Origin of the sequence: Facivitalis istanbulensis (genome assembly GCF_040560405.1) — a bacterium.
Lineage (GTDB): Bacteria > Pseudomonadota > Alphaproteobacteria > Sphingomonadales > Sphingomonadaceae > Sphingomonas > Sphingomonas istanbulensis.
Genome location: NZ_JAVSCQ010000025.1, coordinates 1 through 54,672, shown reverse-complemented (window position 1 = coordinate 54,672; position 54,672 = coordinate 1). Strand labels below are relative to the sequence as shown.

At 69.3% G+C, this 54,672-nt stretch carries 59 protein-coding genes and 3 riboswitches (1 of these 62 only partly in view); of the genes, 32 read left to right on the top strand and 27 right to left on the bottom strand.

Features of this window, described 5'->3' with window-relative positions:
* Window positions 1-79, top strand: a riboswitch (cobalamin riboswitch); it begins 161 nt to the left of the window's first position.
* A gap of 177 nt (window positions 80-256) precedes the next feature.
* The 7 genes from RN629_RS13845 (at window position 257) to cobJ (ending at window position 9,230) form a co-directional block, all read left to right on the top strand.
* Window positions 257-1,327, top strand: coding sequence for a HoxN/HupN/NixA family nickel/cobalt transporter (locus RN629_RS13845; RefSeq protein ID WP_407035733.1), 1,071 nt, complete (start codon window positions 257-259; stop codon window positions 1,325-1,327).
* 22 nt (window positions 1,328-1,349) lie between these two features.
* Window positions 1,350-1,550: riboswitch (cobalamin riboswitch) on the top strand.
* Between the two features lie 180 nt (window positions 1,551-1,730).
* Window positions 1,731-2,768, top strand: coding sequence for a cobalamin biosynthesis protein CobW (gene cobW / locus RN629_RS13840; RefSeq protein ID WP_407035732.1), 1,038 nt, complete (start codon window positions 1,731-1,733; stop codon window positions 2,766-2,768).
* A gap of 4 nt (window positions 2,769-2,772) precedes the next feature.
* Window positions 2,773-5,994 carry a cobaltochelatase subunit CobN gene (cobN, locus tag RN629_RS13835; protein WP_407035731.1) on the top strand — a complete coding sequence of 1,074 codons (3,222 nt, stop codon included), beginning with the start codon at window positions 2,773-2,775 and terminating at the stop codon, window positions 5,992-5,994.
* Entirely contained in the window at window positions 5,991-7,115 is a 1,125-nt protein-coding gene (locus RN629_RS13830; protein ID WP_407035730.1) for a cobalamin biosynthesis protein CobG, read from the top strand. The genes cobN and RN629_RS13830 overlap by 4 nt, the downstream gene beginning before the upstream one ends.
* On the top strand, window positions 7,115-7,744 hold the full coding sequence (locus tag RN629_RS13825; protein ID WP_407035729.1) for a precorrin-8X methylmutase: 630 nt from the start codon (window positions 7,115-7,117) through the stop codon (window positions 7,742-7,744). The genes RN629_RS13830 and RN629_RS13825 overlap by 1 nt, the downstream gene beginning before the upstream one ends.
* Window positions 7,741-8,484, top strand: a complete 744-nt coding sequence (gene cobI, locus RN629_RS13820; protein ID WP_407035728.1) for a precorrin-2 C(20)-methyltransferase — start codon at window positions 7,741-7,743, stop codon at window positions 8,482-8,484. Before RN629_RS13825 ends, cobI begins: the two co-directional genes overlap by 4 nt.
* On the top strand, window positions 8,481-9,230 hold the full coding sequence (gene cobJ / locus RN629_RS13815; protein WP_407035727.1) for a precorrin-3B C(17)-methyltransferase: 750 nt from the start codon (window positions 8,481-8,483) through the stop codon (window positions 9,228-9,230). Before cobI ends, cobJ begins: the two co-directional genes overlap by 4 nt.
* Here cobJ and RN629_RS13810 read toward each other — a convergent pair.
* The gene (locus RN629_RS13810; RefSeq protein WP_407035726.1) at window positions 9,206-9,952 is read right to left on the bottom strand and encodes a cobalt-precorrin-6A reductase; all 747 of its coding nucleotides are present in this window, start codon (window positions 9,950-9,952) and stop codon (window positions 9,206-9,208) included. The two genes, cobJ and RN629_RS13810, sit on opposite strands and share 25 nt — an antisense overlap.
* On the opposite strand from RN629_RS13810, the gene cbiE reads away from it, so the two are divergent.
* From cbiE to cobF, 6 genes are read left to right on the top strand one after another with little or no spacing between them, the layout of a single operon-like run.
* Entirely contained in the window at window positions 9,951-11,150 is a 1,200-nt protein-coding gene (cbiE, locus tag RN629_RS13805; RefSeq protein WP_407035725.1) for a precorrin-6y C5,15-methyltransferase (decarboxylating) subunit CbiE, read from the top strand. The two genes, RN629_RS13810 and cbiE, sit on opposite strands and share 2 nt — an antisense overlap.
* Window positions 11,144-11,500: a cobalamin biosynthesis protein gene (locus tag RN629_RS13800; RefSeq protein ID WP_407035724.1), complete on the top strand. Its 357-nt coding sequence runs from the start codon at window positions 11,144-11,146 to the stop codon at window positions 11,498-11,500. Before cbiE ends, RN629_RS13800 begins: the two co-directional genes overlap by 7 nt.
* A complete protein-coding gene (cobM, locus tag RN629_RS13795; protein ID WP_407035723.1) occupies window positions 11,497-12,261 on the top strand; it encodes a precorrin-4 C(11)-methyltransferase in 765 nt (254 codons plus the stop codon). Before RN629_RS13800 ends, cobM begins: the two co-directional genes overlap by 4 nt.
* Window positions 12,258-13,580: a cobyrinate a,c-diamide synthase gene (locus RN629_RS13790; RefSeq protein ID WP_407035722.1), complete on the top strand. Its 1,323-nt coding sequence runs from the start codon at window positions 12,258-12,260 to the stop codon at window positions 13,578-13,580. Before cobM ends, RN629_RS13790 begins: the two co-directional genes overlap by 4 nt.
* The gene (gene cobA / locus RN629_RS13785; protein ID WP_407035721.1) at window positions 13,574-14,299 is read left to right on the top strand and encodes a uroporphyrinogen-III C-methyltransferase; all 726 of its coding nucleotides are present in this window, start codon (window positions 13,574-13,576) and stop codon (window positions 14,297-14,299) included. Before RN629_RS13790 ends, cobA begins: the two co-directional genes overlap by 7 nt.
* Window positions 14,296-15,069: a precorrin-6A synthase (deacetylating) gene (cobF, locus tag RN629_RS13780; RefSeq protein ID WP_407035720.1), complete on the top strand. Its 774-nt coding sequence runs from the start codon at window positions 14,296-14,298 to the stop codon at window positions 15,067-15,069. Before cobA ends, cobF begins: the two co-directional genes overlap by 4 nt.
* A gap of 5 nt (window positions 15,070-15,074) precedes the next feature.
* Here the strand turns inward: cobF and cobO are convergent, their stop codons facing one another.
* Together cobO and cobU are read right to left on the bottom strand one after the other, a co-directional pair.
* Window positions 15,075-15,674 carry a cob(I)yrinic acid a,c-diamide adenosyltransferase gene (gene cobO, locus RN629_RS13775; RefSeq protein ID WP_407035737.1) on the bottom strand — a complete coding sequence of 200 codons (600 nt, stop codon included), beginning with the start codon at window positions 15,672-15,674 and terminating at the stop codon, window positions 15,075-15,077.
* A complete protein-coding gene (cobU, locus tag RN629_RS13770; protein WP_407035719.1) occupies window positions 15,674-16,198 on the bottom strand; it encodes a bifunctional adenosylcobinamide kinase/adenosylcobinamide-phosphate guanylyltransferase in 525 nt (174 codons plus the stop codon). Before cobU ends, cobO begins: the two co-directional genes overlap by 1 nt.
* A 27-nt stretch (window positions 16,199-16,225) precedes the next feature.
* Between cobU and RN629_RS13765 the strand changes: the two genes are divergently transcribed.
* Genes RN629_RS13765 through RN629_RS13755 form a run of 3 tightly spaced genes read left to right on the top strand, consistent with a single transcriptional unit; the run spans window position 16,226 to window position 19,588 of the window.
* A complete protein-coding gene (locus tag RN629_RS13765; RefSeq protein ID WP_407035718.1) occupies window positions 16,226-17,215 on the top strand; it encodes a threonine-phosphate decarboxylase in 990 nt (329 codons plus the stop codon).
* Entirely contained in the window at window positions 17,208-18,146 is a 939-nt protein-coding gene (cbiB, locus tag RN629_RS13760; RefSeq protein WP_407035717.1) for an adenosylcobinamide-phosphate synthase CbiB, read from the top strand. The genes RN629_RS13765 and cbiB overlap by 8 nt, the downstream gene beginning before the upstream one ends.
* Window positions 18,134-19,588: a cobyric acid synthase gene (locus RN629_RS13755; protein ID WP_407035716.1), complete on the top strand. Its 1,455-nt coding sequence runs from the start codon at window positions 18,134-18,136 to the stop codon at window positions 19,586-19,588. The genes cbiB and RN629_RS13755 overlap by 13 nt, the downstream gene beginning before the upstream one ends.
* Here RN629_RS13755 and cobS read toward each other — a convergent pair.
* The 6 genes from cobS to RN629_RS13725 form a co-directional block, all read right to left on the bottom strand.
* The gene (gene cobS / locus RN629_RS13750; RefSeq protein WP_407035715.1) at window positions 19,573-20,289 is read right to left on the bottom strand and encodes an adenosylcobinamide-GDP ribazoletransferase; all 717 of its coding nucleotides are present in this window, start codon (window positions 20,287-20,289) and stop codon (window positions 19,573-19,575) included. The two genes, RN629_RS13755 and cobS, sit on opposite strands and share 16 nt — an antisense overlap.
* Window positions 20,286-20,843 carry a histidine phosphatase family protein gene (locus RN629_RS13745; protein ID WP_407035714.1) on the bottom strand — a complete coding sequence of 186 codons (558 nt, stop codon included), beginning with the start codon at window positions 20,841-20,843 and terminating at the stop codon, window positions 20,286-20,288. Before RN629_RS13745 ends, cobS begins: the two co-directional genes overlap by 4 nt.
* Entirely contained in the window at window positions 20,840-21,850 is a 1,011-nt protein-coding gene (gene cobT / locus RN629_RS13740; protein ID WP_407035713.1) for a nicotinate-nucleotide--dimethylbenzimidazole phosphoribosyltransferase, read from the bottom strand. Before cobT ends, RN629_RS13745 begins: the two co-directional genes overlap by 4 nt.
* A complete protein-coding gene (locus RN629_RS13735; protein WP_407035712.1) occupies window positions 21,847-22,254 on the bottom strand; it encodes a DUF1636 domain-containing protein in 408 nt (135 codons plus the stop codon). Before RN629_RS13735 ends, cobT begins: the two co-directional genes overlap by 4 nt.
* Window positions 22,255-22,348: 94 nt before the next feature.
* A riboswitch (cobalamin riboswitch) is annotated at window positions 22,349-22,534 on the bottom strand.
* Between the two features lie 187 nt (window positions 22,535-22,721).
* The gene (locus RN629_RS13730; protein ID WP_407035711.1) at window positions 22,722-24,989 is read right to left on the bottom strand and encodes a S9 family peptidase; all 2,268 of its coding nucleotides are present in this window, start codon (window positions 24,987-24,989) and stop codon (window positions 22,722-22,724) included.
* On the bottom strand, window positions 24,986-28,102 hold the full coding sequence (locus RN629_RS13725) for a glycoside hydrolase family 2 TIM barrel-domain containing protein (protein WP_407035710.1): 3,117 nt from the start codon (window positions 28,100-28,102) through the stop codon (window positions 24,986-24,988). Before RN629_RS13725 ends, RN629_RS13730 begins: the two co-directional genes overlap by 4 nt.
* A gap of 153 nt (window positions 28,103-28,255) precedes the next feature.
* Between RN629_RS13725 and RN629_RS13720 the strand changes: the two genes are divergently transcribed.
* The 6 genes from RN629_RS13720 to RN629_RS13695 all read left to right on the top strand — a co-directional run bounded on the left by RN629_RS13720 (window position 28,256) and on the right by RN629_RS13695 (window position 32,429).
* Complete coding sequence (locus RN629_RS13720) at window positions 28,256-28,684, top strand: MerC domain-containing protein (protein WP_407035709.1); 429 nt, start codon at window positions 28,256-28,258, stop codon at window positions 28,682-28,684.
* 18 nt (window positions 28,685-28,702) lie between these two features.
* Complete coding sequence (locus RN629_RS13715; protein WP_407035708.1) at window positions 28,703-29,503, top strand: acid phosphatase; 801 nt, start codon at window positions 28,703-28,705, stop codon at window positions 29,501-29,503.
* Between the two features lie 167 nt (window positions 29,504-29,670).
* Window positions 29,671-30,570, top strand: a complete 900-nt coding sequence (locus tag RN629_RS13710) for an ROK family protein (protein WP_407035707.1) — start codon at window positions 29,671-29,673, stop codon at window positions 30,568-30,570.
* 75 nt (window positions 30,571-30,645) lie between these two features.
* Window positions 30,646-31,206 (top strand): glycoside hydrolase family 108 protein, encoded by a 561-nt coding sequence (locus RN629_RS13705; RefSeq protein WP_407035706.1) that lies wholly within the window; start codon window positions 30,646-30,648, stop codon window positions 31,204-31,206.
* Entirely contained in the window at window positions 31,203-31,475 is a 273-nt protein-coding gene (locus RN629_RS13700) for a 3TM-type holin (RefSeq protein WP_407035705.1), read from the top strand. Before RN629_RS13705 ends, RN629_RS13700 begins: the two co-directional genes overlap by 4 nt.
* 75 nt (window positions 31,476-31,550) lie before the next feature.
* On the top strand, window positions 31,551-32,429 hold the full coding sequence (locus tag RN629_RS13695) for a tyrosine recombinase XerC (RefSeq protein WP_407035704.1): 879 nt from the start codon (window positions 31,551-31,553) through the stop codon (window positions 32,427-32,429).
* Here RN629_RS13695 and RN629_RS13690 read toward each other — a convergent pair.
* Complete coding sequence (locus RN629_RS13690) at window positions 32,426-33,031, bottom strand: DedA family protein (protein WP_407035703.1); 606 nt, start codon at window positions 33,029-33,031, stop codon at window positions 32,426-32,428. The two genes, RN629_RS13695 and RN629_RS13690, sit on opposite strands and share 4 nt — an antisense overlap.
* Before the next feature lie 114 nt (window positions 33,032-33,145).
* Between RN629_RS13690 and lepB the strand changes: the two genes are divergently transcribed.
* Together lepB and rnc are read left to right on the top strand one after the other, a co-directional pair.
* Window positions 33,146-33,943 carry a signal peptidase I gene (lepB, locus tag RN629_RS13685; protein ID WP_407035702.1) on the top strand — a complete coding sequence of 266 codons (798 nt, stop codon included), beginning with the start codon at window positions 33,146-33,148 and terminating at the stop codon, window positions 33,941-33,943.
* Window positions 33,940-34,605: a ribonuclease III gene (gene rnc, locus RN629_RS13680; RefSeq protein WP_407035701.1), complete on the top strand. Its 666-nt coding sequence runs from the start codon at window positions 33,940-33,942 to the stop codon at window positions 34,603-34,605. Before lepB ends, rnc begins: the two co-directional genes overlap by 4 nt.
* Window positions 34,606-34,670: 65 nt before the next feature.
* Here the strand turns inward: rnc and RN629_RS13675 are convergent, their stop codons facing one another.
* A complete protein-coding gene (locus RN629_RS13675) occupies window positions 34,671-34,892 on the bottom strand; it encodes a hypothetical protein (protein ID WP_407035700.1) in 222 nt (73 codons plus the stop codon).
* 136 nt (window positions 34,893-35,028) lie between these two features.
* Here RN629_RS13675 and era point away from each other — a divergent pair, with 136 nt between their 5' ends.
* Complete coding sequence (era, locus tag RN629_RS13670) at window positions 35,029-35,925, top strand: GTPase Era (protein WP_407035699.1); 897 nt, start codon at window positions 35,029-35,031, stop codon at window positions 35,923-35,925.
* 77 nt (window positions 35,926-36,002) lie between these two features.
* On the opposite strand, the gene queG is transcribed toward era, so the two are convergent.
* Window positions 36,003-37,067, bottom strand: coding sequence for a tRNA epoxyqueuosine(34) reductase QueG (gene queG / locus RN629_RS13665; RefSeq protein ID WP_407035698.1), 1,065 nt, complete (start codon window positions 37,065-37,067; stop codon window positions 36,003-36,005).
* A gap of 42 nt (window positions 37,068-37,109) precedes the next feature.
* On the opposite strand from queG, the gene RN629_RS13660 reads away from it, so the two are divergent.
* The 3 genes from RN629_RS13660 to msrB are packed head-to-tail and all read left to right on the top strand — an operon-like array spanning window position 37,110 to window position 39,782.
* Window positions 37,110-38,027, top strand: a complete 918-nt coding sequence (locus RN629_RS13660; protein WP_407035697.1) for an ABC transporter ATP-binding protein — start codon at window positions 37,110-37,112, stop codon at window positions 38,025-38,027.
* Window positions 38,024-39,250, top strand: a complete 1,227-nt coding sequence (locus RN629_RS13655; RefSeq protein ID WP_407035696.1) for an ABC transporter permease — start codon at window positions 38,024-38,026, stop codon at window positions 39,248-39,250. Before RN629_RS13660 ends, RN629_RS13655 begins: the two co-directional genes overlap by 4 nt.
* Before the next feature lie 37 nt (window positions 39,251-39,287).
* Entirely contained in the window at window positions 39,288-39,782 is a 495-nt protein-coding gene (gene msrB, locus RN629_RS13650) for a peptide-methionine (R)-S-oxide reductase MsrB (protein WP_407035695.1), read from the top strand.
* A 95-nt stretch (window positions 39,783-39,877) separates the two neighbouring features.
* Here msrB and RN629_RS13645 read toward each other — a convergent pair whose 3' ends face one another.
* Entirely contained in the window at window positions 39,878-40,426 is a 549-nt protein-coding gene (locus RN629_RS13645) for a CHAP domain-containing protein (RefSeq protein WP_407035694.1), read from the bottom strand.
* Between the two features lie 170 nt (window positions 40,427-40,596).
* A complete protein-coding gene (locus RN629_RS13640; protein WP_407035693.1) occupies window positions 40,597-42,477 on the bottom strand; it encodes a M1 family metallopeptidase in 1,881 nt (626 codons plus the stop codon).
* Between the two features lie 108 nt (window positions 42,478-42,585).
* Between RN629_RS13640 and RN629_RS13635 the strand changes: the two genes are divergently transcribed.
* Window positions 42,586-42,981, top strand: coding sequence for an HIRAN domain-containing protein (locus tag RN629_RS13635; RefSeq protein WP_407035692.1), 396 nt, complete (start codon window positions 42,586-42,588; stop codon window positions 42,979-42,981).
* A gap of 107 nt (window positions 42,982-43,088) precedes the next feature.
* Here the strand turns inward: RN629_RS13635 and RN629_RS13630 are convergent, their stop codons facing one another.
* From RN629_RS13630 to RN629_RS13615, 4 genes are all read right to left on the bottom strand, one after another.
* Window positions 43,089-43,325, bottom strand: a complete 237-nt coding sequence (locus RN629_RS13630) for a hypothetical protein (RefSeq protein WP_407035691.1) — start codon at window positions 43,323-43,325, stop codon at window positions 43,089-43,091.
* Window positions 43,326-43,500: 175 nt separating this feature from the next.
* Window positions 43,501-44,121, bottom strand: coding sequence for a LysE family translocator (locus RN629_RS13625; protein ID WP_407035690.1), 621 nt, complete (start codon window positions 44,119-44,121; stop codon window positions 43,501-43,503).
* Window positions 44,121-44,507, bottom strand: a complete 387-nt coding sequence (locus tag RN629_RS13620) for a hypothetical protein (protein ID WP_407035689.1) — start codon at window positions 44,505-44,507, stop codon at window positions 44,121-44,123. Before RN629_RS13620 ends, RN629_RS13625 begins: the two co-directional genes overlap by 1 nt.
* Entirely contained in the window at window positions 44,504-45,181 is a 678-nt protein-coding gene (locus tag RN629_RS13615; protein WP_407035688.1) for an EI24 domain-containing protein, read from the bottom strand. Before RN629_RS13615 ends, RN629_RS13620 begins: the two co-directional genes overlap by 4 nt.
* Before the next feature lie 137 nt (window positions 45,182-45,318).
* Between RN629_RS13615 and RN629_RS13610 the strand changes: the two genes are divergently transcribed.
* Window positions 45,319-46,311, top strand: a complete 993-nt coding sequence (locus RN629_RS13610; RefSeq protein ID WP_407035687.1) for an adenosine kinase — start codon at window positions 45,319-45,321, stop codon at window positions 46,309-46,311.
* A gap of 113 nt (window positions 46,312-46,424) precedes the next feature.
* Here the strand turns inward: RN629_RS13610 and RN629_RS13605 are convergent, their stop codons facing one another.
* The 9 genes from RN629_RS13605 to hisB form a co-directional block, all read right to left on the bottom strand.
* The gene (locus tag RN629_RS13605; protein WP_407035686.1) at window positions 46,425-47,963 is read right to left on the bottom strand and encodes an amino acid permease; all 1,539 of its coding nucleotides are present in this window, start codon (window positions 47,961-47,963) and stop codon (window positions 46,425-46,427) included.
* Between the two features lie 206 nt (window positions 47,964-48,169).
* A complete protein-coding gene (locus RN629_RS13600; RefSeq protein ID WP_407035685.1) occupies window positions 48,170-48,547 on the bottom strand; it encodes an HIT domain-containing protein in 378 nt (125 codons plus the stop codon).
* Between the two features lie 20 nt (window positions 48,548-48,567).
* The gene (locus RN629_RS13595; protein WP_407035736.1) at window positions 48,568-48,882 is read right to left on the bottom strand and encodes a phosphoribosyl-ATP diphosphatase; all 315 of its coding nucleotides are present in this window, start codon (window positions 48,880-48,882) and stop codon (window positions 48,568-48,570) included.
* Between the two features lie 32 nt (window positions 48,883-48,914).
* Window positions 48,915-49,070: a hypothetical protein gene (locus RN629_RS13590; protein WP_407035684.1), complete on the bottom strand. Its 156-nt coding sequence runs from the start codon at window positions 49,068-49,070 to the stop codon at window positions 48,915-48,917.
* Window positions 49,071-49,209: 139 nt separating this feature from the next.
* Entirely contained in the window at window positions 49,210-49,971 is a 762-nt protein-coding gene (gene hisF, locus RN629_RS13585; protein ID WP_407035683.1) for an imidazole glycerol phosphate synthase subunit HisF, read from the bottom strand.
* The gene (hisA, locus tag RN629_RS13580) at window positions 49,968-50,711 is read right to left on the bottom strand and encodes a 1-(5-phosphoribosyl)-5-[(5-phosphoribosylamino)methylideneamino]imidazole-4-carboxamide isomerase (protein WP_407035735.1); all 744 of its coding nucleotides are present in this window, start codon (window positions 50,709-50,711) and stop codon (window positions 49,968-49,970) included. The genes hisF and hisA overlap by 4 nt, the downstream gene beginning before the upstream one ends.
* Before the next feature lie 2 nt (window positions 50,712-50,713).
* A complete protein-coding gene (gene hisH / locus RN629_RS13575; protein WP_407035682.1) occupies window positions 50,714-51,319 on the bottom strand; it encodes an imidazole glycerol phosphate synthase subunit HisH in 606 nt (201 codons plus the stop codon).
* On the bottom strand, window positions 51,316-51,633 hold the full coding sequence (locus RN629_RS13570) for a YciI family protein (RefSeq protein ID WP_407035681.1): 318 nt from the start codon (window positions 51,631-51,633) through the stop codon (window positions 51,316-51,318). The genes hisH and RN629_RS13570 overlap by 4 nt, the downstream gene beginning before the upstream one ends.
* On the bottom strand, window positions 51,630-52,217 hold the full coding sequence (hisB, locus tag RN629_RS13565) for an imidazoleglycerol-phosphate dehydratase HisB (protein ID WP_407035680.1): 588 nt from the start codon (window positions 52,215-52,217) through the stop codon (window positions 51,630-51,632). Before hisB ends, RN629_RS13570 begins: the two co-directional genes overlap by 4 nt.
* Window positions 52,218-52,290: 73 nt before the next feature.
* Here hisB and RN629_RS13560 point away from each other — a divergent pair, with 73 nt between their 5' ends.
* Together RN629_RS13560 and fumC are read left to right on the top strand one after the other, a co-directional pair.
* The gene (locus RN629_RS13560; RefSeq protein WP_407035679.1) at window positions 52,291-52,776 is read left to right on the top strand and encodes an SspB family protein; all 486 of its coding nucleotides are present in this window, start codon (window positions 52,291-52,293) and stop codon (window positions 52,774-52,776) included.
* A 323-nt stretch (window positions 52,777-53,099) separates the two neighbouring features.
* On the top strand, window positions 53,100-54,500 hold the full coding sequence (fumC, locus tag RN629_RS13555; protein ID WP_407035678.1) for a class II fumarate hydratase: 1,401 nt from the start codon (window positions 53,100-53,102) through the stop codon (window positions 54,498-54,500).
* Window positions 54,501-54,672 lie beyond the last annotated feature (172 nt).

Sequence of the window (54,672 nt, the reverse complement as noted above, 5' to 3'; positions counted from 1 at the left end):
CTGGAGCATATCCGGGAAGGCCGCATCGTCCATGATTCGACCCGCGAGCCAGGAGACCTGCCGGTGCGGGTCGCTCATGCCGAGGTCCAGGGGATGGCCATGGCTTGGATATAATGTATCAAAAGAGCGACGTTCACCTGGAGCCGATCCTATCGGGGATATTGTCCGGCGTGCGCCCGTCCGGTCCGCATCTCCGACCGCATCGTGCGGCGATCCGGCTCCTGTCGCCAACGGCGCTGTGGGTTGTCTTTCCCTCATGTCCTCTTCTCTCGCCGGGCCTGCCCGGTTGCGTCGTCCGATCCGGCGCCGGGTCGCGCTGTTGATGACGGCGCTGATCCTTGCCAATGTTGCCGCCTGGATCTGGGCCTTGACGCAGTTTGCGCACAACGGCCTGATGCTCAGCACCGCGCTGCTCGCCTACAGCCTGGGCCTTCGCCATGCGGTCGATGCCGATCACATCGCGGCGATCGACAATGTCACCCGCAAGCTGATGCAGGACGGCCAGCGGCCGGTCGCGGTCGGCCTGTGGTTCGCGATCGGCCATTCGGCGATCGTCCTGATCGCGGCAACGACGGTGGCGCTCGCCGCCAGCACGCTCGCCGATTTCGAGGCGTTCGGGCAGAGCGGGGGCACGATCGCCACCATCGTCTCGGCCAGCTTCCTGTTCGCCATCGCGATCATGAACCTCATTATCCTGCGCGACGTCTGGACCCGTTTCCGCCGGGTCGCGCGGGGCGAGCCGATGGCGGAGGACGATGCCGCCATGATGTTTTCGGGGCAGGGGCCGCTGTCGCGGCTGTTCCGCCCGCTGTTCCGGCTGATCCGGCGGAGCTGGCACATGGCCCCGCTCGGCTTTCTGTTCGGGCTGGGCTTCGACACCGCGACCGAGGTGGCGATCCTGGGCCTGTCGGGCGCGCATGCGGCGGACGGCGTGTCGCTGGGGGCGATCCTGGTCTTTCCGGTGCTGTTTGCCGTGGGCATGGCGCTGATCGACACCGCCGATGGGCTGGTGATGCTGGGCGCCTATGAATGGGCGTTCGTCCACCCGCTGCGAAAGCTCTACTACAACATGACGATCACGCTGGTTTCCGCATTGGTCGCGCTGGTCATCGGGGGGATTCAGGCCGCCGCGCTGCTCGCCGATCGCTTTGGCTGGACCGCCGCGCCGTTTCGCTATGCCGGTGCGCTGTCGGAGCATTTCAACGTGCTGGGCTTCGCGATCGTCGGCCTGTTCGTCCTGTGCTGGGGCGCGAGCTTCCTCCTGTATCGCTGGCGTGGCTTCGCGGCGATGGAAGCACGAATTGCCAAGCCCGGCGGAGCGGGATAAATGCCGCGCATCGCGGCCGAAAGGTCGCGAAGATCGCGCCGGTGCCCTCTGGGGCTTTGAAACGGGAATGGGGTGGAAATCCCCGGCTGTCCCTGCAACTGTAAGCGGTGAGCGAGCGATGCCGGTCCCAGCAAGAGGGACAGCCACTGGAGCGATCCGGGAAGGCCGCATCCTTTCGCTTCGACCCGCGAGCCAGGAGACCTGCCGGCGTCATGGTCGCTCTTGCCTGGGCCCAGGGGGTGGCCGGGGCACGGTTCTCCGTCGGAGAGCGACGAAGCCATGCGGTCGGGACCGCATCGGTCGCCGGGCATGAGGTGGACGCATTTGACCGCGCCCGTCCGCTTTCCCGACCGGCGATCCGCCCGATGTCGCTCTCGCTCGTCCGGCGCGTCGGAGACTTGTTTTGCGCGATCTGTCCAAGGTGCCCGTTACCATCGTCACCGGCTTTCTGGGCGCGGGGAAGACGACGCTCATCAGCCATCTGATCCGCAATGCCGGCGGGCGTCGCCTCGCCGTCGTCGTCAACGAGTTCGGCACGCTGGGCGTCGATGGCGATATCCTCCAGTCCTGCGCGATCCCCGACTGTCCGGCGGAGAATATCGTCGAGCTGGCCAATGGCTGCATCTGCTGCACCGTCGCCGACGACTTCATCCCGACGGTCGAAAAGCTGCTGGCGATGGAGCCGCGCCCCGATCATATCCTGATCGAGACATCGGGCCTGGCGCTGCCCAAGCCGCTGCTCAAGGCGTTCGACTGGCCCGCGATCCGCTCGCGCATCACGGTCGACGGCGTGGTGGCGCTGGCCGATGCGGAGGCGGTGGCGGCGGGCCGCTTCGCCCCCGATCTGGACGCGGTCGAGGCGCAGCGCGCCGCCGATCCCAGCCTCGACCATGAAACCCCGCTGTCCGAGGTGTTCGAGGACCAGCTTGCCTGTGCCGACCTCGTCCTGCTGACCAAGGCCGATCTGGCGGGGCCGGAGGGTGTCGCCAAGGCGCGCGCGATCATCGCCGCCGAAGCCCCGCGCCCGCTGCCGATGGTCGAGGCGGTGGACGGCATCGTCTCCGCCGGGATCGTGCTAGGCTTGGAGGCCGCCGCCGAGGACGACCTCGCCGCGCGCCCCTCGCACCATGACGGCGCGGACGATCACGAGCATGACGATTTCGACAGCATCTCGGTGATGCTGGGCGAGGTGGACAGCCCCGACGCCCTCGCCGCGCGAATCGAGACGCTGGCCGAGCAGCAGGACATCCTGCGCGTGAAGGGCTATGCGGCGGTCGCGGGCAAGCCGATGCGGTTGCTGGTGCAGGCGGTCGGTCGCCGGGTGCGGACCAGCTATGACCGTCCCTGGCGCGCGGGCGAGCCGCGCGGCACCCATCTGGTCGTCATCGCCGAGCATGACCGGATCGACCGGCCTGCGATCGAGGCCGTGCTGAAGGGCTGACGCCGTGCATCTCGTCTTTCGCGAGAGCCATGGGCTGGAGGAACAGGCGGTTCCGCAGGATCTGGGGCAGCGCCCCGGTGACGTGGTGGTGCTGTCCTTTTCCGACAGCGACCTGAGCGCCTTTGCCGCGGGCTGGCGGGCGGCCGGCTTCGGCTGGTCGTTGCGGCTCGCCAATCTGGCAGCCTTGGTCCATCCGCTGTCGGTCGATACCTATGTCGAGCAGACCCTGGTTCATGCGAAGGCGATCCTGATCCGGCTGATCGGCGGCGCGGCCTATTGGGATTATGGCCTGCGCGAAGTCGAGCGGCTGGCGCGCGAGCGGGGCATTGCGCTGGCGGTGCTGGCGGCGGACGGGCGTGAGGACCGGCGGCTGGCGGCGGCGTCGACGGTGGACGATGGGCTGCTGCGACGGCTGACCCGGCTCTGCGATGCGGGCGGGGCGCAGGCGGCCGCGATGGCGCTGGCCGCATTGTCCGCAACGCCGGTCGCGCGGGACGGCGGCTGGTCGGTGGCCCCCGTTGGCGGCTGGTCGGCGGAGGGGCCGGGGTGCCCGGCGGCGGCGATGCTGACGGTCGGGCAGCCGCGCGTGCTGATCGTCTTCTACCGCGCCTATCTGGTTGCCGCCGATCTGGAGCCGATCGCCGCGCTGCACGCTGCGCTGGTCGAGCGGGGATTCGATCCGGTCACGCTGTTCGTCCCCTCGCTCAAGGCCGAGGGGGCGGGACCATGGATCGCGCGCTGGGTAAAGGCGCTGGCCCCGGTTGCCATCGTCAACGCCACCGCCTTCTCCGCGAAGGGCGAGGACGACACCACCCCGCTCGACGGCGCGGGCGTGCCGGTGTTTCAGATCGCCCTGGCCACCAGCGATCGCGAAGGCTGGGCGGGCGCGGCACGGGGCTTGTCGCCCGCCGACCTGGCCATGCATGTCGTGCTGCCCGAGATCGACGGACGGCTGTTCGCAGGCGTGGTCAGCTTCAAGCAGGCGGGGCCGCGCGATCCCGATTTCGACCATGGCCTGCGCCTCCACCGCGCCGAGCCGGACCGGATCGCGGCGGTTGCCGATCGGGTCGCGGGCTGGGCGAAGCTGGCGGCGACGCCGGCGGGGGAGCGGCGGCTGGCGATCCTGCTCTCCACCTATCCGGGCAAGGACTGGCAGGCGGCGCATGCCGTGGGGCTGGACGGCTTTGCCTCGACGGAGGCGATTCTCGATGATCTGCGCACGGCGGGGTACGATGTGCAGGCACAGGCCGGTCTGCCCGAGGTGCTGATCCACAACCGGATCGCATGGCCGCTGTCCGCCTATCACGATGCCCTGGCCACGCTGCCCGAAGCCTTGCGCGCCGATCTCGTCGAAAGCTGGGGTGCGGTCGGGGACGATCCGCTGGTCGAGGGCGACGCTTTCCATTTTCCCGCCATCGCGCTCGGCAAGGCGATCGTTGCGCTACAACCCGAACGCGGACGGCGCGAAGCGCGGGCGGAGGCGTATCACGACCTCTCGCGTTGTCCGCGCCACAGCTACGTCGCCTTCTATCTCTGGCTGCGCGCGCAGGGGATCGATGCGCTGGTCCATGTCGGCGCGCATGGCACGCTGGAGTGGCTGCCGGGCAAGGCCGTCGCTTTGTCCGATAGCTGCTGGCCCGAGGCGCTGACCCGCGACTGGCCGGTCCTCTATCCCTTCATCGTCAACGATCCGGGCGAGGCGGCGCAGGCGAAGCGGCGGCTGGGAGCCGTCACGATCGGCCATGTCCCCCCGGCGCTGGTCCGGGCGGAGGGCGGTGCGGGGCTGGGGCGGCTGGAGGCGCTGCTCGACGAATATGCCAATGCCGATGGCCTCGACCCTGCGCGCCGCGACCGGCTGCGGGCGCTGGTCGCCGAGGAGGCCGAAAGCGTCGGGCTGGGCGAGACGCTGGGGCTGGCGGGGGCGGACGATCCGCTGGCCCGGATCGACGCCTTTGTCTGTGACGTGAAGGACAGCCAGTTCGGCGAGGGGCTGCACATCTTCGGCCGGGGCGCGCAGGGCGCGGCGGAGCGGGCCGGTTTGCTGGCCGGGCTGAACGGGCGGCGGGTCGCGGCGGGACCGTCGGGATCGCCCTATCGAGGGCGCGCCGACGTGCTGCCCACGGGCCGCAACCTCTATGCCATCGATCCCCGCGCGGTGCCGAGCCGGGCGGCGCAGACGCAAGGGATCAAGCTGGCCGAGGAACTGATCCGGCGGTATATGCAGGAGGAAGGCGATCACCTGCGCACCCTGATCGTCGACCTGTGGGGTTCGGCGACGATGCGCACCGCGGGCGAGGAGTTCGCGATGGCCCTGCACCTGATCGGGGTCGAGCCGGTGTGGGACCATCGCTCCGAGCAGGTGACGGGGTTCGAGGTGATGCCGCTGATGCGCTTCGACCGGCCGCGCGTCGATGTGACGTTGCGCGTATCGGGGCTGTTCCGCGACGCCTTCCCGCATCTGGTCGCGCTGTTCGGGCAGGCGGTGCGCGCGCTCGGCCAGCGCGACGAGGCGCCGGACTGGAACCCCTATGTCGGGCAGGCCGCCCCGCGCGTCTATGGCCCCGCGCCGGGACGCTACGGCATCGGGCTGGACCCCGAGGCGGGTTATGGTGACGCCGCGCGGATCGAGGCCGGGCAAAGCTGGCTGGCGGCGTCGGCCACCGCGCTCGACGATGGCGACCGGCGCGATGCGGCGGGGATCGCGGCGCGGGTGGCGGGGGCGCAGGCCTTCGTCCATGTCCATGACTTGCCCGAAAGCGACCTGCTGCTCGCCGCCGATTATGCCGCGCATCAGGCCGGTTTCGCGGCGGCGCGCGCGGCGCTGGGGGAGGGGGGGGCATCGCTCTATCATCTCGACACGCGCGATCCGACGACTCCCAAGGCACGGACGCTGGCCGAGGAGATCGCGCGCACCGTCCATGCCCGTGCCGCCAATCCGCGCTGGATCGCGGGGATGATGGCGCATGGCTTTCGGGGCGCGGCGGAGATCGCCGCGACGCTCGACCATCTGGGCAGCTTCGCGCATCTGGCCGATGTCGTGCCCGCTTCGCTGATCGACCTTTATTGGGACGCGACGCTGGCCCGCGACGAGGTCCGCGCATTTCTGGCGCAGGCTAATCCGGGCGCGCTGGCGGCGATGGAGGCGCGATTCGCCGCGCTCCATGCGGCGGGGCTGTGGCGGACGCGGCGCAACTCGGTCCTCGCCATGCTGGACGGCGCGGTATGAGCGGCTTCGAGGTCAAGGGCTGGTGCCCCGATGCGTGGCGGCCGATGATGGCGGGCGACGGGTTGCTGGTGCGCGTCCGCCCGCCGCTGGCCCGGCTGGACGCAGCGCAGATGCTGGGGCTGTGCGAGGCGGCGATCCGGCATGGCAGCGGCCTGATCGACCTGACCAGCCGCGCCAATCTGCAACTGCGCGGCGCGACCGAGGCGAACTGGCCCGCGCTGGTCGCCGAGCTTCGCGCGCTGGGGCTGGTCGATCCCGATCCGGTGCGCGAGGCGCGGGGGGCGATCCTCATCAACCCCGACTGGCGGGACGGCGACGATTCGCACCGCATGGCGAGCGAGTTGCGCGCGCGGCTGGACGAACTGCCCGACCTGCCGGGCAAGGTCGGGCTGGCGATCGATGCGGGGGCCGCGCCGATGCTGGCGGGTGCGCCGGCGGATTTTCGGATCGAGCGGGCGGCGGGCGGTGGCCTCCTCCTGCGTGCCGAGGGACGCGCGCGCGGCGTTGCCGTCACACCGGGCGATGCCGTGGAGGCGCTGATCCGGCTAGCGCACTGGTTCGTCGCCAGCGGCGGGCGTGCGGCGGGGCGGATGGCGCGCCATGCCGCGCCGTTGCCCACATGGGCGGCGGGGGATGCCGTGCCTGCGCCCGCCGCCGCGCCGTTGCGCCCCGGTGCGGGGGAGATGGGGGCGGTCTATGGCCTGCCCTTCGGCCGGATCGAGGCGGCGGGGCTGGCCGCTTTTGTCCGCTGCCATGCCGCACCGATCCGCCTGACGCCGTGGCGGTTGCTGATCGCCGAGGGTGTCGCCGCCGACCCCGCCGCCGGGATGCTGCTGGAGGATGCGCCGATCCTGCATGTCGATGCCTGTGTCGGCGCCCCCGCCTGTCCGCAGGCGAGCGTCGCGACGCGTGATCTGGCGGCGCGTCTCGCCCCGCTGGTGCAGGGTCGCCTGCACATATCGGGTTGCGCGAAGGGCTGCGCACGGGCACGGGCGGCGGACTGGGTGCTGACCGGGCGGGAGGGGGCTTTCGATCTGGCCCGCAACGCCCGCGCCGGGGCCACGCCCCTTCACACCGGATTGTCGCCCGAGCGGGCGGTCGCGCTTCTCGGAGCCTGTTGATGTCCTACACCTACGAAACCGATGGCGCGGCGATCTATCGCCAGTCCTTCGCCATCATCCGCGCCGAGGCAGAGCTGACCCGCTTCGATGCCGAGGAGGAGCCGGTCGCGGTGCGGATGATCCATGCCGCCGGGCTGGTCGAACTGGCCCCGTCGATCCGGTTCTCGCCGGGCTTTGCGGTGGTCGGGCGGGCGGCGCTGGCGGCGGGGGCGGCGATCCTGTGCGACGCGCATATGGTCAGCGAAGGCGTCACGCGCGCGCGCCTGCCCGCCGACAATCCGGTGATCTGTACGCTGCGCGACCCGGCGGTGCCCGATCTGGCCAAGCGGATGGCGACGACCCGCTCCGCCGCCGCGCTGGAGCTGTGGCGGCCGCATCTGGCGGGGGCGCTGGTGGCGATCGGCAATGCGCCGACCGCGCTGTTCCACCTGCTGACCATGCTGGAGGACCCCGACTGCCCGCGCCCGGCGGCGATCATCGGCTGTCCGGTCGGCTTCGTCGGCGCGATGGAGTCGAAGGATGCGCTGTGGGAAGCGATGCCGGTCCCTTGCGCCATCGTGAAGGGGCGTCCGGGCGGCAGCGCGATCACCGTCGCGGCGATCAACGCGCTGGCGAGCCGCGCCGAATGACCCCGCCCTCCTGTGATCGCGGCACGATCCACGGCGTCGGCCTGGGGCCGGGCGCGGCGGACCTGATGAGTGTCCGCGCCGACCGGCTGGTGCGCGGCGCGCGGCATGTCGCCTATTTCCGTAAAAGCGGGCGGCGCGGCCATGCGCGCACCATCGTCGAGGGCATGTTGCGCGCCGATGTGGTCGAATATCCGATGGACTATCCGGTCACGACCGAGATCCTGTTCACCGATCCGCGCTATAACGAATGCCTGTCGGCCTTTTATGCGGAGTGCACCGCGCATCTCCTGTCGCTGGTCGGCCAGGGCGAGGACGTGGTGGTGCTGTGCGAGGGCGATCCGTTCTTCTACGGCTCGTTCATGCACCTGCACAGCCGGTTGAAGGACCATGCCCCCGTCGCGATCGTGCCCGGCATCACCGGTATGTCGGGGGCCTGGACCGCCAGCGGCGCGCCGATCACCTGGGGCGATGACGTTCTGACCGTCGCGATGGCGACCCTGTCCGAGGTGGAATTGGCCCGCCGCATCGCCGAGACCGACGCGCTGGTCGTCATGAAGATCGGCCGTCATCTGCCCAAGCTGCGCCGCGCCATCGCGGCGGCAGGGCGGGCGGATCAGGCGTGGCTGGTCGAACATGCCGCGCAGGCCGGCGAACGCGTCCGCCGCCTGGCCGAGGTGGAGGATGGTCCGGTTCCCTATTTCTCGATCGCGCTGATCCATGGGGAGGGACGGCGACCATGAGCGGTTGGCTGATCGTCGCGGGGCTGGGGCCGGGCGCGGACGACATGGTCACGCCCGAAGTGTCGGCGGCGCTGGCGCAGGCAACCGATATCGTCGGCTATATCCCCTATGTCGCGCGGGTGCCGGAACGGCCGGGCCTGACCCGCCACGCCAGCGACAACCGGGTCGAGCGTACCCGCGCGCTGCACGCGCTGGAGATGGCCGCCGCCGGGCACCGGGTCGTCGTGGTGTCCTCGGGCGATCCCGGCGTGTTCGCGATGGCGGCAGCGATCTTCGAGCGGGTGGAGGAAGATCCCGTGCGCTGGCACGACCTCGATATTCGTGTCCTGCCGGGCGTCACGGCCATGCTGGCGGCGAGCGCGCGGGCGGGGGCACCGCTGGGCCATGATTTCTGCGCGATCAACCTGTCGGACAACCTCAAACCCCAGGCGCTGATCGAACGACGGCTGGCGCTGGCGGCGGAGGCGGATTTCGCGATCGCGCTCTACAATCCCCGGTCGAAGGCGCGGCCCGATGCGCTGGACGCGGCGTTCGCGCTGTTGCGAGGGGTATGCCGCGACGATCGGCCGGTGCTGTTCGCGCGCGCGGTCTCCACGCCGCAGGAGGATCTGCGCATCGTGCCCCTGCCCGAAGCGCGCGGCGCGATGGCGGATATGCGCACCATCGTCATCATCGGGTCCAGCCGGACGCGGATCGTGCCCCATGCGGGCCGGCCGATCCTTTACACCCCCCGGACGACGCCGTGATCCAGCCAGTCCAGCACGTGCGCCACGCTTGCCGCTTCGGGGCGGGGCGGAATGAAGGGACGGTCGATCATCACGACCGGCAGGTCCAGCGCGCGCGCGGCGTCCAGCTTTGCCCGCGCGCCCGATCCGCCCGCATTCTTGGCGACGATCACCTGAACCCGATGCGCGCGCAGCAGGGCGATTTCGCCCTCCGGCGTGAAGGGGCCGCGATCCACCAGCAGATGATGCCGCGGCAGCCCCAGGACCGGGGCGGCGTCGACGAAGCGGAGCAGATAGTCATGGTGCGGGGCGGACGCGAAGTCGCCGATCGTCTGGCGCCCCAGCGCCAGAAAGACGCGCATGGGCGTCGGGCCCAACGCCGCGACCGCGCCGCGCGTGTCCGCGACAGGGGCCCAGCGGTCACCGGGCCCGGCCTCCCAGCGGGGGCGGACCAGCGCCAGCAGCGCGACGCCTGCCCGCTCCGCCGCGGCGATGGCGTTGGCGCTGATCCGCGCGGCGAAGGGATGGGTGGCATCGACCAGATGGGTCACGCCCTCGCGGGTCAGGAAATCCGCCAGGCCCTCGACGCCGCCAAAGCCGCCGATACGGGTCGGGACCGGCTGGTCGCGTGGGTGCTCGGTGCGGCCGGCATAGCTGAAGGTCACGCGTTCGCCGCGCGCCGCCAGCGCCGCCGCCAGGGCACTCGCCTCGGTCGTGCCGCCGAGCAGAAGGATATGGCGCATGGCTGACTCCGGGCCGTGGCTGACGATCGTGGGCATCGGCGAGGACGGCTGGGACGGCCTGACCGCCCCGGCGCGCGCCGCGATCCGCGACGCCGATAGCGTGATGGGCGCCAGCCGTCACCTCTCGCTGCTGCCCGATACGGGCGGGGCGGCGCGGATCGCCTGGCCGGTGCCCTTTGCCGATGGCGTGCCGATGCTGCTCGCCCGGCGGGGGGAGCGGGTGGTGATGCTCGCTTCGGGCGATCCCTTCTGGTTCGGCGCGGGATCGGTGGTGACGCGCGCGCTGGAGCCGGGGGAATGGGTGGCGTATCCGGCCGCTTCCACCCTGTCGCTGGCGGCGGCGCGGCTCGGCTGGCCGGTGGAGACGATCCACAGCGTCGGGCTGCATGCACGCGCCATGGAGACGCTGCGGCCGCTTCTGGCCCCGGCGCGGCGGGTGCTGGCACTGATGCGCGACGGCGCGGCGGTGACGGACCTTGCCGCATGGCTGGTCGCCGAGGATTTCGGCGCGAGTGACCTCACGGTGCTGGAGGCGCTGGGCGGCCCGCGCGAGCGGGTACGGCGGTTCCGCGCCGATGCGCTGGACGCGACCGACATCGCGCATCCGGTCGCGGTGGCGATCGAGCCGGTGGGCGACGGGCGGGTCCTGCCCTGCGCGAGCGGGCGGGACGATGACTGGTTCGATCATGACGGACAGATCACCAAGCGCCCCGTCCGCGCGCTGGCGCTGTCGGCGCTGGCGCCGCGACCGGGCGAGATGCTGTGGGATATCGGCACGGGATCGGGGTCGATCGCGATCGAATGGCTGCTGAGCGACCCGACCACCCGTGCCATCGGGTTCGAGCGTGATGCCACGCGGCTGGCCCGTGCCCGCGACAATGCCGACAGGCTGGGCGCGGGGCGGCTGGACCTGGTCGCGGGGGATGCGCGGTCGCAACTGGCCGGGCGCGCGCCGCCCGATGCGATATTCATCGGCGGCGGGCTCACGCCTGATCTGGTCGAAGCGTTGCGCGCGCTGCCCCGCTGTCGATTGGTGGCCCATGCCGTGACGCTGGAATCGGAAGCGCTCCTTGCGGAATGCCAGGGACGGCATGGCGGCGACCTGCTGCGCATCGAACTGGCCGAGGCGAGGCCGTTGGGCCGCAAGCGCGGGTGGAAGGCCCATTATCCGATCGTGCAGTGGCGGGTCGCATGGTGATCGCAGGGTTCGGATGCCGGGCGGCGGCGACGGCGGAGTCGTTCCGCGACGCGCTGGCCGCGACGGGCGTGCGGCCGGACCGGATCGCGGTGCCCGCCGACCGGCTGCCGCAGATCGCGGACTTCGCGCATGCTGAGGGGCTGGCCGTCCAACCCGTCGCGCCGCCCCTGCTGGAATCGGTGGCGACGCCGACCCGTTCCTTCATCAGCCTGGCGCATCGCGGCGTCGGCAGCGTGGCCGAGGCGGTGGCGCTTGCCGCAGCCGGGCCGGGCGCGCAGATCCTCGTTACCCGTCAGATTTCCTCCGATCGCATGGCGACCTGCGCCATTGCCCAGGGACAAGACCAATGACCGTTCACTTCATCGGCGCCGGACCCGGCGCGCCCGATCTTCTGACCCTGCGCGGGCGCGACCTGATCGCGGCCTGTCCCGTCTGCCTCTATGCCGGTTCGCTCGTGCCCGAGGCGGTGCTGGACCATTGCCCGCCCGGCGCACGGATCGTGAACACCGCGCCGATGACGCTGGATGCGATCGTCGCCGAGATTGCCGACGCCCATGCCAGGGGGCAGGACGTGGCGCGGCTCCATTCGGGCGACCTGTCCGTCTGGTCGGCGATGGGCGAGCAGGTGCGGCGCTTGCGCGCGCTGGGGATTCCGGTCTCGGTGACGCCGGGCGTGCCGGCTTTCGCGGCGGCGGCGGCGGCGCTGGAGAGCGAATTGACGCTGCCCGGCATCGCCCAGTCGGTGGTGCTGACCCGGACGCCGGGCCGCGCGAGCGCGATGCCGGAGGGTGAAGCGCTGACCGCCTTCGCGGCGACCGGCGCGACGCTGGCCATCCATCTGTCGATCCATAATCTGGCCAGGGTGGTCGCCGACCTGACGCCGCATTATGGGGCCGATTGCCCGGTCGCGATCGTCTGGCGCGCGAGCTGGCCCGAACAGCGGATCGTCCGCGCGACGCTTGCGACGATCGAGGCCGCCGCCGCCGATGGGCCCGAGCGGACCGCGCTGATTCTCGTCGGGCGCGTGCTGGACCAGAGCGATTTCGTCGAGAGCCGGCTCTATGCCGAAGGCTATGACCGTCGCTATCGCCCGGCGGGCACCGGCGCATGACATTTCCCCTGACTCCGGGCCTGATGATTGCCGCGCCCGCCTCGGGCACTGGCAAGACGACGGTGATGCTGGGGCTGCTCCGTGCGTTCCGCGATTCGGGCCTGACGGTGCAGCCGTTCAAGAGCGGGCCCGACTATATCGATCCGGCCTTTCACCGCGCGGCGTGCGGGCGCGTGTCGTGCAACCTCGACGGATGGGCGATGCCCGCCGCGTTGCTCGATACGCTGGGGCAGCGCGGGGCGGACGCCGATCTGGTCCTGGCCGAAGGGTCGATGGGGCTGTTCGACGGCGTGGCCCGGCCCGGCGCGACCGGCATCGGGAGCAGCGCGGAGACCGCGCGGCGCATGGGCTGGCCGGTGGTGCTGGTCATCGATGTATCGGGACAGGCACAGTCGGCGGCGGCGACGGCGCTGGGCTTTGCGCGCTACGACCCCGATCTGCGGGTGGCGGGCGTCATCCTCAACCGGGTAGCGAGCCCGCGTCACGAGCGGCTGGCCAGGCTGGGCTTCGAGGCCATCGGTCTGCCCGTGCTGGGCGCCTTGCCCCGGCGCGGCGACCTGGTCCTGCCGGAACGGCATCTGGGATTGGTGCAGGCGGTCGAGCATCCCGAACTCGACCGGCTGATCGGCGACTACGCGGCGTTCCTGGCGGCGCATGTCGACCTGGCGGCGGTGCGGGCGCTCGCCTATTCCCGCCCCGCGCCCGATCCGGCGGGGGCCGCATGGCCGACACCCCCGGCCCAGCGGATCGCGCTGGCCCAGGATGCGGCCTTTTCCTTCGTCTATCCGCATATGCTCGAAGGATGGCGCAGGGCGGGGGCGGAGATCCTGCCCTTCTCCCCGCTGGCCGACGAAGCGCCCGATCCGGCGGCCGATCTGGTCTGGCTGCCCGGCGGCTATCCCGAGCTTCATGCCGGACGGCTGGCGGCGGCTGGGCGGTTCCGCGCGGGGCTGATCGCCCATGCCGCCACCAGGCCGGTGCATGGCGAGTGCGGCGGCTATATGGCGCTGGGCGAGGCGTTGATCGACGCGAACGGAGAGCGGCACCGCATGGCCGGTCTGCTGGGCCTCGTGACCAGCTATGCCACGCGCAAGATGCATCTGGGCTATCGCCGTGCGACATTGCTGGGCGGCTTTGCGGACATGCCCGAGGGCGCGGTGCTGGGCGGGCATGAATTCCATTATTCCACCGTCCTCGAACAACCCGACGCACCGCTCGCCCATGTCGTCGATGCGCAGGGCGAGGCGGTGGCGGAGACTGGATCGCGACGCGGGGCCGTGACGGGGACGTTCTTCCACTGGGTGGCGCGCTGGTGGTGAGGGGGTTCGTGCATCTCGTGGGGGCGGGGCCGGGCGATCCCGAACTGCTGACGCTGAAGGCGGTGCGCTGTCTGGCGGAGGCGGATGTCGTGCTGTTCGACGACCTTGCCGCCGGGCCGATGCTGTCGCATGCGGGCGCCGATGCCGAGTTGATCGCGGTCGGCAAGCGCGCCGGCCGTGCCTCGCCCAAACAGGCGGAGATCGACCGGCTGCTGGTCGACCATGCGCAGGCGGGCCGGCGCGTGGTCCGGCTGAAGTCCGGCGATCCCGGCATCTTCGGGCGGCTGGAGGAAGAGATCGTCGCACTCAAGGCGGCGGGTATCCCCTTCGAGATCGTCCCCGGGGTCAGCGCGGCGAGCGCGGCGGCGGCGGCGGCGGGGTTGCCGCTGACCCGGCGAGCCGAGGCGCGGCGGGTGCAGTTCGTGACCGGCCATGACATCACCGGCGCGCTGCCCGCCGACCGCAACATGGCCGCGCTCGCCGATGCGGGGGCGACGACGGTGGTGTTCATGCCCAAGCGGACCTTCCCCGCGCTGGCCGAGGCGCTGGTCGCGCAAGGCCTGTCGCCCGAGACGCCTGCGCTGATGGCCGAGCATGTCGGTTGTGCCGACCAGCGGCTGACCCGCGCGACGATCGGCGGGCTGTCGGCGCAACTGGCGGAGGGCGTGTCGGACAAGGCGGCGCTGATCCTCTACGGCCCGCTGATGGAGGATCTGTGATCCATCTCGACCTGATCGGTATCGGCACGGGCCATCCCGACCATCTGACCCGCGCCGCCGAGGCCGCGATGCGTGCCGCCGACCTGATCCTGTTGCCGCGCAAGGCCGAGAAGGCCGAGCTGATCGACCTGCGCCGCGCCATCTGTGCGCAGGTGCTGGCGGGCGCGGACGTGCGGGTGGTGGAGTTCGACCTGCCCGAACGGGCCGGCGAGGGCGACTATCTCGACACGGTCGAGCGCTGGCATGATGCGATCGCCGCATGCTGGGCGGCGGCAATCGCGCGGGGGCTGCCTGGCGGCGGGCGGGTGGCGCTGCTCGTCTGGGGGGATCCGTCGCTCTATGACAGCACGATCCGTATCGCGCGGCGGCTGATCGCGGCGGAGCGGGCGGTACGGGTGACGGTGGTGCCGGGGATCACCAGCCTGCAACTGCTCTGCGCGGCGCATGCCATCCCGTTCAACGCGGTCGGTGCGCCGGTGATGGTCACGACCGGGCGTCGGCTGCGCGAGGGCGGCTGGCCCGAGGGGGTGGACAGCGTGGCGGTGATGCTCGACGGGGCGTGCGCGTTCACGACGCTGGACCAGCCGGATGTGATGATCTGGTGGGGCGCCTATCTCGGCATGGCGCAGCAGGCGACCGAGCGCGGGCGGCTGGTCGAGGTCGCCGACCGGATCGTCGCGCGCCGCGCCGAACTGCGGCGCGCGCATGGCTGGATCATGGACGTGTATCTGCTCCGGCGCGGCAGCGATCTGGCGGGGGAGGGGGCGTGAGGAGCCTAGAACTCGATGCCCTTCTGCGCCTTCACCCCCTGTTCGCGGAAGGGGTGCTTCACCTGCGTCATGTCGGTGACGAGGTCCGCCGCCGCGATCAGCGCCTCGGGCGCGTTGCGGCCGGTGATGACGACATGGGTCATCGCGCCCTTGGCCGCCAGCACCTCCAGCACCTCGTCGACCGGCAGATAGTCATAGCGCAGCACGATGTTGAGTTCGTCCGCCACGATCAGGTCATAGGACGGGTCGGCGATCATCCGCTTCACTTCATCCCAGGCGGTGCGCGCGGTGGCGATGTCGCGGGCGCGGTCCTGCGTGTTCCAGGTGAAGCCCTCGCCCATCGCGTGGAAGTCCACCTCGGGAAAGCGCGCCAGCACCGCCGCCTCGCCGGTGGTCATCGCGCCCTTGACGAACTGGACCATGCCGACGCGCATGCCGTGCCCGACCGCGCGGATCACCATGCCCAGCGCGGCGGTCGTCTTGCCCTTGCCCTTGCCGGTATGGACGATGACCAGCCCCTTTTCGGCGTCGCGCGCGGCGACCTTGCTGTCCTGCGCGGCCTTTTTCTTCGCCATCCGCTCGGCATGTTCGGCGTCGGTGCGCATCATGTCTCTCCTGAAAGCCGCAAGGGAAGCCCCGCCACCACCAGATCGGTCGCGTCGCAGACCCGCGCCAGCCGCTGGTTGAGCATGCCTTGCGCATCGCGGAAGCGCCGCGCCAGCGCATTGTCGGGGACGATGCCGAAGCCGACCTCGTTGCTGACCAGCACCACCGGGCCGGGTGTGTCGCGCAGCGCGGCGACCAGTGCGTCGCCCGCCGCCATCAGGTCCTGCTCGCCCAGCAACATGTTGCTCAGCCACAATGTCAGGCAATCGACCAGCAGCACGCGGTCGGCGCGGCCATGGTCGCGGATCGCGTCCGGCAGGGCGAGCGGGGCTTCCACCGTCGCCCATCGTTCGTCGCGGTCCGCCTGGTGTCGCGCGATCCGGTCGCGCATCTCGTTGTCCCAGGCTTGCGCGGTGGCGATGAAGCAGCCCTGCGGCGTCATCGCCTCGGCCAGCGACTGGGCGTGGCGGCTCTTGCCCGACCGGGCACCGCCAAGGACGAGGATGGTCCGGGGCTTCGTCATGGCCAGTGGCATCGCGGGAGTGGCGCTGTGACGCAAGCGGAAATGGGCGCGCTGACCCATCATGGCGGGCGGATCGATGCGGCCAAGGCACTGTTTCCCAACGCGCCCGCGCCGTGGCTGGACCTGTCGACCGGGATCAACCCGGTGGCCTGGACCCCGCCCGAGGGGTTGGCGATCGATGCCGGACCCTTGCCCGATCGCGGCGCGCTCGCCCGGCTGGAGGCGGTGGGGGCGGTGCATTTCGGCGTCGCGGCCGAGTGGGTCGCCGCCGTACCGGGCAGCGAGATGGCGCTGCGCCTCTTGCCGATGCTGGGCGTGGCGGGGCCGATCGTCGCGGTCCAGCCGGGCTACGGCACGCATGGTGCGGTGGCCTCCGCGCGGGTCGATCATGCCGCGCTGGAGCGCTGGCAGGGGCAGGCGGGGAGCCTGTTGCTGGCCAATCCCAACAATCCCGATGGCGTTCATCGGTCGCCCGCGCATCTTGCCGAACTCGCCGAACGGCAGGCGGCCGCGGGCGGTTGGTTGATCCTTGATGAAGCCTTTGCCGATGCGATGCCGCAACCCGGTTTCGCGGGCGTAGAGCGGGTGATCGTGCTGCGGTCCTTCGGCAAGTTCTTCGGGCTGGCGGGGGTGCGGCTGGGGTTCGTCATCGCTGAACCGGACTTGCTGTCGCGGCTGCGCGCGTTGCTGGGCGACTGGCCGGTGTCGAGCCATGCGATCGCATGGGGCTCTGCGGCCTATGCCGATGCCGGGTGGATCGCGGCGACCCGCATCGCGCTGGCCGAGCGGGCGGCGGCGCTGGACGCGGTGCTGGCGCGGCATGGCCTGATCGCGCAAGGGGCCTGCCCGCTGTTCCGCATGGTCGAGACGCCGGATGCCCCCGCGATCTTCGCCCGGCTGGCGGCGGCGGGGATATTGATCCGCCCCTTCGCCGATGCGCCCGAGCGGTTGCGCTTCGGCGTTCCGGCCGAGGCGGCGGAACGCGCGCGACTGGACGAGGCGTTGTCGCATGGCTGATCCCGTCGCGCTGCTTGCGCTGGCACTGGATGCGGGGATCGGCTGGCCCGACCGGCTCTATCGCTGGATCGGCCATCCGGTCGGGGCGTTCGCACGGTTCCTGAACCTCGCTGAGCGGCTGGGCAACCGGCCGCATTACCCGGCGCCGGTGCGCCGGGTGCTGGGCGTCGTCACCATGTTTCTGCTGATCGGCGTTACCGGAGTGATCGCTTGGGGACTCGACCAGGGGACGCATCTGCTGTTCGGGCGATGGGGCTGGATCGCCAGTGCCGCCCTCGCCTGGCCCGCCTTGGCGCAGCGCAGCCTGTACGTCCATGTCCGCCCCGTCGCCGAGGCGCTGATGCGCGGCGACCTCTCCGCCGCCCGTGCGCTGGTGGCGCGGGTGGTGGGGCGCGATACCGGGCGACTGGATCAGGCGGGCGTGTCGCGCGCCGCGATCGAGACGCTGGCGGAGAGTTTTTGCGACGGCATCTTCGCGCCGCTTTTCTGGCTGCTGCTGCTCGGGCTGCCGGGCGTGTGGGTGTATAAGGCGATCAACACCGCCGACAGCCTGATCGGGCATAAGGAGCCTCGCTGGCGCGCGTTCGGCTGGGCGGCGGCGCGGATCGATGACGTGGCGAACTGGGTGCCCGCGCGGATCGCGGGGGTGCTGGTGTGCGTGGCGGGGGCGGGCGGCTGGCGGGTGATGCGGCGCGATGCGCGCACCCATGCCTCGCCCAATGCGGGCTGGCCCGAGGCGGCGATGGCGGGCGCGCTGGGCATCGCGCTGGCCGGGCCTGTCGCCTATGACGGCGTGACCCAGATCAAGCCGTGGATCGGGCGCGAGGGCCGCGCCGCCATGCCGACCGACATCGTGACGGCGTTGCAGCTCTATGCCCGCGCCTGCCTGTTGCTGTGGGTGATCGCGGGGAGTGTCGCATGGCTGGTGTGATGATCCAGGGGACCGGCTCCGATGTCGGCAAGTCGGTGCTGGTGGCGGGGCTGTGCCGGGTCTTCGCCAATCGAGGCCTGCGCGTCCGCCCTTTCAAGCCGCAGAATATGAGCAACAACGCCGCCGTCACCCCCGATGGCGGCGAGATCGGCCGGGCGCAGGCGACCCAGGCGATGGCCGCGCGGGTCGCACCGCATGTCGACATGAACCCGGTGCTGCTGAAGCCGCAGGGCGACCGCACGTCGCAACTGATCGTGCGCGGGCAGGTGCGCGGGATGCTGGCTGCCGCGAACTGGCGCGAGGGGCGGATCGACCTGCTGCCCGAGGTGGTCGACTGCTATCGCCGTCTGGAGGCGGAGAGCGATCTGGTGATCGTCGAGGGGGCCGGCTCGCCCGCCGAGGTCAATCTGCGCGCCGGCGACATCGCCAATATGGGGTTCGCACGCGCGGCGGGGGTGCCGGTGCTGCTGGCGGGGGACATCGATCGCGGCGGGGTGATCGCCTCGCTGGTGGGCACGAAAGCGGTGATCGACCCGGCGGATGCGGCGATGATCCGGGGCTTTCTGGTCAACAAGTTTCGCGGCGATCCCGCGCTGTTCGCCGACGGCATGGCGACGATCGCCGAACATACCGGCTGGCGCGCGCTGGGGCTGATCCCGTGGTTGGCCGAGGCGCGGCGGCTGCCCAGCGAGGATGCGGTGGTGCTGGAACGCGCCCGTACCGGGGCCGGCGGGCGGGTGGTCATCGCCTGTCCGATCACGCCGCGCATCGCCAATTTCGACGATCTCGACCCGCTGCGGCTGGAGCCGGCGGTCGATCTGGTCATGGTCCGCCCCGGAGAGACCATTCCCGATGCGGCGATGATCGTGCTGGCGGGGTCGAAGGCGACCATCGCCGACCTTGCCTTCCTCCGCGCGCAGGGCTGGCATATCGACATCGCGGCGCACCATCGGCGCGGACGGCCGGTGCTGGGGCTATGCGGCGGATACCAGATGCTCGGGCTGGGCGTGGCCGACCCGGACGGGATCGAGGGTCCGGCGGGACGGGTCGAGGGGCTGGGGCTGCTCGATGTCGAAACCGTGCTGACCGGCGAGAAGACGGTGCGGCCGGTGACGGGCGCGGCGCTGGGCGCGGGCTTTTCGGGCTATGAGATTCACCTCGGCCGCACCACCGGCTCCGATACCGCGCGGCCGGTGGGGCATTTCGCCGATGGCCGGGCCGAGGGTGCGATGAGCGCCGACGGGCTGGTCGCGGGCAGCTATATCCACGGCCTGCTGGGCGAGGCGGGGCAGCGGGCGGCGTGGCTTGCGCGGATCGGCGTGGCGGGCGCAGGGCCGGATCACCGTGCCGATGTGGATGCCGCGCTCGACGCCATCGCTGCCACGCTGGAGGCGCATGTCGATTGCGATGCGCTTCTCAGGATCGCTCAGGACGCGGTGTAGAGCACGGCCGCAAGGAGGAGCGCTGTTTCGGTCAGCTCAATCCCCGCACCATGGACATCGCCGGACACGCCGCCCAGCTTGCGGCGGAACCACAGGCCAAGGCCGAAGATCACGAGCGGGGTGACGGCCAGGGGCGGCGCGAACAGGTCCAGCGCCAGCACGCCGACCATCCACCCGATCACGTCCCCCGGCCGCACCGCGCCCGCCACCGCAGCACCCAGCCCGTTCGGCTTCAGCGGCGGCAGGAACCGTGCCCAGACCAATGGCCCGATCCGCGCCGCCGCCGGGATCAAGGCGATCATCGCCCAGTGATCGGGCGGCACGCGGTGGAGCAGGACCAGCTTGGCGAGCAACTGTATCACCAGCACGACGACGCCGAAGCTGCCGATATGCGGGTCCGCCATCACCGACAGCAACCGCGCCCGGTCGCCATGCGCTGCGCCCAGCCCGTCCGACAGGTCCGCCAGACCGTCGAGGTGTAACGCCCCCGTCGCCCACACCCATACCGCCAGCGCCGCCAGCGCCCCGACCCACGGATCGACCCACGCGCCCAGCCAACCGGCCCCCGCCACGATCGCGCCGATCACCAGCCCCGCGACCGGATAGAGCCGGATCGCGCGCGCGAAATCGGCTTGGTCCGCCGCCACGCGCGGCATCGGCAGGCGGGTCAGGAATCCCAGCGCGACGATCAGCGGCTTCATGCCGTGACCAGCCCCGTCACCTGCGCGGTGCGCGGCGCGCCCTCCCAAATCTCCAGCGTCAACAGGCTGGAATAGGGCAGCGCGAAGCCCCAGACGGTGTGCGCATCGAAGCCGCACAGAGCCGCGAGCGCCGCGCGCATCGCCCCGCCATGGGTGACGACCAGCGTCGGTTCGGGCGGCAGCTCGGCGATCGCAGCCCCGACTCGCGCGACCAGATCGGACCAGCGTTCGCCCTCCGGCGGCGGGTTGGCGTCGGGATCGTCCCAGAAGCGCGCGCGGGCGGCGGGATCGATGCTGTCGGGGGGCAGCCCGTCCCACGCACCGAAATCCAGTTCGCGCCAGCGGGGATCGACCGTCGCCGGTCCGATCGCCTCGGCACAGGCGCGGGCGCGCGATAGGTCCGAGCTGATCCGCCGCGCGACCGCCAAACCTTCAGCGCGCGCGACGCAGGCGGCGATCCCTTGCGCCGTCGCCGGGCTGTCGGTCCGCCCCAGCATCACCCCGGTCAGTTCCGGCTCGCCATGCCGGAGCAGATGGAGCCGAAAGCGCGTCACCCCTTGGCCACCCCCGCCTCGGCAAAGGTCGCCATGCCGTCATGTGCGGCCAGCGCGGCGCGGATCACCTGCACCGCCACCGCCGCGCCGCTGCCCTCGCCCAGCCGCATGTCGAGCGACAGGATCGGCCGCAACCCCAGCCGGTCGAGCAGCCGGACATGCCCCGGCTCGGCCGAGCAATGCCCGCTCAGGCAATGCGCGGTGATCGCCGGATGGACCATGGCGAGCGGCGCGATCGCGGCGGTGCCGATAAAGCCGTCGAGCACGACCGGCACGCGCTTCCCCCGCGCGGCCAGCACCGCGCCCGCCATCGCCGCGATCTCCCGCCCGCCCAGACGGCGGAGAATCTCGAACGCGCCGGTCAAATGCGGGCGATGCAGCGCCAACCCGTCCGCCACCGCCGCCGCCTTGCGCGACAGGCCGTGGGCGTCGACGCCGGTGCCGGGGCCGACCCAGTCGGCAGGCTCCCCGCCGAAACTGGCGGCGGCGAGCGCGGCGGCGGGGGTGGTGTTGCCGATCCCCATTTCGCCCAGCACGAGCAGGTCGGCATCGCCCACCGCTTCGGCTCCGGCGGACAGCGCGGCCAGGCATTCCGCCTCGCTCATCGCGGGTGCGGTGGTGAAGTCGGCGGTCGGCCGGTCGAGGTCGAGCGGCACGATGCTCAGGTCCAGCCCGGCGGCGGCGGCCAGCGCATTGATCGCGGCCCCTCCGGCGGCGAAATTGGCGACCATCTGCACCGTCACGTCCGCCGGAAAGGCGCTGACCCCGCGACCGACGACGCCGTGATTGCCTGCGAAGATCACCGCGCGGCCGCGTTCGATCCGGGGACGCGCGCGGCCCTGCCACCCGGCGAGGAAGATCGCGATCTCCTCCAACCGGCCCAGCGAGCCGGGGGGCTTGGTCAACTGGCCCTGTCGTGTGGTCGCGGCGTCGCGCGCGGCGGCATCGGGTTCGGGCAGCGCGGCGAGCGCTGCCTCGAACGCGGTAACTGTAGGGAAGGCGCTCATTCGACGACGAATCCTTCGGGCGGGGTGCGGGTGAGGAAATGGCCCTTCACCCCCTGCGGCCATTGCTTGTACGGCACCTGTCCCCAGTCGCTGTCGGCATAGGCGCGGGCATAGTCCAGGATGGCGCGCGCGGCGTCGTCATCGGGGGCGAACTTGCCCATCACATAGCCGACCTTGCCCGGACAGCGCAGATGGACGGCGCAAAAGGACTGGCAGGCGAAGAGGCAGGGCATCTCCTCCACCGCGACACCGGCATAGGCGGGGTCGGACGCCTGCACCCGGCGCAAGGCTTCGACCAGCAGCGCGCCGCCGCGCCGTCCTTCGTCATTCTCGCGCGCATCGTCGGACAGGCGGCAGGTGTTGCAGGCGACCACGGCGGGGCCGGGGGCGGCGGGTTTCAGCATGGGTTCGGCTCGGTCACTTGGGGCACATCTCCACAAAGGCGTTGTCGTCGCGCGAGGGGGAAAGCCCCGTCCGTCCGGTACACCCTGACCGGTCGAAAGACGACCGCGACGGGCAGGTCTCCTGGCTCGCGGGTCGGGGCCGGTCCGCCGCCTTCTCGGGGACATCCCCAATGGCGTGATGGCGAACGGCTCGCCGCTTACAGTTGCAGGGGCAGCCGGGGCATCGCACCCCATTCCCTTTTGATTCCCCCAAGGGGGAACCTGTCGCGGGGGGAGCGATAGGCGTGTGGGCGGGGAGTGGCAATATCTTCCCCGATAGCGGCCCGGCGTCGGACCCTATCTCCATCAGCACCACCCCGGCGAAGGCCGGGGCCCAGATGCCATGTCGCACGTGGCGCGCCTCATAAGACGCCGAGACTGGACCCCGGCCTTCGCCGGGGTGGTGCGTTCGCTTCGGGGTATGGAACCTACTCCTCCCCGCGCAACGCCTTCAGGAAGAAGGCATATTGCCGCCGCATCGCATAGGCGACCGGCCCGGTGGTGCGTCCGGCGGTATGCTCGCCGCCGGGAATGACCAGCAGGTCGAAATCCTTGTCCGCCTTGATGAGCGCATCGACCACCTGCGTCGTGCTGGCGGGATCGACGTTGGAGTCCTGCTCGCCGACGACCAGCATCAGCTTGCCCCGCAACTGCCCCGCATGGACCACGCCAGAGGCGTCGAGATAGCTCTGGTCGACCGGATAGCCGAGCCATTGTTCGTTCCAGTCGATCTTGTCCATCCGGTTGTCGAAACACCCGGCATAGGCGACCCCGGCCTTGTAGAAATCGGGGTGGAAGAGCAGCGCATTGAGTGTGCTCTGCCCGCCCGCCGAGCCGCCATAGATGCCGACGCGGCTGATATCAGCGGCGGGGTCCTTCGCCGCCAGCGCCTTCATCCAGGCGATCCGGTCGGGAAAGCCGCTATCGGCCAGGTTCTTCCACGCGACGTCGTGAAAGGCTTTCGAGCGGTTGGCGGTGCCCATGCCGTCGATCATCACGACGATGAAGCCCAGATCGGCGAGCTGCTGCATCCCCATGACGCGGTCGCCGCCGGAAAAGCCGCCGAACGGCCAGAACGCCTTGGGGACGAAGCTGTCGTGCGGCCCGGCATAGATGTTCTCGATCACCGGATAGCGCTTCGCGGGATCGTAATCGCGCGGGCGAACGACGATGCCGTAGATGTCGGTCTTCCCGTCGCGGCCCTTGGTGGTGAAGCGCTCGGGCGGGCGGAACCCGGCGGCGGTCAGCGCGGCGATGTTGCCCTTTTCCAGCGTCTGGAGAAGGCGTCCGTCGCGCGCGTCGTGAAGCTCCATCGTCTCCGGGCTGTCGGTGCGCGAATAGACGTCGACATAGCGGGTCATGTCGGGCGAGAAGCGGACCTCGTGCGTCGCATTCTCCTTCGTCAGCCGGGTCAGGTTGCGGCCGTCGAAATCGACCCGGAACCAGTGTTTGTAATAGGGGTCTTCGCCGGGGACGAAGCCGCTGGCCGAGAACCAGATTTGTCGCTTGTCGTCATCCACTTTCGCAATGTCGCGGACGACCCATGGCCCCTTGGTGATCTGGCGGACTACCCGGCCGGTCGCGCCGTCGATCAGGTAGAGATGCCGCCAGCCGTCCCGCTCCGATGTCCAGAGGATTTCGCGGCCCAGCCCCTTCACGTCATGCGACCAGATACGGTCGCGAAAGACGAAGGTCTTCGGGCTTTCGGTCACGACGGCGTGCGCCGTGCCGGTGTCGGCATCGACCGCGATGATCCGCGCCGCGCCGAAACCGCGCTTCAGATAATCGAAGGCGAAGCTCTTGCCGTCCGCCCGCCACTCTGGGGTGGACAGGGTATAGGCATGGGCGAACAGGTCGGGGTCGATCTCGGTCCGTCGGCCGTCGGACACGCGGAACAGGACGGGTGCTTCCTGATCGACCGTGTCGCCGGGCTTGGGATAGAGTTGCTGGACGACCTCGGGCTGGATCTTGCCCGGCGGCGCGGCGAGGACACGCGTCACCATCCGGGCATAGCCGGGCCGCACCCGCTGGAGCGCGATGTACCGGCCATCGGGACTCCAGGCGATGGTTTCGGGGTCGTAGAAATTGGCGGGGCTGCCGTCCTGACTGCGCCATAGCTCCTTGCCACCCCCGGCCCTGCGCACGACCAGATTGTCGTCGAGGACCAGCGCCTCCAGCCTGCCGTCGGGCGAGCGGCGGGGGTGGTTGTCGGCCGCCACGCGCAGGTCGCGCACCACGCCGAAGCCGCGCGGGCGGGCGGGGTTTTCGGGCGGCACGATGCGGCAGACCGGCCGGGCGAGGGTGCAGCTATAGGTGACGCCGTCGTCATAGCCGATGGTGAAGCTGATTGCCTGACGGTCGGGCGCATAGGCGAAATGGTCGAACGGTAGGCGCAGCGGCGCGACCGGCTGCCCCATCACTTTGGAGAGGGCGGGGGCGAGCGTCGCGGCGTCGAAGGCCGGGGCCTTGGCGCGGGTGGCGGCGTCCACGTCGATAAAGGCGAAGCCGCCCGCCACCGTCTTGCGATAATGGAAATGCCGCCCGTCCGCATCCCATTCGGCGGAGGAGGCGATGTCGCGGGTCAGCCATTGCCATTGGTCACGCAGGGCCAGCGACCGGGCGATGCGGTCGGGCACGGTCTGCGCCGCGATCGGCGTGGCGGTCAGCAGCAGCGAGAGGGCGAACAGGCGCTTCATTGCGCGGCTCCGATCGTAAAGCGGTAGGTCAGCGGCCGGAGCGCGATGCGATAGGGCATGTGCGCCCGGCCATCGAGGTTCCATCCGGTATCGCCGCCGACCCCGGCCTGCGCCGCGTCGATCAGCAGCGTGCCGTCGCCATGCGGGGTGATGTCCGAACTATGCGCCTGTGCGGGCGGCTTCAGCGCGAGGTCGCCATAGGGGAAGGGCAGCGCGTTGACCGACAGCGGCTGCGCCCCCGTCACGCGTAATCCGGTGCCGCCGCCGGTCAGTTGCAGCCAGCGGACATCGGTCTTGTTCCCCGACTCCTGCGGGCGGGCATAGCCATGATACTGGTCGGCGAGCAGCCCGTCCCAGCGCGCGATCATCGCGCCGGTCTTGCGGTCGGCATAGCTTTCCCACGGCCCGCGCCCGAACCAGTCGACACGGGTGAATTGCTGCCCCGGCGTCGCAAAGGCGAGGCCGACGCGCAACGGATCGGGCAAGGTCGCGCGCAGCGGGGTGAAGCGGACCGTCGCGGTCGCGCTGCCGTCCGGGGCCATGGTCCAGCGGGTCTGCATCGTGACCGAGCCGACGCCCATGTCGTGATCGACCACGATCGCATTGCCGTCGCGGCGGATGGCGTCGAGGCGGCGATGCTCGGAGAAATAGCGCCACATCGCATGGCTCTTGGGTACGCCAGCGCCCACGTCATTGTCGGTCGGCGCGCGATAGAAATCGGGTGCGCCGCCGGTCAGCAGCGTCCTGCCGTCATGGGCATAGCGGCGGACGAGGCCGGTCGCACGGTCGATCTCCAGCACCGCATTCCCCGCCTTCAACATCATCGCATCGGCGCTCTCGTCCGGCGTGACCGAGCCAGCGGGGGCGGCGGTGAAGACCGGCGGGGACAGCGCGAACTGTTCCCAGCCGACGACATGGCCCGCGGGCAGCGGCGGGATCGCGCCCGCCCTGGTCCGCGCGCGCAGGATCAGCGAGCGTTCCGCCGTCGCATCGCGGGGCGCGGGCAGGGTGAAGGCGATCGGCGCGCTCTGCCCCGGCGCGACTGGCGGCGTGGCGATGGAGCCGCGCGCCGTCTCGACGCCATTCTCCAGCACCGCCCAGTCCAGCGTGAAGCGCGACAGGTCGATATGGTCGTGGCGGTTGACCACCTGCCAGCCGCCGCCCTGATGGGTGAAGGTGATCGGCGACTGGACATGCGCCATCTCATAATATTCGGGGTCGGGGGTACGATCCGACCGGATCACCCCGTCGCCGACCGGGCTGTCGTCGCCGTGCAGCCCGGCATCCTTGGGATCGGGATCATAGTCCAGGCCCTGCCCCCAATAGGGCCGGCCCTGCTTGTCCTTCCGGATCATCGTCTGGTCGACCCAGTCCCAGACGAAGCCGCCCTGCAACTTGGGATATTTCCGAAAGACGTCCCAATAGCCCTGGAAATCGCCCAGGCTGTTGCCCATCGAATGCGCATATTCGCACAGGATCAGCGGCTGGGTGAATTCGGGCCGCGTCGCATAGTCGGCCAGCTTCTCGACATCGTCATACATGGGCGCGAAAATGTCGACATAGTCGTTGGTCGGGTGCCGCCAGCCGCTCATGCTGTAACCCAGGAAGTTGATGAGCCGCGTCCGGTCATGCGCGCGGACCCATTGGGCCGCCGCCTCGAAATTGGGACCGACGCCGCTTTCATTGCCCAGCGACCAGAAGATGATCGAGGGGTGGTTGCGATCGCGCTCGACCATGCGCTGGACCCGGTCGAGATGCGCGGCGGCCCATTCGGGCTTGTGGCCCAGGTTGAGCGTCGGGTCGTTCTTTTCCTGGGTAAGGCTTAAGTAGCCGTGGCTCTCGATATTGGCCTCGTCCATCACATACAGGCCGTACTCGTCGGTGAGGTCGTACCAGCGCGGGTCGTTGGGATAGTGCGAGGTGCGGACCGCGTTGATGTTGGCGGCCTTCATCAGCTCGATATCCTTGCGCATCGTCGCCTCGGAGACGACGTGGAAGCTGTGGGGATCATGCTCGTGCCGGTTGACGCCGCGGATCATGATCCGCTTGCCGTTCACCCGCACCTCGCCACCCGCCACCTCGACCGTGCGGAAGCCGATGCGGCGGCTGGTCGCCTCGATCAGCGTGCCGTGATCGTCGAGCAGTTCGACCAGCAGGGCGTAGAGATTGGGGGCCTCGGCGCTCCACGTCTTCACGCCCGGAATCTCGGCGGTGATCGTCGCGGTGGTGCCCGCCGGTGTCGCGGTCCGGGTGAAGACGGTGCGCTTGCCGTCGAGCAGCGTCGCGCGCACGCTCGTCGCCCGCGTCGCGCCCGCCAGATCGACGGTCGCCGACAGCGTGCCGTCGCGATAGTCATGGGTCAGGCCCGCATCGATTGCCAGATCGCGGATATGCGTCTGCGGCGCGGCATAGAGGGTGATCGACCGCTCGATCCCGTTGACCCGCCAGAAGTCCTGATCCTCGAGATAGCTGCCGTCCGAAAAGCGATAGAGTTCGATCGCGATGGTGTTCTTGCCCGGCCGGGCGGCGCGGCTGATGTCGAATTCGGCGGGGAGCTTGGAGTCCTCGGAATAGCCGATCCGCTGGCCGTTGACCCAGAGATAATAGGCCGCACCCGCCGCGCCGACGGTCAGCAGCAACTGGCGCCCGGCGAAATGCGCGGGGACGGTGAAGTCGCGGCGATAGGAGGCGACCTCGTTCAGCCGGTGCGCGATGAACGGCTGGTCGCGCGGGAAGGGATAGCCGCTGCCGACGAAGACCGGGCGGCTCAACCCCTCGGCCTGGAGGATGCCGGGGACGGCGACGCTCGCCCAGGTCGAGACGTCGTGATCGGGGCGCTCGAAACCGATGGGGCGCGCCTCGGGATTGGGGGACATGTGCAGCTTCCACATCCCGTCGAGCGACAGGTGGTAGCGCGACCGGGCGACATCGCCCGACAGCGCCGCCATGCGGCTCTCGAACCCGGCGAAGCTGCTGTGCATCGGTTCCGCGCCGATCCGGTCGATGGCGGGGTTTTCCCATTCCGGCCGGGGCACGGGCGGTGTCTGCGCCAGCGCGCCGCTGGCGAACAGCGCCGTCACACCCGCGCGGAAGGTCCATCGCCTGATCGCCATCGCCCCTCTTTCATTTCGTTCGACATGAGCAAGGTATATTATACGGAATACAATTTAAGGACATGTCTAAATTTTTGTCACTTGCCAAGTATGATATGAAGTATCACTGGTAGCCATGGTGCGGCTGGGCGACGACGGGCGAGGATGAAGACCATGGATAGTCGAACGGACGCTAACGCGGTGATGGCAAGGCCGATCGCGCGCAATGGGGGGCTTGGCTGGGATGGTCTGGCGATTTCGGCCTCGACCCTGTGCCTGTTCCATTGCCTTGCCCTGCCGGTGCTCATCGCCTTTCTGCCGTCGATCGCCGAATGGGCCGATATGGGCGAGACCTTCCATATCGCGATGCTGGCCATCGCCTTTCCGCTGAGCGGCCTGACCCTGTGGCGTGGCTGGCGGCGGCATGGCGGGATGCGGCCTCTCCTGCTGGGCTTCGCCGGACTCGGCCTGTTGCTGTTCGGTGTGATGTTCGAAGGGGAGCGCATCGGCACCCTGCTGACCGTCGCGGGCGGCATCACTCTGGCGGCCGCCCATCTCGCCAATCTGCGCGCGGCCCGACTTTCCTACCTCACCTCGCTTTGAAACGGAGTTTTCTGGGGCATGTTCAAACGTACCGTATCCTGTCTGGCGGTGGCGCTGTTCGCCGTCACCTGCACCGCCGCCGTCGCCGAAATACGGGAGGGGGACGAGCCGGCCCATTATCTGCCCAAGGGCACCTTCGACCTGCTGGCCATCCTGCCGCCCGCGCCGCGGCCCGATGACATACGCGGGCGCGCCGATCGCGAGATCTTCCGCAAGACGCGCAAGCTCATCGGCACGCCGCGCTGGGCGATGGCGACCAACGACGTGCAACTGGACGACGACCATATGGCGCGCGATTTCTCCTGCGCGCTGGGCGTCACCCTGACGCCGCAGGCCGCGCCCGCGACGATCCGGCTGATCGAGAATGCGGGCTCCGACACCGCGCGGGGAACCGGGATCGCCAAGAATTACTATAAGCGCCAGCGCCCCTATCTGATCGACAAGGGGCCGACCTGCCAGCCCGCGTCCGAACTGCAGGGGAGTTACGATTATCCCTCGGGCCATACGACGGCGGGCTGGACCTGGGCGACGCTGCTGGCCGAACTGGCGCCGGACCGGGCGACCCAGATCCTGGCGCGCGGCCGGGCCTTTGGCGAAAGCCGGATCGTGTGCGGTGCGCACAATGCCAGCGCGGTCGAGGGCGGGCGGCTGTCCGCCACCGTGACGCTGACCGCATTGTCGCAAAGCCCCGACTTCCAGCGGGATCTCGCCGCCGCGCGGGCCGAACTGGACGCGCTGCGTCGCGATCCCGCCACGCCGCGCCCCGATGCGGCCCAGTGCCGGCGTGAAGCGGCACTGGTGGCGCAGCCCATTCTCTGACCCGTCCGCCGCCGCATCCGTTCCGCCGGGACGGATGCGGGATGGACGGCTGGAAAACCGACAATCCATCCTCTTCGCTTCGCGAAACCGCGCGACACCCTTGACCGGGACGCGCGGTTTCGCGCAGTCGCGCAAACCTTCGAGATTGCGACGGGCGGGAGAGTAGAATGACCGAGGCACAGGATCCTATCGTCGCGGGCGTCGAACTGGGCGGGACGAAATCGATCGTGCTGATCGGGCGGGGGCGCGACATCCTGGTGTCCGAACGCCTGTCCACCACCACGCCCGCCATCACCCTGGCCGCACTGGCGCAGCGGCTGGCCGAATGGCGCGAGCAATATCGGCCCGAGGCGTTGGGCATCGGCAGTTTCGGCCCGATCGCGCTGGACAAGGGCGGCATGGACTATGGCCATATGCTCGCCACGCCCAAGCCCGGCTGGGCCGGGGCGGACGTGCTCGGCGCGCTGGCGGATGGGTTCGGCGACCGGGTGGCGATCCACACCGACGTCACCGGCGCGGCGCTGGCCGAGGGGCAGTGGGGCGCGGCGCGCGGTCTGAACGACCATGTCTATGTCACGATCGGCACCGGCGTCGGCATGGGCCTCATCGTCAATGGCCAGCCGGTGTCGGGCCGGATGCACCCGGAGGCCGGGCATATCCGGGTGCGCCGCGTGGCGGGCGACGGGTTTGCGGGGGCCTGTCCCTTCCATGGCGACTGCCTGGAGGGGCTGGTCGCGGGTCCGGCGATTGCCGCGCGCACCGGCAAGCCCGCGCAGGATCTGGCCGCGGACGACCCCGCCTGGACCTTCGTCGCCGATGCGCTGGCGGAGAGCTTTGCGGGGCTGTTCCTGACGCTGGCCTGTGGCCGGATCGTGATCGGCGGCGGCGTGGGCGTCGGCCAGCCGCATCTGCTCGACATGGTGCGCCAGGCCACCGTCGAGAAGCTGTCGGGCTATCTCCCCTTTGTCGACGCGGCGCAGGTCGCCAATCGCATCGTCCATGCGCAGCTCGGCGACCAGGCCGGGCCGCTGGGCACGCTGGCGCTGGCGCGCAGCGTGCTGGCCTGATCGCCCCCATCCACAGAAATCGCTGTCCTACAACGAACCGATATGGTTCGTGTCGGTCGTCACAGGGAGGGCGACATGGGACAGCAGGATCAAGTGGCGGGGGTGGAGGCGCTGATCGCGCAGGTGATCGCGCGCGAGGGGGATTATAGCGATCATCCCGCCGATCGCGGCGGCGCGACTCGCTTTGGGATCACCGAGGCGGTCGCGCGGGCGGATGGCTATACCGGGCCGATGCGTCGCCTGCCGATCGAGCGGGCGGAGGCGATCTATCGGCGGCTCTACTGGAGCGGGCCGGGGTTCGACCGCGTGGCGGCGCTGGCCCCCCGGCTGGCGGCCGAGCTGTTCGACACCGGCGTCAATATGGGACCCGACGTCGCAACCGGCTTTTTGCAGCGGGCGCTCAACGCGCTCAATCGCGGCGCGCGCGATTATCCCGACATGAAGGCGGATGGGCGGATCGGCCCATCGACCCTGGCCGCGCTGTCGGCCTTTCTGCGCCATCGGGGGGCGGCGGGTGAGGTCGTGTTGCTGAAAGCGGTCGAGGCGTTGCAGGGCGAACGCTATCTGACGCTGGCCGAGCGGCGGCCCGCCAATGAGGCGTTCCTGTACGGCTGGCTGGCGGACCGCCTGTCATGAGCGCGCCGGACATCCTGGCGCAGGAGGCGGGCGACCCGAATGACCGCTGGACGCGGCGGGCGCGGCCGACCTTTCTCTATGTCATGTATCTGCTGCTGCTCTGGAGTATCCCTATGGGGCTGCTGGCGGGCGTCCGCCCGGCCATGGCGACGGCGATGATCCGCGGCATGACGGAATATCTGGCGGCGATTCCCGAGCCGCTCTACGCGCTCTTCGGCACCGGCTATCTGGGGTATACGGTGGCGCGCGAATGGGGGAAGCGGCGATGAGGGGACAGGGCGCCCGCATGACGGCCGGGCATTAGGCTTTGACGTGGGCGCGCGGCGCGGTCATCGCTGGGCGTCATGACCGTGCTGATCGCCGATTTCTACCGCCATCTGACCGTCGATCTGCGCCGCTCGGATCACACGGTGCGCGCCTATGTTGCCACCGCCGAGCGGTTGACGGGATTTCTGGCCGGGCATTGGGGGCGGGCGATCGACGGGGCGGCGCTGTCCGGGATCACGGCGGCGGATCTGCGTGCCTATCTGGCGCGGCGACGGGGCGACGGCCTGACGGCGGCGTCGGCCGCGCGCGAATTGTCGGCGGTGCGCACCTTTCTGCACTGGGCAGGGATCGATCCGCCCGCGCTCAAAGGGCCGCGCCGCAAGCGCAGCCTGCCGCGGCCCCAGGCTCCGGCCGACATCATCGCGCTGGCGACCGATGTCAGCGAGGAGGCGGCCGAGCCGTGGATCGCCGCGCGCGACTGGGCGGTGCTGCTGTTGCTTTATGGCGCGGGGCTGCGCATCGGCGAGGCCATGGCCTTGCCCGCCAGCATCCTGCCGCTGGGTGAGACGATCCGTGTGACCGGCAAGCGCGGCAAGGTGCGGATCGTGCCGCTGCTCCCCGAATTGCGCGCGGCGATCGAGCGTTACGCGGCGCTGCTGCCGTTCGCGCTGCTGCCCGGGGAGCCGCTGTTCCGGGGGACGAAGGGCGGTCCGCTGTCGCCCGCGATCATCCGCCGGTCGGTGCGCGGTGCGCGCGACAGGCTGGGGCTGGGCGGACGGACGACGCCGCATGCGTTGCGCCACAGCTTCGCCACGCATCTGCTGGGGCGCGGGGCCGATCTACGCCAGCTTCAGGAGTTGCTGGGCCATGCCAGCCTGAGTTCGACGCAAATCTATACCGAGGTCGATGCCGCCCGGCTGCTCGACATCTATCGCACCGCGCATCCCAGGGCCTAACGCGGCCCGCGCGGCGTCCAGGTGAGGACGCGCCACAGATAGCCGATGGCGATCGCCACCGTCATCAGGATCGCGGCGGGGCCGACATAGCGATCGATCACCTCGAAATTCGCGCCCAGCCAGAAGCCGGCATAGGCGAGGATCGCATTCCAGATCGCGCTGCCCGCAAAGGTCCAGAGCAGGAACCGGCCGAGCGGCATCCGCGTGATCCCGGCAGGCAGCGAGATCATCGTCCGAAAGGCGGGCATGAAGCGGAACACAAACACCACCCATCCGCCATGCCGGACGAAGAACCGGTGCAGCCGTTCGACGTCGCGCCATTCCATGGTCAGCCAGCGGCCATGCCGGTCGACAAACGGGCGGAACCGCTCATAGCCGATATGGCGGCCGACCGCATACCAGGCGTAATTGCCCACCGTCGTCCCCGCCGTGCCCCACAGGATCAGCGGCACCATGTCCATGTCGCCGCGCGCGACCGCCATGCCGCCCAGGCCCAGAATGACCTCCGACGGGATGGGCGGCACGATGTTTTCCAGCGCCATCAGCAGGAAAATGCCGAGATAGCCGCCCCATGCGATCAGGTTCAGGATGAAATCGGTCATGGGCTCTGGAATGTACCGATAAGGACGGGGGCGGTTCCCCTATCCGGGTCGGCGACACCGCGAAAGGGGGGAAGCCGCTTGACGGCGCGGGCGGCTTGCGCGAACCCGCAGGCTATGGCCGACACACCCCAAAAATCGGAGGCGAAGGAGACGCTGCGCTTCTTCCTGAAGCTCGCTCTGTTCGTCTTCGTCCTGCGCAGCTTCCTGATGACGTCGTTCGTCATTCCGTCGGAATCGATGCTGCCGCGTCTGCTGGTCGGCGATTATCTGTTCGTGACCAAGTGGAATTATGGCTATTCGCGCTGGTCGCTGCCGTTTGGCCTGCCGCTTCTGCCCGGGCGCATCCTGGGACGCGATCCGGCGCGGGGCGATGTGGTGGTGTTTCGCTCGCCCGGCCCCGACGATCACGATGTCATCAAGCGGGTGATCGGCCTGCCTGGCGATACGATCCAGGTCACCGACGGACAGGTGATCCTGAACGGCCGCCCCGTGCCCCGGCAGCGCGTCGCCGATTTCATCCTGCCGCTGACCCCCAATTTCGGCGCGGACAAATGCGGCACCGAGCATCTGGGCGTCGTCGCGGGCAAGCCGGTATGCCGCTATGCCCGGTTCCGCGAGACCCTGCCGGGCGGCAAGCGCTATGACGTGCTGGACCAGGGCAATTTCCCCGATCGCGACGATACGGTCGTCTATACGGTGCCTGCTGGCCATGTCTTCCTGATGGGCGACAATCGCGACGACTCGGCGGACAGCCGCTTCGCGCCGCCAATGGGGATGGGCTATATTCCGATGAACCGGCTGGAGGGGCGCGCGGCGGTCACCTTCTTCTCGACCGATGGCTCGGCTGAATGGATCAAGCCCTGGACCTGGGTGACGGCGGCACGCTGGCACCGGATCGGAGAGGGGTTTTGAGCGCGGTCGACACGTGGCTGGCCGGGATTCTGGGCCAGGCCCCGGCTGATCTCGCGCCCTTTCATCGCGCGCTGACTCATGGCAGCCAGGCGGCCGAGAATTACGAGCGGCTGGAATTCCTGGGCGACCGGGTGCTGGGCCTGGTCATGGCCGAATGGCTGTGGGAGCAATTCCCGAACGAGCCAGAGGGGCAGTTGTCGCGTCGGTTGAACGCCTTGGTGACGGGCGCGGTCTGTGCCGATGTGGCGCGCGACCTGGGCGTGCGCGAGCATCTGCGGCTGGGCAAGCAGGCGCGCGACGATGGCGCATCGGACAGCGACAATGTGCTGGGCGACGTGATGGAGGCGCTGATCGGCGCCTGGTATCGCGAGGCGGGGCTGGAGTCGGCGCGGGCCTTCATCCATGCATCCTGGGGGGACCGGGTCCACGCCCATGCCAAGGCGCCGCAGCATCCCAAGTCGGCGCTTCAGGAATGGGCCGCCGCGCACAACCGCAAGCCACCCGAATATGTGGTGGTCGATCGCTCCGGCCCGCATCACGCACCGCGCTTCACCGTGGCGGTGCGGATTGGCCGGACGGCGGAGGTCAGCGCGACCGGGGCCAGCAAGCAGGAGGCGGAGACGGCCGCCGCCAAGGCGTTGCTGGCGAAGCTGAAGGCTTGAGCCATGCCGGTCCCCGGCGCAGGCCGGGGACCGAAGCGGAACGGCGTTCAGCCTGACCCCGCTGCTCAGTGCGCCTTGGCGGCGGCGGCCTGTTTCCTCGCCTCCACCTTGGCGCGGTGATGGCCGATGGCGCAGCCCGCCGCGGCACCCAGCACGGCATGGCCCTTGCCGACGAAATGCCCGCCGACCGCGCCAATGGCCGCGCCCTTCAGGCACCCCTTGGCCGAGGCGGGACCCGCGACGGTCAGCAACGCGGCGGCCGACAGGGCGGTGAGAAGGGTTTTCATAACGTCGCTCCTTGTTCTGGAAGTCGGGGCGAGAATGCGCGTGCCGCCGTGGCCGGTGGATGATGGAGCCATTACATCCCGTCCATGCGGGCTTTCGCTTGCGGGCATGGGCGCTTCACCTGTACCGCGTCTGGTCATGACAGAACAACGTTGCGGCCTCGTCGCCGTCGTCGGCGCGCCCAATGCCGGCAAATCCACCCTCGTCAACGCGCTGGTCGGCCAGAAGGTCGCGATCGTCAGCCCCAAGGCGCAGACGACCCGCGCCAAGCTGCTCGGCGTCGCGATCGAGGGGGAGGCCCAGATCCTGCTGGTCGACACCCCCGGCATCTTCGAGCCCAAGCGCCGGCTGGACCGCGCGATGGTCGCCGCCGCTTGGGAAGGCGCGGAGGGGGCCGACATCCTGGCGCTGGTCGTCGACGGCAAGGGCGGCGTGGGACCCAAGGTCACCGCCATCGCCGAGTCGATCGCGCATCGGCCCGAGCCCAAGCACCTGATCCTCAACAAGGTCGATATCAGCGACAAGGCGCGGCTGCTGGGCCATGCCGAAAAGCTGAACGCGATCGTCGGCTTCGATGAGACATGGTTCGTCTCGGCCGCGTCCGGCGACGGCCTGCCCGAGTTGAAGCGCCATCTGGCCGGGCTGATGCCCGAAGGGCCGTGGCATTATCCCGAAGACCAGGTGTCCGACGCGACCGAGCGTGCGCTGGCCGCCGAGGTGACGCGCGAGCAGATCTATCTCCAGCTCCACGCCGAGCTGCCTTATGCCAGCGCGGTGGAAACCGAGGCGTATAAGGAGCGCGAGGATGGATCGGTCGAGATCCACCAGCAGATCCTGGTGGAGCGCCCGACCCAGCGCGCCATCGTGCTGGGCAAGAACGGCCAGCGGATCAAGGAGATCGGCGCCAGGGCGCGCGAGGAACTGTCGCGCATCCTGGGCCACAAGGTGCATCTGTACCTGCATGTGAAGGTCCGTCCGGGTTGGGACGAGGATCGCGACGTGTACCGCGATATCGGGCTCGACTGGGTGGAGTGAGTTTTCGGGGGGCGGCGCGACCGGGTTTTCAGCCGAGCGGCCCTCCAATTCTTCCCGCTACCGGCGAGGAAACGGACTCATGGCTCTCTTTCGCGGGCATCCGCCGCGCCGAGCCGTCCCAACGCCCATGCCGCCGCCTCGACGACGACGGGATCGTCATCGCCCAGCAGCCGTTGCAGCACCGGCACCAGTTCCGCCGCGCCGCTATTGCCCGCCGCGATCGCCGCGTTGCGCACCATCCGGTTGCGGCCGATCCGCTTGATCGGCGAGCCGGAGAATATCTGGCGGAATTCGGCATCGTCCAGCGACAGAAGATCGCCGAGTTCAGGTGCCGTCAGTTCCGCGCGGGGGTGAAAGGCCATGTTCGCCTGGGCCGCCGCGGCGAACTTGTTCCACGGGCACACCGCCAGGCAATCGTCGCAGCCATAGATACGGTTGCCGATCGCGACGCGGAACTCCTCGGGGATCGGCCCGGCATATTCGATCGTCAGATAGGATATGCAGCGCCGCGCATCGAGCTGATAGGGCGCGGGGAAGGCGTTGGTCGGGCAGGCTCGCTGGCAGGCGTCGCACCGGCCGCAGGTATCGCGCGCCACCGCGTCCGCCTCCAGGTCCAGCGTGGTATAGATCGCGCCGAGGAACAGCCAGCTGCCATGGTCGCGGCTGACCAGATTGGTGTGCTTGCCCTGCCAGCCGAGCCCGGCCGCCTCCGCCAGCGGCTTTTCCATCACCGGCGCGGTGTCGACAAAGACCTTGAGCTCGCATCCCGCCTCCTGCGCCAGCCAGCGGCCCAGCGCCTTCAACTGCCGCTTCACGACATCGTGATAATCGGCCCCTTGCGCATAGATCGAGATGCGGCCGATCCGCCCCTGGTCCGCCAGCCGCATCGGGTCTTCGGCCGGCGCATAGCTGACGCCCAGCGAAATGATGCTCTTGACGTCCGGCCAGAGGCTGGCGGGGCTTTGCCGCTGATGGGCGCGGTCGGCCATCCAGATCATCGACCCGTGTCGTCCCTCGGCCAGCCATTGGTGCAGCCGCTCGATCGTCCTGGGCGCGGCATTGGCATGGGTGATGCCGACCGCGGCAAAGCCCAGTTCGGCCGCCTTCGCCTTGATCCGGGTTTCCAGCTTGTCTTTCGCCACGCCCGCCCGCTACCACAACCGCACGGCTTGGAGGAACAGCGCTTGGATAATCAGTGGGCGGTCAGCGCCTCGGGTCTGGCAAAGCGCTTCGGTGAACGGCGGGTGGTGGACGGGGTCGATATCGCGGTGCCGACCGGCGCGGTGTACGGCGTGCTGGGGCCGAACGGCGCGGGCAAGACGACGACGCTGCGCATGCTGCTGGGCATCATCGAACCCGATGAAGGGCAGCGCACGCTGCTGGGCCATGTCCATCCGCGCGAGGCGAGCGATCTGGTCGGCTATCTGCCCGAGGAACGCGGGCTGTATCCGGCGATGAAGGCGCGCGAGGCGATCGCCTTCATGGGCGCGCTGCGCGGGCTCGACTGGGCGACGGGCCGCGCCCGGGCGGGGAATCTGCTCGAACAGGCCGGGCTGGGCCATGCCGCCGACAGCAAGATCCGCAAATTGTCCAAGGGCATGGCCCAACTCGTGCAACTGCTCGGCTCGGTCGTGCACCGCCCCAAACTGCTGGTGCTGGACGAGCCCTTTTCGGGGCTGGACCCGGTCAACCAGGAGCGACTGGAAGCCTTGATCCTGGGCGAGCGCGATCGGGGCGCGACGATCCTGTTCTCCACCCATGTCATGGCCCATGCCGAGCGGCTGTGCGACCGGCTGGCGATCATCGCGGGCGGGCGGCGGCGATTCGAGGGGACGGTGGACGACGCGCGCGGCACGATGCGCGCGCGGGTCCGCTATCGTCCGCGCGATCCCGACCGAGTGTCGCCCGACCTGTTGCCGGACGACGCGGCGCGCGACGGGGCGGACTGGCGCTTCATCCTGCCCGATGACGGGATCGAGCCGGTATTGGGCCGATTGCTGGCGGCCGGGGCGGGGGTGTCGAGCCTGTCGATCGAGCGGCCCAGCCTGCACGAGGCGTTCGTTCGCATCGTCGGCGCGGCCGAGAGCGAGATGGCGGCATGAGCCCGGCCCGTCGCCTTTTGCGCCAGACGCTGACCATCGCCCGGCGCGACTTCATCGCCACCGTCTTCACGCCGATCTTCCTGCTGTTCCTGTTCGCGCCGCTCATCATGGTCGGGTTCAGCACGATCGGTGCGCTGGGCGCGCAGCGCGCGGCCGACCATGGTGCCGACACGGCGCGCATCGTCGTCATCGCGCCCGACGTGTCGGCCAGGGCGCTGGTCGAGGCGGATCGGCGGACGCGGGCGCTGTTTCGACGGGACGAGGAGCCGCCCACGCTGCTCACCATCGCGCCCGCGCGCGATCCCGCCGCCCAGGCCCGTCGCGCGTTCGAGGCGAGGGCATATGACGCCACCGCCGTTCTCTATGGTCCGCTCGATCGGCCGACGATCCTATACGCCCCCGGTCGTGCGCGGACGGCGGACTATCTGGCCATGCTGGCTGGCAATGCGCTGTCGGCCGAGCGACTGGGCGGCGAATGGCCCGAAGTGGTCGCGAGCAAGACCGTCTTCGCCCGCCAGCGCCCGGCATTGGGTGGACGGAACGAGACCGCATTCCTGGCGGTGTTCGGCATCTTCTTCCTGACCTTGTTCCTTGCGGGGCAGGTGGTCGGCACCATGGCCGAGGAGCGCTCGAACAAGGTGATCGAGGTGCTGGCCGCCGCCGTGCCGCTGGAGGCGGTGTTCCTGGGCAAGCTGCTTGGCATGTTCGGCGTCGCGGTGCTGTTCATCGGTTTCTGGGGCACCGTGCTGGGGCAGGTGAGCAGTATGTTGCCGCCGACCTTCGCCGACAAGGTCGGGACATTGTCGCCGGCGGTCGGGTTGCCGATGTTCGTCCTGCTGTTCGTCGCCTATTTCACCATGGCCTATCTGCTGCTGGGGGCGGTGTTCCTGACGATCGGCGCGCAGGCCTCGACCATGCGCGAGATCCAGATGCTCTCGCTGCCCATCACCATCGTGCAGGTGGGCATGTTCACCCTGACCCTGTCGGGCCTGTCGCAACCCGATGGCTGGCTGGCGCTGGTCGCCGAGGTCTTCCCGCTCTCCTCGCCCTTTGCGATGGCGGGGATGGCGGCGGCGCGCGACTCGCTCTGGCCGCACGCGCTGGCGCTGGCGTGGCAGGCGATGTGGGTGGCGATCTTCATCACGCTGGGCGCGCGGCTGTTCCGGCGGGGCGTGCTGCAATCGGGCAGCAGCCGGCCTTTCTGGCGGCGCAGCGCGGGGTAGCGCTTTCGCGGCGCGGGGCGGTCCCTATCTGGAGGATATGATCGCATCCGCCTGTGATCGTCGCGCTTTCCTGTCGCTTGCCGGGTTCGGCATGGCGGGATTGGGCCTGAGCGGCTGTGGCCGGGAGGCGGCGGCGGCCGAGCGGTTTCCGGTCACCATGTCGGACGCGGCCTGGCGGCGAAAGCTGGGGCCGGTGGCCTTTGCGGTGCTGCGACGCGACGGGACCGAGCGGCCCTATAGCAGCGCGCTGAACGATGAACATCGCAGCGGCGTCTTTGCCTGCAAGGGCTGCGGCCAGCCGCTCTTCTCCTCTGCGACCAAGTTCGACAGCGGAACCGGGTGGCCCAGTTTCTGGGCGCCGCTGCCCGACGGGGTGGGGACGCGGCGTGACCGGTCGCTGATGATGGCCCGGGTGGAGGTGCATTGCCGTCGCTGCGGCGGGCATCTGGGCCATGTATTCGACGATGGTCCCAGGCCGACGGGCAAGCGCTATTGCATGAACGGTGTCGCGATGACGTTCCGCGCGACCTGATGCCGGATGGTCTGCGCTATCCGGCCAGTAGTGTCGTGCGCGGGCGATGTCCGGGCAGGGAAGAGCCGGTCGGGCTGGAAGGACCGGCGGACCGCTTATTCGACCGGGGCGGCGAAGGTCAGGATACCCGCGGCGCGGCCGCTGTCGCGCGAGGCGATCTCGGCATTCGGCAGGGTCGGCGCATGGTGCCGGTGGCTGGCATAGATGAAGCCCTTGGTCGGATAGGCCGAGGTACCCAGGCCGCCATTGGGGCCGTACCAGACCTTGACCATCGACCAGTCGTTGTCGGGCGAGATGTCGATCGCGCGGACGTCGCGCTCGATGCCGCCGCGACGCGACCAGTTGGCGTGGGTCAGGAGGACTTCACGGTCGCCGACGACCTTGCTGACCATCGCGACATGGCCGACGCGCATCCGGCTGGTCGCTTCAAAGGCGAGGACCGAGCCCTCCTGCGGGGTGTGGCCGCGGTCGTAGCGGCCCTGGGCCTGGCCCCACCAGGTGTTGGCGTTGCCGTGAAGATCGATGCCCGAAATCTCGCGGGCATAGGGCGCACACTGCCAGAACTGCGCCGCAGCAGGGGTGGCCATCATCAGGCCGCACGATGCCATCAGCGCGAATCGCACTGCAAATGCCTTGAACTTCACATGACCCCCCGGTCGGAATGTCGGTGTGGGTGTCGATTAACGGGGGCTAAACGGGATGGAAAGCGCCGCCCGAACCATATCGGGTGAACGGTGTTCGGGCGGCGATGACCTGAAGGATCGGCGGCGAAACGAGAATATCGTTCCTCGTTTCGCCGTCCGAATGGCTCGGCTTATCGTCCGAGAAGCCGATCGACCGTCACCTGGGTCACCGCATGATAGCCGGGACGCGCCTTGTCATAGATTCGCCGGGCTAGCGCCTGGCCCCATTCGCCCTGTCCCTGAAGCTCCTGGAACAGCGGCGCTACGAACTTGCGGCGGCCCTGCGACGTCAGGAATCGCTCCGCCGAGGCTTCGGCTGGCGGATAGCGGTTGGCGAGGGCGAGGCGCAGCCAGGCGAAGCGGATCTCGCTATTGCCCGTCTCGGTCCAATGGAACCGCCCGTCGAGCGCGGCGAGCCGTTCGGCGGACAACTGGCGCGGCAACTGGTCGAGGAAGCGGACATATTCCTGGGTCGTGACCTTGTCGGGCACCGCCGACACCGGGCCGCCCGCCGCGAACGCTTTGGCTGCCGCGTCGATCGCGGGGAAGGCGTCGGAACGGACATGGACCGCGTTGGCGGGAATGCCCGGCTGATAGACCCATTGGTCGATGCCGATCTTCTCCGCCTCGCCCGGCTTGAGCAGATGGGTCTTCAGGTCGGTCAGGAAGCCCGCACTGGTCTGCGGCTGGAAGGCATGGCGGTCGAAATAGCCGCGCAAATACGCGTCCCAGCGCGCCCGGCCCACGACGGATTCGATCGTGCGCAGGAAGGTCGCGCCCTTGTCATAGGCGATCTGGGTCATGCCATCGTCGGGATCGCGAGCGGCGTTCAGGTCGAGGTGCAGCTTGGTGTCGGGCGATTGCGGGCCACCGGCTTCCTTCAGGGCATTCTGCATGTCGGTCCAGGCCAGATCGGCTTCCATCGCCGCCCGGCGCTTGCCGTACATCGACTCCATGATCCGGTTCTCGAAATAGCTGGTGAAGCCTTCGTTCAGCCAGAAATCGTCCCAGGTCGCGTTGGTGACGAGGTTGCCCGACCAACTGTGCGCCAGTTCATGCGCGATCAGGCTGACCAGGCTGCGGTCGCCCGCCAGCACGGTCGGCGTCGCGAAGGTGAGCATGGGGTTTTCCATGCCGCCGAAGGGGAAGCTGGGCGGCAGGACCAGCACGTCATAGCGGCCCCAGCGATAGGGCCCGTACAGCCCCTCGGCCGCCTGCACGAACTTGTCGAGTCCCGCAAATTCCCACGCCGATTTCTCGAGCATCGCGGGTTCGGTCCAGATGCCGGTGTTCGCGCTGAGCGCCTTGAACTTCAGGTCGCCGATGGCGAGCGCGATCAGATAGGGCGCGACGGGCTTGTCCATGCGATAGCGCGCGCTGTGGCGACCGCCTTCGCACGGCGTTTCGCCGGTCCGCTCGCCGCTCATCACCACGGTCAGCGCGCAGGGGGCGTTGATGGTCGCGTCCCAGGTCTGGCGGATGCCGGGCGAGTCCTGTGTCGGAATCCAGCTGCGGTTGAGGATCGCCTCGCCCTGGCTGAACAGATAGGGGTGCGTCTTGCCAGCGGTCTGTTCTGGCGAGAGCCATTGCAGCGCCTTGGCCCCCGGTGCGGAGGCATAGGCGATGCGCACCCTCCGGTTGCCGTTCAGGGTGATGACGAGCGGGGCACCATGCACCGCATCGCCCTTGCCCACCATATAGGGCAGGGGGCGGTTCTGCGCATCGGTGACCGCGACGATGCGCAGGCCATTGTCGTCGACCACCAATTGGCGAGCGTCGGGCCGGGCATCGACCGACAGCGTCGCGACGCCGCGCATCACATGCGTGTCGAAATCGGCGTAAAGGTCGAGCGAGACATGGGTGACTCGTGCCTCCAGCGGCCGGGCGAAGCTGTGGACGTCGCGCGCATCGGGGCTGGTCAGCACCGGCGCGATGGTCGGCGCGGCGGCAGCGTTGGAGGCGACGGCGGGAGATTGGGCGGCGAGCAGCAGCGCCAGGGCGGCAACGGACATGGACACTCCGAACGGAAAAGGAGGATCGTACCATAGCCGGATCGCCGCGGAATGGGAGGGCATCTGGACGATGCGCGGTCGCGGCGCCAGTTAGGACAGATGGATGAAATGACGCTGGCCGTGGTCGGGATCGACTTTGCCAATGAGGACAGGGTGCGGAGCAACCGCCGTTTCGAGGTGATGGCGTCGGCGCCGGGCGATCCGGTCGGCCTGCGGCCCGAACCCCGGAACCGGCATGATCCCAACGCGGTGGCGGTGTTCAGCGCGCGCGACGTGCAGATCGGCTATCTGTCAGCCGAGCGGGCACCGTTGATCGGCGCGCGGTTGCGGCGCGGCGAGGAGGTGCGGGCGATCTTTCAGGGGTTGCGCGGATCGGTGGCTTATATCCGCGTGCGCTTTGGCGGGGAGGTGCCGAGCCTGCCGCGCGCAGCGGATCGCCCGGCCGTATCGGTGGGGGATGATGATTTCCATCCCGATCCGGACGGCCCCGAATGGGGCGCATGACGATCGGGGATGGCAGCCAACAAAAAGGGAGCCGAAACCGGCTCCCTTTCCTCGCATCGAATGCCATGCGATCATGTCTGGAGCGGAGGAAAATCCGCCCCCGACAATCAGTTGCTGTCCGAATCGTCGTCCTTGGCGATCGCGACGACACCGATCGCCACGACGCCAGCGGCGATGATCGCGGCCAGGATGCCGCCGCCAGCCAGCTTGTTGCCCTTGGCGGTCGGGGCCGAAGCGCGGACCGACTTGGAAATCGACAGGCTCGAAGCGGGGTTGGCCGGAGCAGCGGCGACCGGAGCGGCGACCAGCGCGGTGGCGGCAACAGCAGACAGGAACTTCATCATCGTTTAATCTCCCATGGCGAACGACCGCCAAGACGCGGTAATGTTCTACATTCTGATAGCGCAAAAGCGCCGATCCGCAAAATTGTTCCTGCACCGCATCAATTTTTGCAGAGATGAGGCGCCAATTTGCAACACATCCCAAGCATGACATTTCCTTAATTGTTTGGAATGTTGGTCAGCGCCGCATCGCCGCGGTCGCCAATCCTGCGAAGATCAGTGCGCAGCCTCCGGCGCGGTGGGTCCAGGCCTGTGCGCGGGCCGACCGAACCATGCCGCCCGCCCGCGAAGCCGCCCAGGCATAGGCCGAATCCGTTATTGCCAGGGTGAGGACGAAACTGGGTACCAGCACCAGCACTTGCATGTGATAGGGCCGCGCGGGATCGAGGAATTGCGGCGCGAAGGCGGCGAGAAACAAGATGGTCTTGGGGTGAAAGGTCCCGACGCCCAGATTGCCCAGAAAGGCCGCGCGCGGCGCGATCATGCGCGGTCGGATCGCCATCGCCCGCGCATCCCGCGCGCGCCACAGCCCGATGGCGCCGATGGTGACGAGATAGGCCGCGCCCGCCCATTTGAGCAGGCCGAAGAGCAGCGCCGATGTGGCCAGCAGCGCGCCGACCCCGGCCAGGCTGGCGATGGCGGCCAGGCTGTTGCCCAGCATCAGTCCCGCGACCGAGGCAAAGGCGGTGCGGCGTCCCGACCCGATCGCATAGCCCAGGATCGCGGCGACGCCCGGCCCCGGCACCAGGCCGATGACCAGGGTGGCGAGGACGAAGGCGATCCAGAGATCCGGCCGCATCAGCGCCCGCCGTCGCGCCGGACCAGCGCGGCGACGCAACTGGCGCGGTCGATCCCGCTGCCATCGGGCTCGCGCGCGTCGATATAGGTCACGCGCGGCTCGCCCCCGTCCTTGGGGTAGAGATAGGCGTCGAGGACGCAGAACCGCCCCTGATATTGCAGCTTGCGCGCCGAGCCCTCGCGCACATCCGCATCCGCCGTGCCGAACAGCTTGGTCAGTCCGGCGGCGTCCTGGCCCAGCACCCGCTCCAGTCCGACGCTGGTATAGGGCACGGGCACCGGCGCCATGCCGCCCCGCACCGGCGCGGCGGTCTGCGGCACGGTACAGCCCGCCAGTGCGGCCAGCGGCAGCAGCAGTCCGAAACCCGCCCGCCAAAATCGAGTCATGCCTGTCGTCTCCGGTGGAAGAAATGTGTCGCCATGCTCGCCCCCAGGATCGGCGCGAGCAGGTTGAGCCCCGGAACCACGAACAGGGCGGCGGCGGCAAGGCCCAGCAGGAAGCGGCCGGGCCCGGTCGCCTTGCGCCAGCGACGCATCGCGGCGCGGTCCATATGCCGCGCCGCGACCATGTCGCCCAGATCGCGGGCCAGCAGCCAGCCATTGACCAGCAGGAACGCCACCGCCGTGCCCACGCCGGTGACCAGCAGGCCGATATAGGCGGGCAAGAGGATCAGGTTGATCGCCAGCACCCGCGCCGCCGAGCCCAGCCCCATGGCGACCCCGCGGGCGAGCGGCACGGGCCGCGCTTCGGCCAGTGCCTGTGGATAATGGCGCGCCTCGACCGCCGCGACGATCGCGTCGGCGAACAGCCCGACCACGGCCACCGCGACGGCGCGAAAGGCCAGCCACAGCGTCACGACCTCGACCAGCACGACCAGCGCGGCGGACCAGTTCCCCGCCTGATCGCCCAGCCATCCGTGCAGCACCGCCCGGATGCCCCACCACAGGCCGATGCCGGCCAGCGCGAAGATCGCGAGCGTCAGCGCCAGCGACCGGATCAGTACCCGGCGAAAGGCGGGGTCGCCCAATTGGGCCAGCGACAGGAAGAAGGCGCCGAGCATGGTATCGGGGATGGCGCGCCCGGCGGCCCCAAGTCAATGCGCCGCGCGGGCGAGGCCGGATCGGCGGTCTCCCTTGCGCCGGTTTCGCGCCCTGACTAGGGCGGCGTCATCTTTCTGATTGTCCCGGAGCCTTTTTCTTGACCAACCCCACTTATGACGTGGTGGCGATCGGCAATGCCATCGTCGATATTCTTGCCCCCGCCGAGGATGACTTCATCGCCGAACAGGGAATGACCAAGGGCGCGATGCAACTGGTCTTCTCGACCGAGGAGGCCGACGCGCTCTATGCCAAGATGGGGCCAGGCCGCGAGATTTCGGGCGGCTCGGCGGCGAATACACTGGCGGGCATCGCGGCGCTGGGCGGCAAGACCGCCTTTATCGGCCAGGTCGCCGACGACCAGCTGGGCCAAGTGTTCGCGCACGACATCCGCGCGGCGGGCGTCCGCTTCGACACGCCGGTGCGCCCCGGCCAGCCGACCACCGCGCGCTGCATGATCTTCGTCAGCCCCGATGGGCAGCGGACGATGAACACCTTTCTCGGCGCGTCGCACTATCTGCCCGCCGAGGCGCTGGACCGCGCGCTGATCGCGGATGCGGCCTATCTCTATATCGAGGGCTATCTCTGGGATCCCGAAGAGCCGCGCGCCGCGATGCGCGCCGCGATCCAGGTCGCGCGCGAGGCGGGGCGCAAGATCGCCTTCACCGCCTCGGCCGAATTCGTGATCGATCGTCACCGGGCCGATTTCCATGCGCTGATCGATAGCGGCCTGATCGACATCATCTTCGCCAATGAGGCCGAGATCCTCGCGCTGACCGAATTGACCGATGTCGAGGCGGCGATCGCCTCGCTCAAGGACAAGGTCGAGCTGCTGGTCGTCACCTTCTCCGAAAAGGGGGCACTGGCTATTCGCGGCACGGAGCGGGTCACGGTCCCGGCGCATCCGGTCGACCAGGTGGTGGACACCACCGGCGCGGGCGACCTGTTCGCGGCGGGCTTCCTCTATGGCCAGGCGCGGGGCCAGGATCTCAAGGCGTCGCTGACGCTGGGCGCGGCCTGCGCCGCCGAGATCATCAGCCATTTCGGTGCGCGGCCGCAGGTCGACCTGAAGGTGCTGGCCGCCAGCCTCTGATCGCCATGCCGTCCCGGCTGTGCCCCGGGACGGACGGCGCACTTGGTATTGCCCCATGGGAAAAGGGCCGGAGGATTGCTCCTCCGGCCCTTTTTCGTCCTGCCGTCGCCCGATCAGCGATCGAGCGGTTTGGCGAATTCCGGCTGCATCGCGGGATCCTCGACGACGTCCACGATACCGCGCCCGACATGGCTGCGCTTGCGGCTGTAGAAGAAGTAGATCAGCAGGCCGATCGCGCCCCAGCCCGGCAGGACCAGGATGGCGATCAGCGGCAGCGAGAAATACAGATAGGCGCAACCGATCATCGCGGCCGGGCCGACCAGCCACACGGCGGGCGTGCGGAACGGGCGCTTGCGGCCGGGGTCGGTGCGGCGCAGCACCATGACCGACAATGCCACCATGAAGAAGGCGAACAGCGTTCCCGAGTTGGAATAGTCCGCCAGCTTGCCGACCGGCAGGAAGGCCGAGGCGATGGTGGCGGCGACGCCGGTGACCATCGTCACGACATGGGGCGTGTGATAGCGCGGATGCACCGCGGCCAGCTTTTCGGGGAGCAGGCCGTCCCGCGCCATGGTGAAGAACACGCGGGTCTGGCCGAACATCATCATCAGGACGACCGAGGGCAGCGCGAGCGTGGCGGCCAGGCCGATCAGGTTGCCGATCTTTTCCCACCCGATGGTGCGCAGGACATGCGCCAGCGCCTCGCGCGAGCAGGACAGCGGCTCGGCCGCGCCGCCGGCGACGATCGCCTTGCACTGGGCGGCGAGTTCGGAGGTGCCGGGCGACAGCACGGTACCGGCGGCGTCGCGCACGGGCTGCGCCCCCAGCGGCGATCCGATCGCACCGGCCGAGACCATCAGGTAGAAGACGGTGCAGAACAGCAGCGAGGCGATCAGGCCGATCGGCACGTTGCGCTGCGGATTCTTGGTCTCCTCGGCGGCGGTCGACACCGCGTCGAAGCCGACATAGGCGAAGAAGATCGACGCCGCCGCACCGGCCACGCCGGTCAGCCCGGTCGGCATGAAGGGTTGGAAATGCGCGCCGTTGATGACCGGCACCGACAGCGCGATGAACAGGGTCAGCGCGGCGACCTTGATGCTCACCAGGATCGCGTTGAAGCGTGCGCTCTCGGTCGTGCCGATGACCAGCAGCCAGGTGACGAGCAGCGAGATGACGACGGCCGGCAGGTTGATGTAACCGCCCGAGGAGGGACCGTTGACCCATTCCACTGGTATGTCGATCCCCAGCAGATTGCGGATCTGTCCCACGACATAGCCCGACCAGCCGACCGCGACGGCGGACGCGCCGACCGCATATTCCAGGATAAGGGCCCAGCCGACCATCCAGGCGAGCAGTTCGCCCATGACCGCATAGGTGTAGGTATAGGCCGATCCCGCGACCGGGACCATCGAGGCCAGTTCGGAATAACAGAGCGCCGCGACCGCGCAGACGAAACCCGCCAGCACGAACGACAGCATCATCCCCGGCCCGGCCTTCTGCGCGGCTTCGGAGGTGAGAACGAAGATACCCGTACCGATGACGGCGCCGATGCCCAGCATGGTGAGCTGGAAAGCGCCTAGCGATCGTTGCAGCCCCTTCTTCTCTGCGGTCGCCAGAATGGCGTCCAGAGGCTTAACGCGCCCGAAAATCATGAATGTCCAATCCCCCCAGGGAAGGGCCGCTTCCCACGGAGAGAAGCGTACCCGGCGTTCGGTGAATGACCGGGGAGGTTAGCTGCAATTTTATTACGTGCAATCCCTAAGACGCGAAGGATGCGGCGAGGAGAGGGGAAAGATGCGGGTCTTTGCCATGTTCTCGCCCCTTCCGCAGGCGCGAGGCGGGCGCCGGCGTGCCGCCGTCAGCGTGCCAGCATGAGACCGAGCGGTTTGCCGGCCAGGATATGGACATGCATGTGCGGAACCTCCTGCCCGCCGTCGGGACCGATATTGGCGAGCAGGCGATAGCCCGGCACGACCGCGCCCGCTTCGCGCGCGACATGGCCCACCGCGCGGACGAAACCGGCAATCTCGGCCTCGCTGCCGCGCGCCGAGAAATCGTCCCACGAGACATAGGCGCCGCGCGGGATCACCAGGATATGGGTCGGCGCGTGCGGCGCGATGTCGTGGAAGGCGATCGCCCATTCGTCTTCATAGACGCGGCGCGACGGGATCTCGTCGCGCAGGATCCGGGCGAACACATTCTGATCGTCATAAGGCAGGGTGGCGTCGATCGGCATCGATAGTCTCCGAAGGGAAATCAGCGGGCGCGCGCGGCCTTTTCCTCATGTCCCGACACGCCGTCGCGCCGGGCGAGTTCGGCGCGGACATCGTCGAGCGACAGCCCCGCATCGGCGAGCAGCACGATCAGGTGGAACATCAGGTCGGCCGCCTCGGACACGATCTTGTCCGGTTGCGCCATGGCGGCGATCACCGTCTCGACGGCTTCCTCGCCCAGCTTCTGCGCGATCTTGGGGCGGCCGCGCGCGAACAGGCTGGCGGCATAGGACGTGGCGGCGTCGCCCGCGTCACGGCGTTCGCGGATCGTGGCTTCCAGGCGGTCGAACATGTCCATGGCGGTGTGGGTGACGCGATGCGGGCGCGTCGTCAATCCTTGCGATGGCGACGGCGCAGCGTTCGGCGCAGAAACCAGACGGCGGCCACCGCCGCGACGAACAGCGCGATATCGGACCATTCGGGATGCGGCCGGCGCGGAACGGGCGCGACGGGCGTGGCGGCGGCGGTCAGGATCGCGACAGGCATGGGCCCATCCTATCGTCGGATCGACGGCTTTTGAACCCGTTCCGGTCCGGCTGTGGATCGGTGGTCGGGCGGGCGGGACGGCCTGGAGGAATCGCGGCCAGAGCCGTCCCGCATGGGCATCCCCATGCCCCGGATGTTCTCAGTGCGTTCGGACGGGAATGCCTGCCGCCGCGAGGGCGCGGTGCGCGTCCGCGATCGAGGCCTCGCCAAAATGGAAGATCGACGCCGCCAGCACCGCCGAGGCATGCCCATCGTGCACCCCCGCGACCAGATCGTCCAGCCCGCCGACGCCCCCCGACGCGACCACCGGCACGCTGGTCCGGTCGGCGATGGCGCGGATCAGGTCGAGATCATAGCCGCCGCGCGTCCCGTCGCGGTCCATCGACGTGACCAGCAACTCGCCCGCGCCCAGCTCGGCCAGCCGCAGCGCGTGTTCGACCGCGTCGATCCCGGTCGCCTGCCGCCCGCCATGGGTGAAGACCTCCCAGCCATCCGCCGTCCGCCGCGCGTCCACGCTGGCGACGCAGCACTGGCTGCCGAATCGCCCGGCAATGTCGGAGACGACTTCTGGACGGCTGACGGCGGCGGAGTTGACCGCGACCTTGTCCGCCCCCGCCAGCAGCAGCGCGCGCGCATCCTCCGCCGTGCGCACCCCGCCGCCCACCGTCAGCGGCATGAAGCATACTGCCGCCGTCCGCCGCACCACGTCCAGGATGGTGCCGCGCGCCTCATGGCTGGCGGTGATGTCGAGGAAGCACAGTTCGTCCGCCCCGGCGGCGTCATAGGCCCGCGCCTGTTCGACCGGATCGCCCGCGTCGATCAGGTCGACGAAGTTGACGCCTTTGACCACCCGCCCGTTCGCGACGTCGAGGCAGGGGATGACGCGCGCGCGGACGGTCATGCGGCCGCCGCCACCGACAGCGCGGCGGCAAGATCGAGCCGGCCGTCATAGAGCGCGCGGCCGGTGATCACGCCCTCGACCCCGTCCTGATGATGGAGCGCGAGCATATGGATATCGCCGATCCCCGCCACGCCGCCGCTGGCGATGACCGGAATCCGCACCCCACGGGCAAGGTCGACGGTGGCGGGGACGTTGCAGCCCTTGAGCAGGCCGTCGCGGCCGACATCGGTAAACAGCAGCGACGCCACGCCCGCATCCTCGAACCGCCGCGCCAGGTCCTCGACCGAGACGTCCGACACGTCGGCCCAGCCGCGCGTCGCGACCATGCCGTCCTTGGCATCGACCGCGACGACGATGCCGCCGGGATAGGCCTTGGCCATGTCGCGGACGAAATCGGGATTTTCCAGCGCCGCAGTGCCGATCACCACGCGCGCGACGCCCAGGTCGAACCAGCGTTCGACATTCTCCGGCTTGCGGATGCCGCCGCCCAATTGGACATGGCCGGGAAAGGCCTTGACGATGGCCTGCACCGCCTCGCCATTGACCGATTCGCCTGCGAACGCGCCGTCGAGATCGACGACATGCAGATGCTGCGCCCCCGCCTCGGCGAACAGCATCGCCTGCTGGGTGGGGTCGTCACCATAGACGGTCGCGCGGTCCATATCGCCTTCGGCGAGGCGGACGACCTGGCCGCCCTTCAGGTCAATGGCGGGGAAGACGATCAGGGAAGAGCGGGGCAGGCTCACGGATGCCACTCCAGGAAACGGGTCAGAAGCGAGAGGCCGTAACGCTGGCTCTTCTCGGGGTGGAACTGGACGCCGACCACCGTGTCGCGACCGATCGCGGCGGTGACGGGGCCGTCATGGTCGGTGGTCGCCAGCACATGCTGGCCGGTAAAGGCGTAGCTGTGCAGGAAATAGGCCTCACCCGGCACGATCAGCGGATGGTCGTGCAACGGCCGGACATCGTTCCAGCCCATATGCGGCACTTTCGCGGCCGGGGCGGAAGGGGCGAGTCGTGCGACGCGGCCCGGAATCCAGCCCAGCCCGCGATGCTCGCCCATCTCCTCGCCCATGTCGGCGAGCAACTGCATCCCGACGCAAATGCCCAGAAAGGGCCGCGCGCGGGTGAGGGCGGTGACGCGCAACGCCTCTTCCAGTCCGTCGATGGCGCGCAGATTGGCGGCGCACGCCCCGAACGCGCCGACGCCGGGCAGGACGATCCGGTCGGCCTTTGCGATCACGTCCGGGTCGGCGGTGATGACGACATCGTTCGCCCCCGCCGCCCGCAGCGCGTTCTCGACCGAATGGAGATTGCCCGATTCGATGTCGATCAGCGCCAGCGTCATGCGAAAAACCCTTGCAGCGCCGTCGTCGCCATGCCGGCGGTGAACGGAATCACGGTGCGGGTCGCCAGCCCCTCGGCGATAAAGGGATCGTCGTCGCTCAGCGCCGCGACCGAATCGGCGTCGCCACGCATCACGATCACGCCGCCGGTGCGCGGCACCCGCCGCCCGCAGGTGAGGATATGGCCCGCAGCGAACCCGGCCGTCAGCCATTCGCCATGACGGGGCAGCGCCGCATCGATCGCGTCCAGCGGCGCGACATAATCGAGCAGCACGACGCACATCGGGGCGTCGGGGCGGATCGCCGCCTCGCTCACAGCATGCCCTTGGTCGAGGGGATGGCGTCGGCCTTGCGCGGGTCGATCTCGACCGCCATCCGCAGCGCGCGGGCGAGGCCCTTGAAGATGCTCTCGGCGATGTGATGGTTGTTGTGGCCGTGCAGCAGCTCGACATGCAGCGTGATCCCGGCCTCCTGCGCAAAGCTGTGGAACCAGTGCTCGATCATCTCGGTCTGGAGCGTGCCGAGCATCGGATTGGTGAACGGCACCTTCCACACCAGCCAGGGCCGCCCCGAAATGTCGAGCGCGGTGCGGGTCAGCACCTCGTCCATCGGCGACAGCGCCTCGCCATAGCGGCGGATGCCGCGTTTGTCGCCCAGCGCCTTGGCAAAGGCCTGTCCGATCGCCAGCGCGCTGTCCTCGGTCGTATGGTGGCCGTCGATATGCAGGTCGCCCTCGACCTTGACCGACAGGTCGATCAACGAGTGCCGTGACAACTGGTCGAGCATATGGTCGAGAAACCCGATGCCGGTGGCGTTCTGGTAAACGCCGGTGCCGTCGAGATTGACGGTGACGTCGATGACGGTTTCCGCGGTGGCGCGGTGGACGGAGGCGGTGCGCATGGCCCCTCCCTTAAACACCTATCCGTCCCATGCAATCTTGACCCGCGATCAAAGGCCGTTAGTCCATGGGCGCATGACCGAAGGATTGCCCGACAGCCTCATCCCCTATGACGACATCGTGCAGGAGGCCCTGCGCGCGGTGGTGGGGCGTGTGCTCGGCCCGGTGGCGGAGACGGGGCATCTGCCCGGCACGCACCATTTCTACATCACGTTCAAGACGCAGGCACCCGGGGTCGACATCCCGCAGCGCCTGATCGAACGATTCCCGGACGAGATGACGATCGTCCTGCAGAATCGCTTCTGGGATCTGACGGTCGACGAGAATCGCTTCTCGGTGGGCCTGAGTTTCAACCAGGTGCCGTCAAAGCTGGTCATTCCCTATTCGGCGATTACCCGGTTCCACGACCCCGAAGTCCAGTTCGAGCTGGGCTTTCATGTCGCCGACGATCCCCAGGGCGATCCCGATCCGCATGGGTCGGCCGAGAATGACCAGCCGATCGCCAAGCCGGTCGATGATGGCAGCAACGTCGTCGCCGTGGACTTCAAGCGCAAGAAGTAACGCAACGGCGTCCCGTGTTGGGCTGATGCGCCTGCTCTAGATGACTCATCAGGGCGGGCGCATAGGCATTGCAACGCGCCACCTCCGCGTTCTCCGCGCCTCCGCGCGAACCCAAATCCTCCTTCCACCCCGGCGAAGGCCGGGGCCCAGGTGCCACCAAGCGGATGGCGCGCGCCGCCTTGGCGGGGGAGGCGGACATCAGGCGCTATTGCCAATCCATAGCAACTGGGCCCCGGCCTTCGCCGGGGTGGTGCTTTGAGAGGGGCTCTGGAACGGCTATATTCGCCGGGAACCCATCCCCTGTCCGGTGAGTCCCTAACGCCATGACCCAGACCCCAACCACCCGCACCGAAAGCGATTCGATCGGCCCGATCGACGTCCCCGCCGACGCCTATTGGGGCGCGCAGACCGAGCGGAGCCTGGAGAATTTTCCCTTCGGTGCCCGCGAGCGGATGCCGATCGGCATCGTCCATGCGCTCGCCATCGTCAAAAAGGCGGCGGCGCGAATCAATCGTGGCCATGGGCTGTCGGCGGAAAAGGCCGATGCGATCGAGGCGGCGGCGCAGGAGGTGATCGACGGGCGCCATGACGACCAGTTCCCGCTGGTCATCTGGCAGACCGGGTCGGGCACCCAGTCCAACATGAACGCCAATGAAGTGATTGCGGGCCGCGCCAACGAGATGCTGACGGGCACGCGGGGCGGCAAGTCGCCCGTCCACCCCAATGACGACGTCAATCGCGGCCAGTCGTCCAACGACACCTTCCCGACCGCGCTCCATGTCGCGGCCGCGCTGGCGGTGACGCGGCAGCTCCTGCCTGCGCTCGACCGGCTGCACGCCGCGCTCGATGCCAAGGCGAAGGCATGGGATTCGATCGTCAAGATCGGCCGCACCCATTTGCAGGATGCTACGCCGTTGACGCTGGGCCAGGAGTTTTCCGGCTATGTCCAGCAACTCGCTCATGCCCGCGACCGGATCGAGGGGGCGCTCCACCGCAACATCCTGCCGCTCGCGCAAGGCGGCACGGCGGTGGGCACCGGGCTCAACGCGCCGCATGGCTTTGCCGAGGCGATCGCGGCGGAGATCGCCGATGCCACCGGGCTGGACTTCGTCACCGCGCCCAACAAGTTCGAGGCGTTGGCCAGCAATGACGGGCTGGTCGACCTGCACGGGACTCTGAATGTCCTTGCGGTGGCGCTGACCAAGATCGCCAACGACATCCGCCTGCTCGGCTCCGGCCCGCGTTCGGGGCTGGGCGAGCTGGAACTGCCCGCCAACGAACCGGGCAGCTCGATCATGCCGGGCAAGGTCAATCCGACCCAGTGCGAGATGCTGACGATGGTAGCCGCGCAGGTGATCGGCAACAATGCCGCCGTGACGGTGGGCGGCTTGCAGGGGCATCTGGAACTCAATGTCTTCAAGCCGCTGATCGGGGCGAATGTGCTGCGGTCGATCCATTTGCTGGCGGTCGGGATGGAGAGCTTCGCGACCCGCACGGTCGAGGGGATGACGGTCGATCGCGACCGGATCGCCGCGCTGCTCGACCGCTCGCTGATGCTCGTGACCGCGCTCGCGCCCGAGATCGGCTATGACAATGCGGCCAAGATCGCCAAGCACGCGCACCAGAAGGGGCTGACGTTGAAGCAGGCCGGGCTGGAACTGGGCCTGGTCGACGAGGCGACCTTCGACCGGGTGGTGCGCCCGGAGGCGATGCTCGGTAGGTGAAGGTGCGCCATTGGCAGGGCTGAACGGCGGGATGGGAGGAAGGCGGGCCCTAGGGTGCGTCTGCATTTGCAGGATTTCCATGAGGCGAGAGTTCTGATTCAAGGTTGGTGAAGGAGCCAGGCCTTGAGCAGACGGACGCTGACGGACGAGCAATGGGAGCGGATCGCGGGTT

Bases quoted from the DNA above. Each gene is read 5' to 3' on its own strand.
- RN629_RS13845 (WP_407035733.1), top strand. From the start codon at position 257: ATGTCCTCTTCTCTCGCCGGGCCTGCCCGGTTGCGTCGTCCGATCCGG.
- RN629_RS13830 (WP_407035730.1), top strand. From the start codon at position 5,991: ATGAGCGGCTTCGAGGTCAAGGGCTGGTGCCCCGATGCGTGGCGGCCG.
- RN629_RS13825 (WP_407035729.1), top strand. From the start codon at position 7,115: ATGTCCTACACCTACGAAACCGATGGCGCGGCGATCTATCGCCAGTCC.
- cobI (WP_407035728.1), top strand. From the start codon at position 7,741: ATGACCCCGCCCTCCTGTGATCGCGGCACGATCCACGGCGTCGGCCTG.
- cobJ (WP_407035727.1), top strand. From the start codon at position 8,481: ATGAGCGGTTGGCTGATCGTCGCGGGGCTGGGGCCGGGCGCGGACGAC.
- cbiE (WP_407035725.1), top strand. From the start codon at position 9,951: ATGGCTGACTCCGGGCCGTGGCTGACGATCGTGGGCATCGGCGAGGAC.
- RN629_RS13810 (WP_407035726.1), bottom strand. From the start codon at position 9,952: ATGCGCCATATCCTTCTGCTCGGCGGCACGACCGAGGCGAGTGCCCTG.
- RN629_RS13800 (WP_407035724.1), top strand. From the start codon at position 11,144: ATGGTGATCGCAGGGTTCGGATGCCGGGCGGCGGCGACGGCGGAGTCG.
- cobM (WP_407035723.1), top strand. From the start codon at position 11,497: ATGACCGTTCACTTCATCGGCGCCGGACCCGGCGCGCCCGATCTTCTG.
- RN629_RS13790 (WP_407035722.1), top strand. From the start codon at position 12,258: ATGACATTTCCCCTGACTCCGGGCCTGATGATTGCCGCGCCCGCCTCG.
- cobO (WP_407035737.1), bottom strand. From the start codon at position 15,674: ATGCGCACCGACGCCGAACATGCCGAGCGGATGGCGAAGAAAAAGGCC.
- cobU (WP_407035719.1), bottom strand. From the start codon at position 16,198: ATGACGAAGCCCCGGACCATCCTCGTCCTTGGCGGTGCCCGGTCGGGC.
- cbiB (WP_407035717.1), top strand. From the start codon at position 17,208: ATGGCTGATCCCGTCGCGCTGCTTGCGCTGGCACTGGATGCGGGGATC.
- RN629_RS13755 (WP_407035716.1), top strand. From the start codon at position 18,134: ATGGCTGGTGTGATGATCCAGGGGACCGGCTCCGATGTCGGCAAGTCG.
- cobS (WP_407035715.1), bottom strand. From the start codon at position 20,289: ATGAAGCCGCTGATCGTCGCGCTGGGATTCCTGACCCGCCTGCCGATG.
- cobT (WP_407035713.1), bottom strand. From the start codon at position 21,850: ATGAGCGCCTTCCCTACAGTTACCGCGTTCGAGGCAGCGCTCGCCGCG.
- RN629_RS13735 (WP_407035712.1), bottom strand. From the start codon at position 22,254: ATGCTGAAACCCGCCGCCCCCGGCCCCGCCGTGGTCGCCTGCAACACC.
- RN629_RS13730 (WP_407035711.1), bottom strand. From the start codon at position 24,989: ATGAAGCGCCTGTTCGCCCTCTCGCTGCTGCTGACCGCCACGCCGATC.
- RN629_RS13725 (WP_407035710.1), bottom strand. From the start codon at position 28,102: ATGGCGATCAGGCGATGGACCTTCCGCGCGGGTGTGACGGCGCTGTTC.
- RN629_RS13720 (WP_407035709.1), top strand. From the start codon at position 28,256: ATGGATAGTCGAACGGACGCTAACGCGGTGATGGCAAGGCCGATCGCG.
- RN629_RS13715 (WP_407035708.1), top strand. From the start codon at position 28,703: ATGTTCAAACGTACCGTATCCTGTCTGGCGGTGGCGCTGTTCGCCGTC.
- RN629_RS13710 (WP_407035707.1), top strand. From the start codon at position 29,671: ATGACCGAGGCACAGGATCCTATCGTCGCGGGCGTCGAACTGGGCGGG.
- RN629_RS13705 (WP_407035706.1), top strand. From the start codon at position 30,646: ATGGGACAGCAGGATCAAGTGGCGGGGGTGGAGGCGCTGATCGCGCAG.
- RN629_RS13700 (WP_407035705.1), top strand. From the start codon at position 31,203: ATGAGCGCGCCGGACATCCTGGCGCAGGAGGCGGGCGACCCGAATGAC.
- RN629_RS13695 (WP_407035704.1), top strand. From the start codon at position 31,551: ATGACCGTGCTGATCGCCGATTTCTACCGCCATCTGACCGTCGATCTG.
- RN629_RS13690 (WP_407035703.1), bottom strand. From the start codon at position 33,031: ATGACCGATTTCATCCTGAACCTGATCGCATGGGGCGGCTATCTCGGC.
- lepB (WP_407035702.1), top strand. From the start codon at position 33,146: ATGGCCGACACACCCCAAAAATCGGAGGCGAAGGAGACGCTGCGCTTC.
- RN629_RS13675 (WP_407035700.1), bottom strand. From the start codon at position 34,892: ATGAAAACCCTTCTCACCGCCCTGTCGGCCGCCGCGTTGCTGACCGTC.
- era (WP_407035699.1), top strand. From the start codon at position 35,029: ATGACAGAACAACGTTGCGGCCTCGTCGCCGTCGTCGGCGCGCCCAAT.
- RN629_RS13655 (WP_407035696.1), top strand. From the start codon at position 38,024: ATGAGCCCGGCCCGTCGCCTTTTGCGCCAGACGCTGACCATCGCCCGG.
- msrB (WP_407035695.1), top strand. From the start codon at position 39,288: ATGATCGCATCCGCCTGTGATCGTCGCGCTTTCCTGTCGCTTGCCGGG.
- RN629_RS13640 (WP_407035693.1), bottom strand. From the start codon at position 42,477: ATGTCCGTTGCCGCCCTGGCGCTGCTGCTCGCCGCCCAATCTCCCGCC.
- RN629_RS13635 (WP_407035692.1), top strand. From the start codon at position 42,586: ATGACGCTGGCCGTGGTCGGGATCGACTTTGCCAATGAGGACAGGGTG.
- RN629_RS13630 (WP_407035691.1), bottom strand. From the start codon at position 43,325: ATGATGAAGTTCCTGTCTGCTGTTGCCGCCACCGCGCTGGTCGCCGCT.
- RN629_RS13625 (WP_407035690.1), bottom strand. From the start codon at position 44,121: ATGCGGCCGGATCTCTGGATCGCCTTCGTCCTCGCCACCCTGGTCATC.
- RN629_RS13620 (WP_407035689.1), bottom strand. From the start codon at position 44,507: ATGACTCGATTTTGGCGGGCGGGTTTCGGACTGCTGCTGCCGCTGGCC.
- RN629_RS13615 (WP_407035688.1), bottom strand. From the start codon at position 45,181: ATGCTCGGCGCCTTCTTCCTGTCGCTGGCCCAATTGGGCGACCCCGCC.
- RN629_RS13605 (WP_407035686.1), bottom strand. From the start codon at position 47,963: ATGATTTTCGGGCGCGTTAAGCCTCTGGACGCCATTCTGGCGACCGCA.
- RN629_RS13600 (WP_407035685.1), bottom strand. From the start codon at position 48,547: ATGCCGATCGACGCCACCCTGCCTTATGACGATCAGAATGTGTTCGCC.
- RN629_RS13595 (WP_407035736.1), bottom strand. From the start codon at position 48,882: ATGGACATGTTCGACCGCCTGGAAGCCACGATCCGCGAACGCCGTGAC.
- RN629_RS13590 (WP_407035684.1), bottom strand. From the start codon at position 49,070: ATGCCTGTCGCGATCCTGACCGCCGCCGCCACGCCCGTCGCGCCCGTT.
- hisF (WP_407035683.1), bottom strand. From the start codon at position 49,971: ATGACCGTCCGCGCGCGCGTCATCCCCTGCCTCGACGTCGCGAACGGG.
- hisH (WP_407035682.1), bottom strand. From the start codon at position 51,319: ATGACGCTGGCGCTGATCGACATCGAATCGGGCAATCTCCATTCGGTC.
- hisB (WP_407035680.1), bottom strand. From the start codon at position 52,217: ATGCGCACCGCCTCCGTCCACCGCGCCACCGCGGAAACCGTCATCGAC.
- RN629_RS13560 (WP_407035679.1), top strand. From the start codon at position 52,291: ATGACCGAAGGATTGCCCGACAGCCTCATCCCCTATGACGACATCGTG.
- fumC (WP_407035678.1), top strand. From the start codon at position 53,100: ATGACCCAGACCCCAACCACCCGCACCGAAAGCGATTCGATCGGCCCG.